The sequence below is a fragment of the Arthrobacter sp. ov407 genome (assembly GCF_900102895.1).
Taxonomy (GTDB): domain Bacteria; phylum Actinomycetota; class Actinomycetes; order Actinomycetales; family Micrococcaceae; genus Arthrobacter.
The window spans coordinates 56,617-112,633 of sequence record NZ_FNGD01000005.1 but is presented as its reverse complement, the minus strand read 5'-3'; the positions used below and the strand labels follow the sequence as shown (position 1 = coordinate 112,633).

The following is a 56,017-nucleotide window of genomic DNA, read 5'->3' as shown; positions in this document are numbered from 1 at the left end:
CCGCGCCTTTCGGCACGGCCAGGTCGACGCCGTCGACAGCCAACTGTTGGCCGAACCGTTTGGTCAGGCCTTTGGTCGCAATGCTCAGCTCAAGGCTCGGCTCGGCCCCCGGCCCGGCGGCGCTCACGCCGCCGTCACCGAATGGCCGCCGGATACCGCGCCTGTCATCACTTCTGCGCGGCCGCGGCCTGGAGCCGCTCCACAGGCACGGAACCGACGACGACCCGACCGTCGTCGAGCACCAAGACGTTCACCAGCGCAGTGGACAAGAGCCGGCCGCCCTGGACCGGAACGGTGGCCTGTTCGAGCAGGGCCGTGGCGTCCGACGCCGGTGCGGTCGTTCCCGCCGGGAACTCAACGACCGAGTCCCAGCCGGAGCCGGTGACGGCCGGCTTGCGGGCGCCGTCCTTGGCTGCCGGCGCCGTGGCCTTCCCGGCGTCGTTTGCGTGCTTGTGCTCCGGTACCGGGAGCTCCTCGACGGTGGCGCCCGGCGGCGGGCTGAAGGCGAACACCGACGCGTCGGGTGCCCCGAGTGTCAGGCTCGTATAGGCGACGCGGAAGGCGGGATCCGACTGCCCGCGCGCCGTGACCTCGACGCCCAGCGGCAGCCCGGTCTGGCCGTCAACGGCTACAGCGATGGACCCGACCAGCGTCGCATCGGATTTCGGCGTGAGCACCAGGTTGTAGGCGGCCCGTCCGGCTACTTGGACGTCGGCGCCCACCTTCACTTCCGTTCCCGGTTCGATCTTGGCCAAAAGCATCGCCGCGAGCTGGTCCGGGGTGGCCGTGACGTCCCTGGCGCTGTCGTGTTGGGGCCGGCCGGCGGCGTCGGTCGGGAGCTGGACATGGGAGGCCGTGTTGTCCTTGGAGTTGTAGAACCAGACCTCGTTGCCGTGGCGGATGGCGTTGCGTTCGGCCAGCCGGTCCATCACTTGGATGCGGGCGTTGTCCGGGCCGTCACGATAAACCCGCGCGGTGTGCGGACCTGTCAGCAGTTCGAGCCAAGCGTTGCTTGACGAGTCCGAGCCGGCAGCGGACTTGGGGAGCCCGGGAAGACCGAGCTCGGAGGACTGTTCCAGGGTTCCGGAGAGGGCAGGCTCGCGGTGCTGGGCGATCAACTGCAGCACTTGCTCCGGTGTCTTGGGCGGAAGGGGATCCCCGGCGCTGGCGGGCAGGGATCCGGCCAGCGCGCCGGCGGCGATGACGGCAGGAACGGCGACGGCGGGCAGCCAGCGCAGCCACTTGCGGTTCATCGTGACCGCGTCCCCGGAAGAGATGATCCAAATTTCCGTGTCTGAGGAATGCGCGCTTCAGTGCAGCTCATAGATCAACAGTACGCCTGGCCCCGGCCGCCCGGTCGCCCTACTTCAGCACATTGATGGTCAGTTCCACGGCGCCCAGCAGGAACGCGAGCACGGAGGTGCCCAGGCCCGCCACGAGCAGCAGCCCGGGGTGGGCGAGGCCCACCACCACCCGCCTCATCCGCGGCCTGTCCCGCAGGAACTTCTTGGGCACGGTGCCCGGTTCAGGCGTTTGCTTCCAGCCCCGGAGCCGGCGCAGGAACCAGGCGCAGCGGATGATGAAGGCCAGCCACAGCACGGAGACCACCAGCGGGATCGCGGCCAGCAGGAGGTTGAAGCCCACCGCCGTGACCTCGCGTTCGGACGCCCCGACGAGTGACTGAAGGGTGGTTGAGATCGACGCGCTCATGACCACGGACACGCCCCACACGAGGAAGGCGGCGATCAGGGCAAGGAAGCGGACGAAGAAGTGGCCCAGGACCGAGTCTCGGCGCGGCTTCAGGAAGCGGCGCGGAGTGGCGTGCAGAAGGGCGACGCTTGCCAGCAGCGTCGGCAGGGCGGCCAGGCCGACCAGCACATACCAGGACCAGCCGGCCAGATCGAAGAATTCATCGGCCACGATCAGCACCGCCCAGAACCCGGCCCACACCCAGCCGGCCGTGAGCGGACGCTCCACGAGCCACGTCGGCAGCCACGCGTCCGGGTCCGCGTCTGGGTTTGCGGGCCCGGGAGCGCCGGCCTCGAGGGTTTCGGAGCGGGGGTTTTCGGGCGGCCGGGTATCAGGTGCCGGGGTGCCCGCGGGCATTCCGGGGGTCCCGGGTTCCTGGCCCTCGGAACCGCGAACTTCGCTCATGGCCCCACTGTAGCGAGCCGGGCGCCCGCGCAGGCGTGTGGCGCCCGACGCCGTTTGCGGCCCGGGCTAATTGGCCGGTGCTATTTGGCCGGCGTAACGGTTCCGGCGGCGCCGTCGACCGTAAGGGTGTCGCCTGTGGCGATCCTCGTCGTCGCGTCGGGGACTCCCACCACCGCGGGGATCCCGTATTCCCGTGCGACGACGGCACCGTGGGAGTTGGGCCCGCCCATTTCCATCACGAGACCGCCGGCCGTCAGGAACAACGGCGTCCAGCCGGGATCCGTGGACGGCGCCACCAGGATCTCGCCCGGTTCCAGGTGCGCGCCCTGGGGGTCCAGGATCACGCGGGCCCGGGCCGTGACCGTGCCCGCCGAGGCCGGCGCGCCGGAGAGCTGCCCCGCCCCGCCGTCAGCGCCCGCCGGGCCCCGCCCGCCAGTGTTGGTCTGCAATGTGTTGGTCTGCACTGCCTCGGGCTCGGTGCCGTCCGAGAGCAGCACGCGGGGAATGTGCCGGCGGCCCAGTTCAGCCGCGTACGCCTCCCGGCGCTGCGCCACGACACCCTGCAGGGCGTCACCGCCCAGCCCCCGGTGCGCCTCGGCCAGGTCGACGAAGAAGATATCGTCCGCCGCATCGATGGCCCCGGCAGCGGCGAGTTCGGCCCCCACGGCCGCAAGCTGCTGGCGGACGGCGCCGAGCGCCTCCACGAGGTGGTACTTGGGCAGTTCACGCAACCCGGCGAACATTCGGGTCCGCCGCAGCGCTGCCCGCACGAGTGTTCCCCGCAGGCGGCTGCGCTGCCCCGCCGCAGCCACAAGCCGCCCTATCTGGGCGTCGGCGTCCCGCGCGGCCTTGCCGAACTGCCGGTCCGGGGCGAGCGCCGGGTCATCCATGCGCAGATAGTTGGCCAGGACCCCGAGGATATGGGTCGGGTCGTCAGACCAGCGGGGCATTCCGACGTCGATCTCCGCCACGGCGCGGTGGCCGTACCTGTTCAGGAAGCCCGACAGCCCGGACTGCACGACGCCCGGTAGCTCCGCTGCCCGGTAACGCCGGGCTATCTCGGGCAATGCGGCTTCCCCGAATACCGCCGCCGACGCCGGGTCGTTCCGGATGGCGGTAGCCAGCGACCAGAGGTCCAGGTCCATTTCGGTGGTCACGTTGTTGGGCAGGCCCCGCAGGACTTCCTGCAGCGCACCGTTCCCCGGGATCCCCGCGAGTTTTCCGGCAACGGCGAGCACGGCGAACCCCAAAGCGGGCAGCGGCAGGATGGCGGGAACCACGCTAAAGACGTCCCTGCCAAGGATCCGCTCAACGTGGTCCAGTCTCTGTGCGGCGGTGGCGCCGGTGGGCACGGCGAGCGCGGCCCTGAGCTGTTCGCCCACGCGGTCGGCCCGGCGCAGCGCCTCCTCTGGACGGAGGAGGCCGCGGATCAGGGTCTCCGGGACCCTGGCCCTTGCCGCGACCGGAGCGACGTGGCGCAGGAGCCGCCACGGCGATTTTATGGTGACGGAGAACCTGGGATCGGCGAAAAGGTTGCGCAGCACGGCGGCCGAGCGCGTCTCCATGACGTCGAACACGCGGGGAACGATGGCGCGCCCGGTCTTGCTGCGGACCACGGGTGTGATATCGAAGAAGATGCGCTGTCCGGCCTCCGTGAACGGTGCGGGTCCGTCACGGGGCACCGGCACCGGGAAATGCGCCGCCCCCGCGACCGAGGAAGCAATCAGCCTGATGCCGGCGAGGCCCATCGGCGTCAGGGGCCGGGTCAGCCCCTGGGCCAGGCTGAAGCACAGATAGACGCGCGGCCCCGGCCCGGATGGCCGTTTGTCCGGCATCGGATAGAGGGTGGTGATGGGTCTGGACTGTGTCAGCCACACGGCACCGTCCTGGCCGATGGCCCATTCGAGGTCCTGCGGCGAGCCGAAGTGCACTTCCGCGCGGCGGCCCAGGAGCTCCAGCGCGGCCAGTTGGGCATCGTCCAGGCTGGGCGTCAAACCTGCGCCCGGTTGCGCCACCCGTTCGGTTCCGCCGCCCGGCAGGGGACGGATGAGCATGCCCTTATCCCCAAGCCGCCGCTCGAGGATCCGTCCCGTGGCACTGTCGAGCACGAAGTGGTCCGGGTTGACGGCCCCGGACACCACGGCCTCGCCCAGTCCCGGGCTGGCGTCGATGACGGCCTCGTGCCGCCGGCCGGTCACGGGGTTGGCCGTGAACAGCACCCCGGCCACGGCGGCGTCCACCATGCGCTGGACGACCACGGCGAGGGACACCGCGGCGGGCTCGATCCCCTGCACCGCACGGTACGTCACCGCGCGGTCTGTCCACAGCGAGGCCCAGCACCGGCTAACGGCGGCCAGCACAGCATCCGCGCCGACCACGTTCAGGAATGTGTCCTGCTGGCCGGCGAAACTGGCGAACGGCAGGTCTTCGGCGGTGGCGGAGGACCGCACCGCGACCGCGGTGTCCGGGCCCAGCGCCGCATACGCGGCGCGCACGGCGGCGTCGATGCCGGCGGGGACGCCGGCGTCGAGCACCAGCGCGCGGGCCTTCGCGGCAAGCGCAGCCAGCTCTGCCAGGTCATCGGGGGCAGTGGCGGCGAGCGCCCGGTGCACGTCCGCCAGCGCCGAGGATGCCGTGGCGTCAAGGTAGGCCCGGGTGGTCAGGCAAAAGCCGGCGGGAACCGGGAGGCCGGCCCTTGCCAGCTCGCCCAGATTGGCCGCCTTGCCGCCGACCTGGGCCAGCAGGCCCTGGCCAAGGCGTTCCAGGGCCAGGACCGCCCCGTCCCCGGCAGGGTCCGGCGTCCCGGCGTGCTCCATCCGCAAACCGTCCATCCGACGCCGGCCCCGTGGCCCGGGGCCCTAGGAGTCGCCGAGCATCGGGCCGAAGCTGGCCCTGTCCGCCAGCCGCAGGTCGTCGCGGTCCGGCACCACCATGATCGGCCCCTTGGCGTGGTGGAGGACGCCGTCGGAGGTGGAGCCCAGCAGCATCCCGGCGAAGCCGCCGCGCCCGCGGGTGCCGACCACCACGAGTTCCACGTGCCGGCTGGCGTCGACCAGGATGTCGACGGGAGAGCCGTCCACGAGCTGTGTCTCCACCTGGAGGGCGGGGAAGTGGCTCCGCAGCCAGGCCACGCCGGCGTCGAGCTGGACCTTGATGTCGGCGAAGAGCGCATCCCGGTCCATTGGTGTGGGCACCCAGGCCAGCGAGCCGGTGTACTGCGGCACGGCGCACACGACGCGCAGCCGGGCGGAGAGCCGTTCGGCCTGGGCCGCGGCTTCCAGCACGGCGACGCGGGCCTGCTCGGAACCGTCCACGCCGACCACCACGACGTTCTCGATCAGCTGGTGGCCCAGTTTGGCCCGTTCGGCCAGGACATGCTTGTCGTCAGTGGTTTCGCCCAGCCGGTCCGCGCAGATCAGCGGCACAGTGACGGTCGGGCACTTCGCGTGGGCGGGCAGCGCGCTACTGACGGAGCCGAGCAGCCGGCCCACAAAGCCGCCGCGGCCGCGGGTTCCGAACACCAGAAGCTCCGCGGTTTCGCTGATTTCCAGCAGCACGCCGGACGCGTCCCCGTTTTCGACGGAGGCGTCGACGTCAATGTTGTAAACCGCGACCTTGTCGAGGGCGTGCTTCAGAATGGCTTCGGCGCCCTCACGGATCACGGAGTCGTCCACCGTGGCGTAGCCGCCGTCGAGCCCGGAAGCGGCGAAGATCGGCACCGAATAGGCGGTCACGATGTGCAGCGGGCGGCGACGGCGCTCAGCCTCGCGGGCTGCCCACACCAGGGCGCAGTGGCTGTGGTCCGAGCCATCCACTCCCACAACGATTCCCCGGGGAGGCGCCGGCTCGCCACCGGTCTCCCATGCCGGGTCCGGATGCACCTGTTCACGGCCCATTGGGTCCGCCTCCTCGCGATTCTTGCCTGATGTTGCGGCTATTCTGCCAGAAGTACCGCCGCCCGGCGTCCACCGGCGAGGCGACCCGGAATCTGCGCGCAAGAACCCCTGTTTTTCCTCACTATTCTCGGTTAATTGCGAACATTCAAGACGGCGGCCCGGCGTCCCTGGCGGGCCGCGCCCGAAGGATTTACGCAGAATTAACACGCCGTTCCGCGGCGCGGATTTCCGGGCTTTCGGGACGGATTCCGCAGGATTCGGGGCACGGAACCGCCCAAAATTCGGGACTAGGGCCAATGTCCTACCTCCTCTATCCACGGGCGGGAATCTTCGGTATCCTTCGAGGCATTGCTGAACCGAGACTGGTATTTCAGAACGCAGCCGCTGGGGTTGCGGAACCAGGCCTGGGTTGGCGTCCGGGGTCTTCCCCGCGACTGGCACCATTTCAAGGAGGTACCCTGCAGTGTCGAGCATGCCTTTGTACGGCGGGATCGAGCGGACCACGGCCGTAGTCATCGGGACGGGGCTCTCCGGCCTGGCTGTGGCCAGCGAGCTCCAACGCCGCGGTGTCGCGTCCATCATTGTGGACGGGCTCGACCTCTTGGGTGCCGGCCATCCGGCCAACACCTCCTCGCTGCAGCGCTGCGACGCGGCGGACGCCGCCAGCCTCAGGGAGCGCAACGAAATCCTGCGGCACCTGCGCAACTACGCCGCAAGCCACAAACTCGACGTGCGGAACAACATCCGGGCCCTGCAGCTGGACCTCCTTGAGACCGGCACGGACGGCTCACCCACCGAAAAGTGGGCCGTCCAGACCCCGGGCGGCGTCCTTCTGGCCGACCATCTTGTCCTGACCCGCTGCGCCCACAGTCAGCTGCGCCGCATGCTCTCGGAGCTTGGCATGGCAGTCGGACAGAACCTTATGGCGGCGATGCATGCCCTCGGGATGTACCTCGTGGGCGTGGGCGAGCTCATTACGCCGACGCCCAAGGAAGTCCTGCGCCAGGCCAAGGTGGTGGGACAGGCGATCTCCGCCAAGGTCTACCCCGATGGCGGCCCCACGCTGCTGCCTGGCGGCTTTGCCCTGGCTGCCCCCGCTTAGCCGGAGCCGGCCTGCCCGCAGATCACGTGGTCTCCGGACGCTGCTTTGGTTTTCGGTGTTGGGTCAGCTTTCGGTGTCGCTGCCTTCGTCCGGTGTGAGGCGGCGTTTTGCCATCAGGCCCAGGGCCACCAGGATGCCGATCCCCACGGCGACGAAGACCATGACGCTCCAGGGAAACTGCTCCGACCCAGCCGGCGCAGGGGCGGGCGCCGGCGTAGTGCCCGGCTGGGCGGTGCCCATCGTGGGGACCGCGGCAGCCGCCGTCGTGCCTGCTGCAGCCGCCGTCGCGGTGAAGGTGAAGCTGCCCTCGATCGGGTGGCCGTCGGAACTGGCCACCCGCCAGTGCACGGTGTACTGCCCTTTAGGGGCGCCGGACTTCAGCTTCTGCGCAGCGACGTTGTCCACGATCTTCACGGGGCCGTCCGCCCAATTGGCGCCCGTGGCGTCGTTGACCAGGATCTGCGACCCCAGGGCGAGCGGATTGTGGTTGAAAGTGACCGAGACCTGCTCCGGCGGCGCCGCGACGGTTGCTCCGGCAGCCGGGCTGGTGGACTCCGCGGTGTCGTGCGCCGACGCCGGGCTCACCGCTCCCAGCAGGACGGCCACAAGGACGACGGCGCCCAGCAGGGCACTGCGAAGCTGGCGGATACGGCGCATGGACAGGCTACTCCTAGTGTTGGCTTCCTTACAGACTAGGCGAAAATGCAGGGTTGGCCGTTGGGCGCCAAATAGGATTTAGGCAACACCCATCACTCCCGGAGGACTAATGCAAGACCTAATGCTCAAGCAGGGCTCCGCACTCGACCGGTATTTCAAGATATCCGAGCGGGGGTCGAACTTCTCGCGCGAGATCCGCGGAGGGTTCGCCACGTTCTTCGCCATGAGCTACATCGTGGTGCTGAATCCCCTCATCCTCTCCGGGCCTGATTCCACGGGCGCGACCCTCGGCTTCCCCGCCGTCGCTGCCGTCACCGCGTTCGTGGCCGGCATCCTCACCATCCTCATGGGCGCGTGGGCCAAGCATCCCTTCGCCCTGGCCACCGGGCTCGGCGTCAACGCGTTCGTCGCCGTCACCGTGGCCACGAACCCCGGACTGTCCTGGCCGGACATGATGGGCCTGGTGATGCTCTCGGGCATCACCATGCTGATCCTGGTCCTCACAGGTTTCCGGACGGCAGTGTTCAAGGCCGTTCCCGAGGGCCTGAAGACCGCGATCGTGGTGGGCATCGGCCTGTTCATCGCCCTGATCGGGCTGGTCAACGCCGGCTTCGTGCGCCGCATCCCGGATGTCGCCGGCACCACGGTTCCGGTCGGCCTGGGTTTCGACGGCAAGCTCCTGGGCTGGCCCACCTTCGTGTTCGTCTTCGGCCTGGTCCTGACCATCGCGCTCGTGGTCCGCAAGGTCAAGGGGGCCATCCTGATCGGCATCGTCGCCTCGACCATCCTGTCCGTGATCCTGGAGTCCATCCTTCACATCGGGCCCAGCTTTGACGGCAAGACCCACAACCCGCAGGGCTGGTCCCTCGTTGCCCCGAAATTCACCGAGTGGGCGGCCCCGGACCTGTCCCTGATCGGCCAGGCCAACCCCTTTGGCGCCTTTGAGCACCTCGGCTTCGTCGCGGCGAGCCTGCTGGCGTTCGTGATCCTGCTCAGCATCTTCTTCGACGCCATGGGCACCATGGTGGGGCTGGCCACGGAAGCCGGCACTATCGACAAGGACGGCAACATCCCCAACGTGGACCGCGTGCTGCAGGTGGATGCCCTCGGCGCGATCATCGGCGGCGGGGCTTCCGTTTCGTCGAACCAGATCTACGTCGAATCCGGCGCCGGCATCGGCGAAGGCGCACGCACCGGCCTGGCCTCCGTCGTCACCGGCCTGCTGTTCCTCGTGGCCATGTTCTTCACCCCGCTGATAAACCTCGTGCCATTCGAGGCCGTGGCCCCAGCGCTCGTGATCGTCGGCTTCATGATGGTCTCGCAGGTGGGCAAGATCGACTGGCAGGACTGGGGCATCGCGATCCCTGCCTTCCTGACGTTCACCCTCATGCCGTTCACCTACTCGATCGCCAACGGCCTGGGCGCGGGCTTCATCACCTTCGTGCTGATCCGCCTGTTCGAGGGCCGGGCCCGCGAGGTGCACCCGCTGATGTGGGCTGTGGCTGCGGCCTTCCTGCTGTTCTTCGCGATCGGTCCGATCGAGGCGGTCCTCGGGATTCACTAGGGTCCGGCCTTCCCGCTGTTTAACCGCTTTTGAGCCCAGTTTCCGGGATTCCGGACAGTCCGACGGCGGCGCTGCTGGTTTTCCGGCCCGGGCTGCGGTGAGCTAGGGGCATGGTTTCTCCCGCGCTCCCCGTTGATGTCCCGCCGCAGCCCTGGACCGGCCGGTTCGATGGCGACGGCGACGAGCACCGGCGCTGGTGGCAGGCTGTGGCCCCTTACACTGCCCGCACGGTTCCGGTGGCTTCCCCTGGTCCGCGCCCCGCCGTCATCCTCGGCTTCGGCAGCGACGCCGGAGTGCGGCGCAACAAAGGCCGGACCGGCGCTGCGGCCGCCCCCGCCGCCATCCGGGCCGCGCTCGGCCCGCTCGCGTTCCACCTGTCGCGGGATGTGCACGACGCCGGTGATGTCACCGTGGCCGGGGACGCGCTGGAGGCAGGGCAGGCACGTGCCGGGCTCGCCATCACCAGGCTGCTCGACGCCGGCCGTCTTCCCGTGGTGTTGGGCGGCGGGCACGAGACCGCCTTTGCCAGCTACCTCGGCGTGGCCGGATCGGCGGCCGTGCGCGAGGGCATGACGGTCGGCGTGCTGAATCTCGACGCGCACTTCGACCTCCGCGATGAGCCCGTGCCGAGCTCCGGCACCCCGTTCCTGCAGATGGCCCGCGCGGAAGCCGCCGCCGGCCGCGAACTGCGCTACGCCGTCGTCGGGATTTCAGAGCCAAACAACACCCGGGCGCTGTTCCGGACGGCAGACGAACTCGGCGTGGACTACCTGCTGGACGAGGACTGCTCGGCGGAGGCCGCGCACACATTTGTGGCGGCGTTCCTGGCGCAGGTGGACGCGTTGTACCTGACGATCGACCTGGACGTGCTGCCGGCCTCGGTGGCCCCGGGGGTGAGCGCTCCGGCCGCCTATGGGGTGCCGCTCGCGGTGATCAGCGCCGTGTGCCGGCAGGTGGCCGCGAGCGGGAAGCTCCTGCATCTGGATATCGCCGAGCTGAACCCGGAGTTCGATATCGACGGCCGCACCGCCAAGGTGGCCGCGCGGCTGCTCAATACGCTGCTGGGGTAGGGCGCGCAGGGGTTCGGAGGCGTCGCTCCGGCCCCGCGGGGATGGACTGCCTGCCCCGCGCCAGCCATCATGAAAGCAGGCGCGAGGTTTCGGCGACCGCAGCAGCACGGCCTCTCCTTGCGCGATGGAGGCGCAGCGCAATGTCCCCAGAATCCGGCCCTGCACACGGCCCGGACACATTCCTGACGGACTACTACGAGCATGTGGCCGACGACGACATACGGAACTACACTGCCGAATCGCTCCGGAACCGTGCCGAATACCATCGTTCTCTGGCCGCAACCCGGGGCCCGGGCCAGTCCGTCATCGGAGTGCTGAGTGAAACCGACGCCAGCGTCGTGGCAATCGTGGCTGAGGACATGCCGTATCTACTTCCCTCCATCACGGCGGCGCTGGCCCGTGACAATACCGCCATACGCCTGCTGGTCCACCCCACCTTCACCGTTGGGAGGGCCCGCGGGACGAACGAGCTCGTGGACATCCAGCCGGTACCGCTCCGCACTGCTTTGCCGGTGGGGAACGAGCCTTTCGCAATGCCGTCGCCGTCTGAATCCAATGGAGATTTGCCCCGCACGGAGGCCTGGATCGCCGTCGAAATCGCCAGACTGCCGGATCAGGCCAGCGCCGATCGGCTCATTCTCAATCTTCAGGCGGTCCTTGCCGATGTCCGGGCGGCCGCCGAGGATTCCGCAGCCATCCATCGGCACGTGGCCGCGGAAGTTGCCGCCCTGGATGCCAATGCCGCTGTAGCCGCGGCCGCGGATGCAGTGGACGTAACAGCGCAGGCGGCCAGGGAGTTGCTGCGCTGGCTGGACGACGGCAACTTCGTGTTCCTCGGGTACCGCGGGTATGACATAGCGGACGACGACGGGATGCCGGTCCTCGCGGCGCGGCCGGGGCCCGGCCTCGGGCTCCTCCGGCATCGGGAGCAGAGCCGGTCGCTGCAAGGTTCCGCCAAGCCGAGGCCCCGGGGTCCGGCCTTGGCCCTCACGAAAGCAGGCATCCGTTCCACAGTCCTGCGGGACGCTTACTTGGACGAAGTCAGCCTCCTGAGGTTTGACAGGGCCGGCAACCTTACCGGGGAAGTGTGCTTTGTTGGCCTTTTCGCCCCCAGCGCTGCAAGCCGGTCCGTGCAACAGATCCCGATCGTCCGGGACAAGGTGGCCTCGGTACTGGACCGCCTCGGATCCCCGCCCGGGTCCCATGCCGGCAAGGAACTGCTGGCCACCATCGAGGCCTATCCGCGCGACGAGCTCTTCCACATCGACGCAAACGGGCTGGCCAGCCATGCGCGCGAAATCCTGCGCCTCCAGGAACGCCACAGCACCCGACTGTTCCTCAGGCCCGATTCCTATGGACGCTTCATGTCCGCCCTGGTATTCCTTCCCCGCCGCCGCTACAGCACGGCGGTCAGGCTCAACATCGAACGGGAACTGCGGGAGACCTTCAACTCGAAAGCCGTCGAGTTCGAACTTCGTCTCAGCGAGTCGGCCATGGCCCGCGTGTTTTTCCGGATACTGCTTCCGGGCGGAGGACGGCCCGCCGTCGACGCCTCAGCGCTGGAGCTGCGCATCATTGCTGCCACGAGGTCTTGGGCCGAGGGCTTGGACGAGGCTCTGCAGCACAGATTCCCCGCTGGCGACGCCGCCCGGCTGTCCGTGCAGTGGGCCCAGGCGTTTCCGGCCAGCTACAAGGCCGACTACGGGGCGGAGGACGCCGTCGAGGACATCATCAAATTCGAAAGCCTGGACGGGCAGGACGGCAGGAACCGCGATGACCCGCTGCTTTCTGTCTACGCACGCCCGGGGACTCCGGTGCTGGCCGAGGACGCCCGGATCCGCCTCTACCTGACACGGCCGCAGAGCCTGACCCAGATTCTGCCGTTCTTCCACAACCTGGGACTCGAGGTGCTCGACCAACGGCCCTTCGACGTCCGGCGTGCCGATGGCCGCACGTTCTTCCTGTACGACCTCGGGCTGAAATACCCTTCCGGCGTGGACCCCCTGGGCACCAGCGGGCTGCTTGCCGACTCGTTTCGCGCCGCCATGAGAGGAGACATCGAGTCCGACACCTTTGACGCACTGGTCATCAGGGAAGGAATCGGATGGCGCCAGACAGCAATCCTGCGCGGCTATGCGAAATACCTGCAACAGCTCGGAACCACCAGCTCCTACGGCTTCATGGCGGACACGCTGCGGGCGAATGTCCGGGCCACGCGCGCACTCCTTGCACTGTTCGAGGCAAAGTTTGATCCGGATCTCGACCAGCCAACCCGCCTCAGTCACATGGACTCCGCCAGAAGTGAGCTGACGGCTGCCATTGACGCCGTGCCGGTCCTGGACGCCGACCGTCTGCTGCGTTCCTTCTCGAGTCTCGTCGAGGCCACCCTGCGCACCAATTACTTCCTGAACAAGCCCTACCTCAGCTTCAAGCTCGATCTCTCCGGTGTCCCGATCGCACCCGCCCCCCGGCCAAAATACGAAATCTGGGTCTATTCGCCCCGGGTTGAAGGGGTGCATCTGCGCTTTGGCGCCCTTGCCCGCGGCGGGCTTCGCTGGTCCGACCGCCGGGAGGACTTCCGGACGGAGGTCCTGGGACTCGTGAAAGCGCAGACCGTCAAGAACGCTGTGATCGTGCCAACGGGTGCCAAGGGTGGTTTCTATCCGAAGCGGCTGCCCGACGCCGCCTCAGACCGGGCGGCGTGGCTGGCGGAAGGCCAGGAGAGCTACCGGATTTTCATCCGCGGCATGCTGGACATCACCGACAACCTGCTCACATCCCTCGACGGCGCCCGCGGGTCCACCGAGCTGGTTGTACCGCCCGAGCGGGTGGTCCGGCACGATGGCGATGACTACTACCTGGTTGTTGCCGCCGACAAGGGGACGGCCGCGTTCTCGGACATCGCCAATGCCTTGGCCCTTGAGTACGGATTCTGGCTCGGCGATGCCTTCGCCTCGGGCGGCTCGGTGGGCTATGACCACAAGCAGATGGGCATCACGGCACGCGGGGCCTGGGAGTCGGTTCGGCACCATTTCCGCGAGCTGCTCATCGACTCCACGGCCGAGGACTTCACGGTAGTGGGCATTGGCGACATGAGCGGTGACGTGTTCGGCAACGGCATGCTGCTGTCCCGCCACATCCTGCTGGTGGCGGCGTTCGACCACCGGCACATCTTCCTCGACCCAACCCCCGATCCGGCCGCCTCCTATGCGGAGCGGCAGCGGCTGTTCGGGCTTCCCCGGTCGTCCTGGGGCGACTACGACGTCTCGAAAATCAGCGCGGGCGGCGGCGTGTTCTCCCGGCTCGAGAAGTCGATCGAGATCACCGAAGCAGTGCGCCGTGCACTGGGGCTGGAGCGGGGAACGACGGCGATGAGCCCACCGGAGCTGCTCAAGGCCGTCCTTCTGGCCCCTGTGGACCTGCTCTACAACGGAGGCATCGGCACGTACGTCAAGGCCTCCACCGAGACCCACGCAGACGTGGGAGACAAGGCCAACGATGCCATCCGTGTCAACGCCGTTCAGCTGAGGACCAGGATCATCGCCGAGGGCGGCAACCTTGGCATCACCCAGCGAGGCAGGATAGAGGCCGCACTGGGTGGGGTCCTGCTGAACACCGATGCGATCGACAACTCCGCCGGCGTGGACTGCTCGGACCACGAAGTGAACATCAAGATCTTCCTCGACAGGATGATCGCCGCGGGACGGATGTCCCCGGATGAAAGGACAGGCTTCCTGCACTCCCTTCAGGAGGAAGTCGGACGCTTGGTCTTAAAAACCAACGTGGACCAGAACGTGCTCCTCCTCAACGACCGCCAGCTGGTGCTTCAATGGAGCCCGAGCTTTGAGCGGACCATGGACTGGCTGGAGGCCGTGACGGACCTGGACAGGAACCTGGAATGCCTGCCCGGCACCGAGCAACTGCACACCCGTCTGCAGACCGGCGTAGGCCTGACATCTCCGGAGCTCTCCGTGCTGGCCGCGTATGCCAAGATCGCGCTGGCCAGGGAACTCACCCTCAGCGGACTGGCCGATGACCCCTGGTTCTCCCGGACGCTGCGCGACTACTTTCCGCGCCAGCTATGGGAGCGGTTCGGGGAGGAGCTGTCCAGGCATCCGCTGCGGCGGCAGATCGTAGCCACTGTTATTGCCAACGACATGATCAATCTGGGGGGCATTGCCTTCGCGTTCAGGGCAATGGAGGAGACCACGGTGTCGGCGGCCGCCGTGGCCCGTGGGTTCGTGGTCATGCGCAAGATCTGGGACTTCGACTCAATCACCGAGGCCCTCGCACAGTTGCCGGCAAGCATCCCCAGCGAGCACGGGTGTGCGGTGGCACTCGACATGCGCCGCCTGCTGGACCGCTCGACACGGTGGTATGTCAACCACGATTTCCGGGACAAGCCAATCGCCGATGCACTGGTCCGGCTCGAGCCCCCCATGTCGGTTCTGCGCCCAAAGTTCAGCAGCTTCCTTCACGGCGTGAATCTGCAGCATGCGGTGATCCGGCTGGCCCACACCGACGCCGTCGGACTGCCCCATGAATTGGGCGTGCGTGCCTCCGAGATCCTGGTCAACTACGGTCTTCTGGACATCTCCGCCATATCGGAAGAACTCCAAGAGCCCGTGGACGCCGTGGCCGAAGTGTACTTTGCCGTCTTCGAGCGGATCTCGGCGGTCCCCATTCTTGAACACATCACGGCGTTGCCGCGGGAAACTCACTGGGAGGCCCTCGCGCGGGCGGCACTTCGGGACGACTTGTATTTGGTCCTTGCAGGCATGACGAAGGCTGTTGTGCGCAATACTCCACGCCCCTCCGCACCCGGAGCCGATCCAGTGGAGCGCATCGTCGCCTGGGAGCGCGAAAACATCGAACAACTCGGCAGGATCCAGGAAACCATCAAAGAGGCCATCAAACCGGGTCCGGTGGACATTGCAGCATTGTCCGTTGCGGTCAAGCTGTTGCGGGCCGTGGTCAGCCGCTAGGCAGCACCGCACCGACAAAAACCGGGGCTAATTCGCAAAACCACACCACCATGGTGCGGAACGGCGAATTAGTCCCGGTTTTCTACTGAACTGTTGAAGCTACGCCCGGCGCACCTGCACGCCGTCGGACTGCAGGAAAAGCTGGGTCTCGGACGGCCCGGCGGGGACCAACCAGAGCACATTTCCGCTCAGTGAGACTTCTTCGACCTCACCGGCCGCAATGACCTGTGCGTGCTTGACGATTTCGACCCGTTCGCCGACCCGGAGGCCGCTCCAGTCGGAAACCGTAGCTGCGGATGCAAGGCGTCTGGACAGTACCGTGCCGCGTGCTTTCATAGAACTCTTACCCCTTTGTATGTGTTCTTTGCCACAACTTCGTTGGTGTGGACTTTCCATTTGTACTACAGTTCCCGGGCCCCCGCCTTCCGTGTCGCCAAAGATTTCGGGGACGCCGGGAATTGTTCAGCCGCCGTGCACTTTGTTTCTTCTCAGGCGAGATTTCCCACGGCGGATTCGGCCGCCGCACGGACCTTGCCCGACGCCACCAGGGCGTCCGCCGCCTCAAGCTCCGGCGACAGGAACCTATCGGTGCCCGGACCGTCGACGACGTCGCGCAGCGCAGCGATCACGGCCGCGCCTGCAGGACCCGGCGTGAGTTCGCCGCCGGAGAGCTGGGTGCGGATGTCCAGTGCCCGGGCCGAGGTCACCAGTTCGATCGCCAGGACGCGGCGCAGGTTCTCGACCGCGCGGCGGAGCTTGCGGGCCGCGTGCCAGCCCATGGAGACGTGGTCCTCCTGCATCGCCGAGCTCGGGATCGAGTCCACCGACGCAGGGACGGCCAGCCGCTTGTTGTCCGAAACCAGGCCGGCCTGTGTGTACTGGGCGATCATGAGGCCCGAGTCGACGCCGGGGTCCGAGGCCAGGAAGGCCGGCAGCCCGTGCGAGCGCGCCGGGTCCAGCATCCGGTCGGTCCGGCGCTCGGCGATGGAGCTCAGGTCCGCGACGGCGATCGCGAGGAAGTCCAGCACGTAGCCCACCGGGGCGCCGTGAAAGTTGCCGTTGGAGCTGACCCGGCCGTCGGGCAGGACCACCGGGTTATCGATCGCGGCGGCCAGTTCGCGGGAGGCGACCATGGCGGCATGGTCCACGGTGTCGCGGACCGCGCCGGCCACCTGCGGTGCGCAGCGCAGCGAGTAGGCGTCCTGGACCTTGGTGTCGTTGATCCGGTGCGAGGCCACGATCGGCGAGTTGGACAGGACCCGGAGCATGTTGTCGGCAGCGGCGGCCTGGCCCGGGTGCGGGCGGAGGACTGCGTGCAGCTCGGGCAGGAACACCTGGTCCGTGCCGAGCAGCGCCTCGACGCTGAGCGCGGCGGTGATGTCCGCCGTCGTAAGCAACTGGCGGATGTCCGCGATGGCCATCAGCAGCATGCCGAGCATGCCCTCCGTGCCGTTGACGAGGGCCAGGCCCTCCTTCTCGGCGAGGGTGACGGGTTCGATCCCGTGTTCGGCGAGGAGTTCGGCGACGGTACGGCCGCCCTTGGTGCCATAAAGCTCACCGTCGGGGCCGGTCGCTTCGCCTTCGCCCATCAGGACCAGGGCGCAGTGGGACAGCGGCGCCAGGTCCCCCGAGCAGCCGAGGGATCCGAATTCGCGGACCACCGGGGTGATGCCGGCGTTGAGCACGTCCACCATGGTCTGCAGCACCACCGGGCGGACGCCGGTCCGGCCGGAGGCCAGGGTCTTGGCGCGCAGGAACATGATGCCGCGGACCACTTCGCGTTCCACGGCCGGGCCCATGCCGGCGGCGTGGCTGCGGATCAGCGACTTCTGCAGCTGGGTGCGAAGCTCGTTGGGGATGTGCCGGTTGGCCAGCGCTCCGAAGCCGGTGGAGATGCCGTAGGCGGGGACCTCGCTGTGGGCGAGGTCGTCGATGTGGGCGCGGACCTTGGCGACGGCGTCGAGGGCGTCCTGGGCGATGGTCACGTGGGCGTCGTGGCGGGCGACGGCGACGACGTCTTCGGGGGTCACGCCGCTGGAGCCGAGGGTGACGGTGAGCGGTTCGTGGGTCAGTACAGACATGGTGTTCCTACTTCTTTGCTTCTGCGGAGTCTGTGGACTCCTGCATGGGGATGCGGACGCCGCGTTCCTTGGCGACCTCGACGGCGCGGTCGTAGCCGGCGTCGGCGTGGCGGATGACGCCCATGCCGGGGTCGTTGGTGAGGAGGCGTTCGAGTTTCTGCGCGGCGAGGTCCGTGCCGTCGGCGACGGAGACCTGGCCGGCGTGGATCGAGCGGCCGATGCCGACGCCGCCGCCGTGGTGGAGGGAGACCCAGGTGGCGCCCGAGGCGGTGTTGAGCAGGGCGTTGAGCAGCGGCCAGTCGGCGATCGCGTCGGAGCCGTCGGCCATGGCCTCGGTTTCGCGGTACGGGGAGGCGACGGAGCCGGAGTCGAGGTGGTCGCGGCCGATCACGATGGGCGCCTTGACCTTGCCTTCCTTGACGAGCTGGTTGAACAGCAGGCCGGCCTTGGCGCGTTCGCCATAGCCCAGCCAGCAGATGCGGGCCGGCAGGCCCTCGAACTCGACGCGTTCCTGCGCGGCGTCGATCCAACGGTGCAGGTGCTTGTTCTCGGGGAAGAGGTTTTTAATGGCGGCATCCGTGACCGCGATGTCCTCGGGGTCACCGGAGAGGGCAACCCAGCGGAACGGGCCGAGGCCCTCGCAGAACAGCGGGCGGATGTAGGCCGGGACGAAGCCGGGGAATTCGAAAGCGCGGTTGTAGCCGCCCTTGCGGGCCTCGTCACGGATGGAGTTGCCGTAGTCGAAGACCTCGGCGCCGGCGTCCTGGAACTCGACCATGGCCTGGACGTGCTTGGCCATCGAGGCCTGGGCCTTCTTGGTGAAGCCTTCGGGATCGGCGGCGGCCTCGCGGTGCCATTCCTCGACCGTGATTCCCTCGGGCAGGTAGCTCAGGGGGTCGTGCGCGGAGGTCTGGTCGGTGACGATATCCACGGTGAGCTCGCCGGCATTGTGTCGGCGCAGGATCTCGGGGAAGACCTCGGCGGCGTTGCCGACGTAGCCCACGGACCAGCCGCGGCGCTCTTCCTTGGCCTTGAGGACCTTGGCGATCGCGGTGTCGAGGTCCGTTTCGACCTCGTCGAGGTATCGCTTGCCGGCCCGGCGGCGGAGGTGGCTTTCGTCGACGTCGACAATCAGGCAGGCGCCGTCGTTCAGGGTGACGGCGAGCGGCTGGGCGCCGCCCATGCCGCCGCAGCCGCCGGTGAGGGTCAGGGTGCCGGCGAGCGTGCCGTTCTCGTCCCCGGTGAGCTTGCGGGCGATTGCCGCGAAGGTCTCAAAGGTGCCCTGCAGGATGCCCTGGGTGCCGATGTAGATCCAGGAGCCGGCGGTCATCTGGCCGTACATCATCAGGCCCTCGGCCTCGAGCCGGCGGAACTCGGGCCAGTTAGCCCAGTCGCCGACGAGGTTGGAGTTAGCCAGCAGCACGCGCGGCGCCCATTCGTTGGTGCGGAAGACGCCCACCGGCTTGCCGGACTGGACCAGAAGGGTCTCGTCCTTTTCCATGGTTTCCAGGGTGCGGGTGATCGCGTCGAACGCGGCCCAGGACCGGACGGCGCGGCCGGTGCCGCCGTAGACCACCAGGTCATCGGGGCGCTCGGCGACCTCGGGGTCGAGGTTGTTCATGAGCATGCGCAGCGGGGCTTCCGTCTGCCAGCTCTTGGCGGTGAGCTCGGTGCCGCGGGCTGCTTTGACCGGGCGGGCACCGGTGGTGAAATCGGCGGGTGCCATGAGGGTCTCCTTTGTTGCTGGATGTGGTGCTGGCTGGTGTCTGTGCTGGGTGAATCGGGAGGAATGAGGTTCTGTATCAACTAAAGCCCCTTCGAGGCCGTGGAAACAGGCCCACCGCGGGGGTGCTGTCCGGGATTCCAGACCCTCCCCCTCCCCCCGTTGCGCTATCACTTCCGGTTGCTAAAACGGGGGCAAAGTCAAGTAGTCGCAGCAACGCCGGGGTTTAAGCCGCCGCTTGTAGCAGCTGGTTCAGCCGGTTGGCTGGGGTTTCGAGGTTGAGGGTTGGCCGGGGCCGGCGGTTGAGTTTCGCGGCGACCCGGCGGAGGTCCTCGGGGGTGTGGACGGAGAGGTCCGAGCCTTTCTCGAACCAGAACCTGAGGAGGCGGTTGGTGTTCTCGTTGGACCCGCGTTGCCAGGGTGAGTGCGGGTCGCAGAAGTAGAGCGTGGTGTCCAGCGCGGTCTGGATCCGGGCATACTCGGCGAGTTCCGAGCCGCGGTCCCAGGTGATCGAGCGCCGCAGGTGATCCGGGAGCTGGCCCATCTCCCGGATCATCGCGGCCGCAACGGTGTCGGCGGTGTGATTCCCGGGGAGGTGGAGGAGGATCGTGAACCGGGTCGAGCGTTCGACGAGGGTGCCGATCGCTGTCCCGTCGGAGCCGATGATGAGGTCCCCCTCCCAGTGCCCGGGGACCGCCCGCTCCTGGGCATCGGCGGGGCGCTCACTGATCTTGAACGCTTCCTTGTAGGGACTGTTCGCGTGCCGGTCCGCGGTGTGGGGAACACGTTGCTTCCGCTTCAGGGACAGCTTCTCCGCCAGGTCCGCCCGCAGACTTCCGCGGGTTTGAACGTATAACGCCTGATAGATCGTCTCGTGGCTCACCTGCATAGTCTGATCACCGGCGAAGTAGAACGCCAACATGGCCGAGATCAGTTTCGGGCTCCACCCGTCATCCATCCACACCCCGATCAGCCGGCAGAGCGCCTCGTCCTGGACCAGTTTCAGCGGCTTGGGCCGGCGCCGGGCCTGGTGGGCCCTCGCATGGGCCACCGAGGCGTAGTACTCCCCGTCCGTGCCGGTGTTGCGGTTCACCTCGCGCCAGACCACGGACTTGTTGCGGCCGATCGCCTCGCCAATCCTGGCGTAACTGAGCCCGCTGCGCCGGCCCATCTGGATCATCCCCCGCTCAGCCAGGTTCAAGGCCCGCCCGCCCGGCCCCTCCGGGGAAGGGGCCGGATCCGAAAGACCCCCGACGGGCCCCATGCTCACAGTCATCATCTGGCCAGACTGGGCCCACCAGTTCCTCCCGGTCCCATGCGTGGCCCCGACACACCGGGCCGCAGCAAGAATCGACATCCCCGAGCACACCAGATCGAAGAACTCAGTGCGCGCATCCAGGGAAAACACATTGACCATCTAACGCTCCATCAATCAGAGCGTTGCTGCGACCATATGAATTTGCCGGGGGAATGGCAGCGCTAGGTGATAGCGCAACCGGGGTGTGGAAGGGGGCGGTGGGGCATGGGGTCAGGCGGGGCGGCCGTGGATCCGGACCGAGAGCTCGTCGGCGACCTTCTGGACCCGGGCGGCCAGGGCCGGCCACTGGTCCGGGGGCAGCTTGTCCTCGAGGAAGGTCACGGCGACGGCGGCGGTGGGCCACCCCACGTGGTCGGTCACGGCGGCGGCGATCGAGCCGAATCCGGGGGTCACCTCGCCGTGTTCGGTGGCGTAGCCGCGCTGCCGGACCTGGTCCAGATGGGAGGACAGTGCGGAGTACTTCATGATGGGCGATTCGGTTTCGTGCCGGGCCGTGAAGGCGGCGGCGTTCGGGTACAGCGCCCGCACCTGGGACTTCGGCAGCGCGGCGAGGATGGCCCGCCCGCTGGCGGTGAGATGGCTGGGCAGCCGGACGCCGACGTCGGTCACCAGGGACGGCCGGTTCTTGGCCCGCTCCTCCACGATATAGAGCACGTCGCGGCCGTGCAGCACGGCGAGATGCGCGCTTTCGCCAATCACGTCCACGAGCGAGGCGAGCATCGGCCGGCCCAGCCGGGACAGCGGCTCCTGCCGGGAATAGGCCGAGCTGAGCTCGAACGCGCTGATGCCCAGGCCGTAGCGCTGCTCCTCATGCAGATGGAGCACGAAGCCGTTCGCTTCCATCACTCCGAGCAGGTGGTAGACGCTGGAGCGCGGCAGTCCCAACGCGGTGGCAATGTTCGACGCCGCCATCGGTCCGCGCCGGGAGGCCAGCAGCTTGAGGATGCGCAGGGTGTTTTCGGCGGCCGGCACCTTCGACGCCACCTTGGCGCCGGCGGTCCTGCGGGCGGCTTTGGGCGCAGGCGTGCCGGCGGCGTGCGTGGCGGACTGACCCACGGGCGCGTCAGGCGCTGCGGGGACTGCTGGCGGAGTCGCGGCGGCGGGGCTCACGACGGTGCTGGTGGGTGGCATGGATCCTCTTCAGGGTCGGGCGGTGTCCGGTATCCCGTACTTAAGCATGCGCCCGACGCCGCACAACTGACAGCCTCCCACAGTAACCAATGTCTGGGATTCCGGACACCTTGCGCGTGCCTGTGGCTGGTGCCGGGGACTTTCAGTCAAATGACAGCGGTGCAAAAAATCCAAGCAAGCCCCGTTCGGGTGTTCCTTTTGGCCCTTCCCCAGAGCCAAAACACCGGATTACCGTTGAGGCAGCACCAGTCCGCCGGCTGCGGCAGCAGCGGCCGGTCCGGTACCCCTACTGCTCCGAATCAGTTTCAGAGACGATTTAGAGGCTAGGACCAGGAGTGACCATGAGCGTTCAACACGAACCCGACCGCAATGGAGCGGCGACGCTGCGGCGGCACGTCCTCCCGACGGAACTGGGCTCCTGCACGGTGCGGGTCCAGCACGGCACCGGAAGCCGGTGTCCCGCGCCCGGCACAGCGGATGTCTACCTTCACGGCGCCGCGGGATCCTGGACTTCCTTTCCGCCGATACTTTCCGGGCCTCCGGCCCATGACCGCGTGCTGATTGATCTGCCGGGCTGGGGCGAATCCACGAAGGGCGCCCGGCTGGAACATTTCAGTATCGAGGCGATGGCACAGGTTGTCACCGACGTTTTGAACTCGCTCGGCTACCGGCGATGGAACCTGGTGGGCCACTCCATGGGAGGATTCCTGGCATTGCACATTGCCGCGGCCTGGCCGGACCGGACGGCCAGCGTCGCCACCATTTCGGCCACCACATTCGGCGTGTCCGAGGCGGCCAGGCGGCCTCTACACAGCCTGGCCAGCTTCCCGGCGTTTGTCGGCATGCTGCTGCTCATGCGCTCCGTGGCGGCCCTGGGTCCGGCAGCGCCGGCGCTGGTCCGAGCAGTCGGCAGCACACCCGTGACGGGACTGGTGTTGTCCCCGTTCTTCGCAGATCCCGCAACCATATCGGCCGGGGTGATCCGCGGGCTGGGCGACGACGCCCGGCCAGCCAGCTTCTCCGCGGCGGCCCGCGCCGCGGCGCACTACGACTTTGGCCAGTGGCGCGGCATCCGCTGCCCGGTACTCGCGACGCGCGGGGACAGCGATGTGTTCACGCCTCCGTCTGACCTGAACCGGCTGGCCGAAATAGTCCCGCACGCCCAGCTCGTCACGATCCCGGGTTGCGGCCACTTCGCCAATATCGAGCGGCCCGAGTACCTGCAACGGCTCCTCGATGACCTGCGGTCGCCATGAAGTGTCCGCTGGCGATGGGCGGCCTGATCCCGGGATGGTTCCCCGGCGGAAAGTAGTGAAAGCATGGTTCGAGCGTTGTCGGGCAGGGTCGCTCTCGTCGCCGGGGCCACGCGCGGCGGGGGCCGCGGCACCGCCGTCGCCCTCGGCGAGGCAGGAGCAGTGGTGTACTGCACCGGCCGCACCACCTCCCGCCACCGCTCCGACTACAACCGGCCCGAAACGATCGAAGAGACGGCCGCTCTCGTCAGCGCCGCGGGCGGCACCGGGATCGCCGTCGCCGTCGACCACCGCCAGGCCGCCGAGGTGGAAGCCCTGGTCCAACGGATCGACGCGGAACAAGGCCGGCTGGACATTCTCGTGAACGACATCTGGGGCGGAGAGGACCTCATTGAATGGAACACTCCACTCTGGGCCCACGATCTCAATGCCGGGCTGCAGATGCTCCATCTTGGCCTCGACACCCACCTCATAACCAGCCACTTCGCTCTCCCGCTGCTCACGCGCCGCCCCGGCGGCCTGGTGGTGGAAATGACCGACGGCACCCGCGAATACAACGCACAGCACTACCGGGTGTCCGTGTTTTACGACCTCGTCAAGACCGCGGTGATCCGCCTGGCGTTCAGCCAGGCCGAGGAGCTGAAACCGTCCGGGTGCACCGCCCTGGCACTGACGCCCGGCTGGATGCGCTCCGAGATGATGCTCGAACACTTTGGCGTCACGGAGGCGAACTGGCGGGAGGCCGCCAGCACGCAACCGCACTTTGCCGCGATCTCGGAAAGCCCGCTGTTCGTCGGGCGTGCGGTCGCGGCCCTGGCGGCGGACCCCAACGTGCTCAGCCGCACGGGCGGCTCCTATTCCTCCGGCGCGCTGGCGCGCGAGTACGGTTTCACCGACGCCGACGGCTCGCAGCCGGACTGCTGGAGATACCTCGTGGAAGTCCAGGAGGCGGGGCTCGACGCCGATGCCGCCGGCTACCGCTGACCGCGCGCCCCGGCGGAAGGACTACGATCTGGAGCATGAAGCAGACGTGGGAGCCATCCCAGGACGGCGTCCTGGTCCTTCCGTCCGGCCGGAGCGTCCGCGGCCGTGGGCTGCACTACGCGCTGCCCGAGGGTCCGCTTCCTGACTTCGGCCTCTACCTGCTGGGCAAACAGCCGCCCCGGGTGGAATGGGAGTCCAGGTGGCTGCTCTGGCCCGACCTGCGGCTGCCCGCCAACCACCAAGACGCCGTCGACGCATTCCGGGAGGCCTGGCGCCGGGCCGAGTCCGAGCGGGTTGAAGTGGCCTGCTGGCGCGGCATCGGCAGGACCGGAACCGCACTGGCCTGCATCGCCGTCCTGGATGGAGTCCCGCCCGCCCAGGCGGTGTCCTATGTCCGCCGCAAATACCGGCGCCGGACAGTGGAGACTCCGGGGCAGCGGCGCTACGTCGCCCGCTTTCACGCGGAAACGCCCTAGACCAAGCTCAGTAGGCAAGGCTCAAACGGTGACAACGGCCTTCCCGCGGAGGTGGCCGTCGCGCAGGTCCCGGATTGCCGCAGGCGCGTCCGCCAGGGCATAGCACTTGCCGATGACCGGAGTCACCGCGCCCGCCTCGATGAGCCCGGTCAGGAACCGGAGGTCCTCGGCGCGCTCTGCGGACATGACGCCTGTGAGCCGCTGGCCGACAAACACGGAGAGCAGTGCCGCGCCGAGCGAGCGTCCAATCCCGCCGGCCAGCCGCCCTCCACCTTCCCCGCCGACAATCGCGAGCGTTCCCTTTGGCTTGAGCGCCCGCCGGAGGACGGCGACCGGGCGGTTGCCGGCGGTGTCGACAATGAGGTCGAACTGCCTGGCCCCATCCGCGAAGTCGTCATGCTTGTAGTCGATGACATGGTCCGCGCCGATTGACCGGACCAGATCGGTTTTCGCGGTACTACACACCCCCGTCACCTGTGCCCCAAACGCCTTGGCGAGCTGCACCGCGTACGTGCCCACACCGCCGGCCGCGCCGATCACGAGGACCTCCTGCCCGACTTGGACCCTGCCGGCGTCCCGGAGCGCCTGGAGGGCCGTGACGGCGGAGATCGGGACGGCTGCGGCCTGTTCAAAGCTGAGGTTCTTCGGCTTCAGCGCGAGCCGGCCTTCCTTTGCGCACGCGTATTCGGCGAAGGATCCCTCGCAGGTGCCGTACACCTCGTCCTCCGACCGGAAGCCGACAACGTTCCGGCCGACAGCCTCCACCCGGCCCGCCACGGCCCGGCCCCGAATGCGGGTCTTCGGTTTCCTAAGCCCGTAGCCGACTGCGCGGGTCAGGTACGGAAGACCCGTCATGAGGTGCCACACGCCCTGGTCGACGCCGGCGGCCCGGACCCGGATCAGCACGTCGTCATCGCCGGGCACGGGGGCTTCGACGTCCCGCAGCTCCAACACTTCAACGGAACCGTAAACATCCTGAACGATCGCTTTCATGGTGTTTCTCCTTCAAAGTCGGGGTACTGGAAGACGTCATCGAGCGGAACTTTGAGAACGTGGGCAATCTGGAACGCCAGCTCAAGCGACGGCGAGTAGCGGCCTTGTTCGATGGCGATGACCGTCTGGCGGGTCACGCCGATACGCTCGGCGAGCTCTGCCTGGGTCAGCTCGCCGCTTTCGAAGCGCAGGCGCCGGATGGAGTTCGTGACCCGGGTCGGCTTCACCACGGCTGGAAGCCTTTGCGGTAGGCGACCACCTTGGCCACGGATCCCAGGATCGCCGACAGGACGAAGGCCAGGTAGATGACGTTGGCGATCCAGAAGTGATCGAGCTCGGCCATGGCCAGAAGGAGCGCCGTCACGGCCCCGACGACGAGGAAGGACTGGCCGATGTGCTCGCCGAAGCGGTAGATCTCCTTGTCCCGCTGGTCCTTCATGCCGGCGTCCTTGGCGGACAGCGCCCGGATCACCAGGTGGAGCACGATCGAAAGGCCGATCGAGGCGCCGACCGTCCACAGCAGCGGCGCCACGTACGGCACTTCCGTGAGCGGCATGGTGCCGGCCAGGCCAAAAACGACGGCGAGGTACACGGCATAGGTTGCGGCCGCTAGCACCCCCATGATCCAGGCGCTCTTCTCTTCAAATGACATCTGCCGCTCCCGGGCCACCAGCGCTATGTAAAACAAACCTGACATCCCCAAAGTAAAGAAAACCTGACATGGTGTCAAGAGTTTTCGACTCGCTTGAGGCTTGGGTTCGACGGCGGCGGCGGCCGGGGCCGCCCCCGCCCCGGCTGCCGCACGTGGTCCCCGCGCGGAGTTTCCCCACCTTTGCCACCACGACGCCGGGACGCGCCGCCGTCGCGGGACCACACGCCGCCGGGCCCCGCCAAAGGTGGGGAATCCCAGCGGCGCGGCTGCCGCACAGTCTGAAATCAAAGACACGAAGTTCCCGTGAGACTCCTCACAGCAAGGCCGGACATGGTCTGCTGGATGGCGATCCCCCTCCCAATGACGAGAAGGTATTCGCATGCAACAAGCCCAAACCGCCACGAAGCCGGCACCTGACGAAGCCGGCACCGGCAGCGCCGTCACCGCCGTCGGCGCAGCCGTCGACTCCGTGCTCAGCCGGGGACTCAATGTCCGGCACATCCGCTTCATGGCGCTGGGATCGGCGATCGGCACGGGGCTGTTCTACGGCTCCGCCTCCGCCATCCAGAAGGCCGGGCCCGCCGTCTTGCTCGCCTACATGATCGGCGGCGCCGCAGTCTTCATGGTGATGCGCGCCCTGGGTGAAATGGCGGTGCGGCATCCGGTGTCCGGGTCCTTCGGCCAGTACGCGAGCCGCTACCTGGGTCCGCTGGCCGGGTTCGTCACCGGCTGGACTTATGTCTTCGAGATGGCGATCGTGGCCATCGCGGATGTCACGGCGTTCAGCATCTACATGGGATTCTGGTTCCCCGGCGTGGAGCGCTGGGTCTGGATCCTGGCCATCATCTTCTTCCTGGCGGCCCTGAACCTGCTTAGCGTCAAGGTGTTCGGCGAGCTGGAATTCTGGTTCTCCCTGATCAAGGTTGCCGCCATCATCGCCATGATCGCGGGCGGGGCGGCGATCATCGTCTTCGGCTTCCAGGCCGGCGGCGCCACCGTGGCGCCCGGGCTCGGCAACCTCGTGGACCACGGGGGCCTGTTCCCCAACGGGTTCGAAGGGCTCCTGGCATCCTTCGCCGTCGTGATGTTTGCGTTTGGCGGCGTGGAGACCCTCGGCATCACCGCCGGTGAAGCCGCCGACCCGAAAAAGGTCATCCCCAAGGCCGTCAACACCGTTCCCGTCCGGGTCCTGCTGTTCTATGTGCTGACGCTCGGCGTGCTGATGAGCCTGTTCCCGTGGGACGAAATTGGCAGCAACGGCAGCCCCTTCGTGCAGATCTTCAGCGGCCTGGGCATCCCGGCCGCGCCCCACATCCTCAACGCGGTGGTCATCACGGCGGCGCTCTCGGCCGTCAACAGCGACATCTTCGGCGCCGGCCGGATCCTCTTCGGCCTTGCCCGGCAGGGCCACGCCCCGGCGAGCTTCGGCAAGGTTTCCCGTCACGGGGTGCCGTGGATGACCGTGGTGATGATGACCGGCATCCTGCTGGTGGGGGTGGTTCTGAACGCCGTGATCCCGGAGGACGTCTTCCTGCTGATCGCCTCGATCGCCACCTTCGCCACCGTATGGGTCTGGGCCATGATCCTTGCCTCCCACGTCGCCATGAAACGCGAGATCGCCCGCAAATCCCTGCCGGCGTCGGAGTTCCCCTCACCGTGGTGGCCCGCCGCTTCCGTGCTGACCATCGCGTTCATGGCCCTCGTGATCGTGATTCTGGGCGTCTTCGAGGACACCCGCGTGGCGCTGTATGTGGGCGCCGTCTGGCTCGGCGTCCTGGTAATCGCCTACCGGCTCTGGGTCCGCGGCCATGGCCGGGCGCGGGCGGAACTCGTGGACGAAACGGCCCAGCTCCCGCAGGTTCCCGCCGGGCGGTAACGGCGCCGGGACGAGGCCTCCCGGGAGCGCCCCCTGCGGGGTTAAGATCAGGCATGGTCCCCGATACCAACGTCCTGGCCTTTGCCCTGGCCTCCCTCGTACTCATCGCCGTCCCGGGGCCCAGCGTGCTGTTCGTGATCGGACGGACCCTGGCCCTGGGACGCAGGGGCGGGCTGTTGAGCGTCCTCGGGAACGCGGCCGGGGAGGTGGTGCAGATCGCCGCCGTGGCCCTTGGCGTCGGCGTGGTGCTGGCCCAGTCCCTGCTGCTGTTCAGCGTGGTGAAATTCGCCGGCGCCGCCTACCTTGTCTACCTCGGGATCCAGGCGATCCGGCACCGTGGCGGCGGCCCGGCGACGGCGTCCTCCCCGAACCCATCCTCGACCGCCCGGGTGCTGCGGGAGGGCTTCATTGTGGGTGCGACCAACCCCAAGTCGATTGTGTTCTTCGTAGCCGTGCTTCCGCAGTTTGTGGACTACTCCGCCGGCGCGATTCCGGTGCAGCTCGGTACGCTGGGTGCCATCTTCCTGCTGATTGCCCTGGTTTCAGACAGTACGTGGTCCCTCGCGGCGGGAACGGCCCGGCACTGGTTTGCCCGCTCCCCCCGGCGGATCGCCGCGCTCAGCACCACCGGCGGCGTGATGATGATCGGGCTGGGCGGCACCCTGGCCCTCGTGGGCAACTCCGCGGAGTTCCAGCGGGGCGACTGACCGGGCAACCCAAGCGGGCAACCGGGCCGGGCCACCCAGCCGGGCAACCCAGCCAGTGGTCGGCTACCGGGCGGACCAGCCGCCGTCCATCGTGTAGCTGGCACCGGTGACCATGCCGGCGTCGTCGGATGCCAGCCACGTCACCAGGGACGCCACTTCCTCGGGCTCCACGAGCCGCTTGACCGCCGATTCGGTCAGCATGATCTTGGCGAGCACCTCGGACTCCGGGATGCCATGCACCTTGGCCTGGTCGGCGATCTGCGCCTCGACCAGGGGTGTCCGGACGTAGCCGGGGTTGATGCAGTTGGACGTGACTCCGTGCGCCCCGCCTTCGAGTGCCGTCACCTTGCTCAGGCCTTCCAGTCCGTGCTTGGCCGAGACGTAGGCGCTCTTGAACGGCGAGGCCCGCAGCCCGTGTACGGAGGACAGGTTGATGATCCGGCCGAAGTTGTTGGCGTACATGTGCGGCAACGCGGCCCGGATCAGCAGGAACGGCGCCTCAAGCATGAGGGTGATGATGCGGCGGAAGTCGGCCGGATCGAACTCCTCGATGGGGCTGATGCGCTGGATCCCGGCGTTGTTGACCAGGATGTCGCAGTCCAGGCTGAGCGTCTGGAGGGATTCGACGTCGAGCAGGTTGACGGCCCAGGCGGTGCCGCCGACCTCGTCGGCGAGGTCAGCGGCGGCCGACTCGTCCATGTCCGCGATCACAACTTTGGCCCCGCGCGCCGCCAGGGCGCGGACGCTGGCTGCGCCGATCCCGCCGGCGCCGCCGGTGACCAGGGCCTTGCGTCCGTTCAGCGTGTTTTCCATAACTCAGCCTTCCATATCAAGAAATTCGATGAGGCGGCCGGCTCCAGCGTGGCTGGAGCCGGCCCAAACTCAAGCAGCCCAGTTACTCAAGCGGCCCAGTTACTCAGGCAGCCCAGTGACAAAAGCAGCTCAGCGCATGGCTGCTACGGGCAGGCCTTCGCGTTCGGCGTCGGCCCGGTCCACGTCCTCCAGTGCGATGCCCTTGGTTTCCTTCAGGCTCAGCACTGCCACGGTGGTGATGGCGCAGGCGACAACCAGGTAAATCGCGGTGGGCAGCCAGGAGCCGGTGTCCTTGAGCCACTGGGTGGCCAGGAGCGGCGCCAGAGAACCGGCGAAGATCGAGGTGACCTGCGAGCCCAGGGAGACTCCGGCGTACCGCATCCGGGTCGGGAACAGCTCCGACATGAGGGCCGGCTGGCCGGCATACATGAAGGCGTGCAGGCACAGGCCGATCGTAACGGCCAGGACGATGATCACCGGATTGCGGGTATCGAACATCGGGAAGGCGAAGAACGGCCAGGTCGCACCGGTGATGGCACCGACCAGGTAGACCGGCTTCCGGCCCCAGCTGTCCACGAGGCGCCCCACCTGCGGGATGACCAGGAAGTGGATGACGTGGGCGATCAGCAGGGCCAGCAGCAGCGAGGAGGTGTCGTACTTGTGCACGGACTTCAGATAGACGATCGCGAAGCTGACCACGAGGTAGTACATGATGTTTTCCGCGAACCGGAGGCCCATGGCCTGCAGGATGCCCTTGGGGTATTTGCGGATGACTTCGCGGACGCCGTAGCTGGCAGACTGCTCCTCTTCCAGCTGGGCCTTGGCCTCGAGGAAGATGGGCGATTCGGAGACGTGGGTGCGGATGTAGTAACCGACAAACACGATCACGGCGGAGAGCCAGAACGCCACACGCCAGCCCCAGCTGAGGAAGTCGGCGGCGCTGAGCACGTTGGACATGATGAACAGGACCAGGGTGGCCAACAGGTTGCCCACAGGAACGGCGGCCTGGGGCCAGCTGGACCAGAAGCCGCGGGACTTGTTGGGGCTGTGCTCGGCGACCAGCAGGACAGCGCCGCCCCATTCGCCGCCGAGGGCGAAGCCCTGGATGAAGCGCAGGAAGACCAGCAGCGCCGGCGCCAGGTAGCCGACGGTGGCGAAGCCCGGGAGGCAGCCCATCAGGAAGGTGGAGACACCGATGATGATGATGGTGAGCTGCAGGGTGGGCTTGCGGCCGAGCTTGTCGCCGATCTGGCCAAAGACAATGCCGCCCAGCGGGCGGGCCACGAAACCGACGGCGTACGTCAGGAACGCCTGGATGATGCCGTCCAGCTCGTTGCCGGTGGCGGGGAAGAAGTACTTGCCGAACACCAGGGTGGCGGCGGTGGCATAGAGGAAGAATTCGTACCACTCGACGACGGTTCCCACCATCGAGGCTGCGACGATTTTCTTGAGCCCGGAACCCTTGGATGCGGGTGCTTCGGGGGGTGTTGCAGAGCGTTCGTTTACGCTCATTTGGTTCTCCTTAGTGTCCACGGTGACACGCGCCGTGACGCACGGCACTGAAATGGCTCCATTGAGTATTGCCGCACATTCACGGCGATTCAATGGCCAAACCGGCACCCGGTATGTGCAGAATTGCAGATATGAACGCCAATCCCGATGATCTGCTGGTCCTGCTCGCGGTGTCCCGTTCGGCAAAATTTACGACGGCGGCCCAGACTCTCGGGCTGAACCACACCACCGTCTCCCGGCGGATCGCTGCGCTGGAGAAGGCGCTGGGCGGCCGCGTGCTCTCGCGTGCGTCCGGCGGCTGGGAGCTCACCGAGCTCGGTGCCGAGGCCGTGCGGGTGGCCGAGCAGGTCGAGAGCGCCGTGCGCACGCTGGAGCAGCCCGGGCATACCCCGGACCCTGTCACCGGCGTCGTCCGGATGACCGCGACGGACGGCTTCAGCGCCTACATCGCCGCCCCGGCTGTGGCCCGGCTCCGCCGCGACCATCCCGGCCTCAGCGTAGAGATCATCACCGTGACGCGCCGGGCGCTCCAGCAGCGTTCCGGCCTGGACATCGAGGTGGTGGTCGGCGAGCCGCAGGTGCACCGGGCAGAGGCCGCGCAGCTCGGCGAGTACATGCTGGGAATGTATGCCTCCCGCGGCTACCTGGCCGAGTACGGCACCCCGGCCACCGTGGAGGAACTCACGGCCCACCCGCTGGTCTATTTCGTCGATTCGATGCTGCAGGTGGACGATCTGGACGCCCCGCGGCGGCTGGTGCCCACCATGCGGGACGGGCTGAGCTCCACCAACGTCTTTGTCCACGTGGAGGCCACCCGCGCCGGCGCCGGGATCGGGTTCCTGCCCTGCTTCGCGGCCGACCTGCATCCGGACCTCGTCCGGCTCCTGCCAGAGGAATTCGCGGAACTGCTCCCGTATTGGATGGTGCTCCGGCCCGATTCGATGCGCCGGCCGGCAGTGGCGGCCCTCGTGCAGGCACTGCGGGAGCAGACCGCGGCACACCGCGATGCCCTGCTGGGGCGGGGAGCAACCAAATCGATTGCTCCGTAGGCGCCCTTATGGCGCCCCAAAAGGGCCGTTACGGAGCAGTCGGCCGTTCAGTCGGGGTCTCAGCCGGCGTCTCGGCCGGGATGGAACCTGCCGGGTCATGGCGGACGGCGGCGCCGGCGGCGAACGCCCGCACCTTCCCGTCGTTCCAGATGTGCGCCGGCACCGCACCGCCGAGCAGACGGCGCGCCAGGGCAGGATCGTCGTCGAACGGGAGGTCGCTGCCGGCCATGATCATGTTGCCGTAGCGCCGGCCCTTGAGCATGGCCGGATCCGCGATGATCACGGTGTAGGCAAAGGCGTCGGCGATGGTGGCGGCGTCTTCGCGGGCATTCTTGAGGTCCGGGGCGTCGCCTGAGTTCACCACGTAGATCCCGCCTGGTGCCAGGACGCGCTTGGCGTGCTCGGTGAATTCCCGGGTGGTCAGCGGCCGCGGGGTCAGCGAGCCGGCGAAGACGTCGCGAATGATCAGGTCCCGGGTCTGCGGGGTCAGGCTCTCGGTGACTTCCCGGGCCTCTCCCACGCGCAGGCGCAGCAGCGGGGCCTTGGGCAGGTCAAACCATCCCCGGACGTAGTCGGCGAGCTTGCCATCCAGCTCCACCACGACCTGGCGGACGTCTGGATAGGCGGCGTGGAAATAGCGGGCCAGTGAGCATGCTCCTCCGCCGAGGTGCAGGGCGCGCAGCCTGGGCTCTGAATCGCGCGGCCAGCGCGACTCCACAAGGGCGGCGATCCAGCGCATGTACTCGAAGTCCAGGAACAACGGGTCCGCGAGGTCAATGTGCGAGCTCATGACTCCGTTGATGCGCAGGAGCCAGCCGGTGGAATTGTCCTGGTCCGGGATCAACTCGCAGTCCCCCGTGTCGATGTAATACACCCCGGCCACAGGACCGGCCGGCCGGGAACCCTTGGGCACTTCCACCACTCCTGGCTCGGCGGTTCCCGCGCCCCGCCCCCTGCCCCGCTTGGCCATCAGTTATCCCCCGCGTTGTGCATGTTTCAACCCTAGTTCACCGGCAGTACTTCACTAGCAGGGGTGCCCCGGACCCCGTTCGCCGGCTGGAATGGCCCCGCACGGCCGGGCACAGGCAGTCCGCGGGACCAAAGCCCCTACCCATTCCCGGACCGCAGCGTTCTACTGGGGCTGCACATACTGCCGGGCGAGGGGGTGCGTCCGCCGAGCCGGGAGGAAAAATGTCGGCACCCGCAGGGCAGCAGGGCGGCATCGTCGCGGTCGGTTACGGCGGGTCCAAGGCCGCCCAACTCGCCGTTCACTGGGCCGCCGGCTACGCGGCCGCCGCAGGGCTGAACCTCCGGGTGGTCCACGCCTGGGTGTGGCCGGTCTTCACCAAGAATCTGGGCCCCGTCAAAGGCGTGGCCGGCAGCGGGCTGCGGCACTCCGCGGATGCCATCCTCGCCGAGGGCGTCGAACTGGCCCGCGCCGCCGCTCTCGAAGCGGCGGGGGCCGCGGCGTCCGGCGTCCAGCGTGCCGTTCCCGATGCTGCCGTTCCCGAAAATGCGCCGGAACACGCGGGCCCCACCGTCGACGGCCTCATGGAGGCCGGGCTCCCGGCAGCGGTGCTGCGCGATGCCGCCCGGGACGCTCGGCTGTTGGTGGTCGGCAGCCGGGGCCTTGGCGCCGTACTGGACCAGATGGCCGGCTCGGTCTGCATTGACCTGGCCGGCTCGGCACCCTGCCCTGTGATGGTGATCCGGCGCCCGCGCCGCCCGCGTCACCCCGTCGTGGTGGGAGTTGATGCCTCGCCCCGCAGCCCAGCCACCGTGGCCGAGGCCATCGGACTGGCCGAAGTCCTCGGCGCCCCGCTGCAGCTCGTCCACGTGAATCCGCTCCGGGCCGGGGCACGTGAGGAGCACGGCCGCCATACCAGGCTCCACGGACAGGAGCTGCTGGATCACGCCGTCGCCGAGACCCGCGGGCTGGCATCCGGGCTGGAGGTTTCCGGGGCCCTGCGCGAGGGCCATGCCGGCCGGGAGCTGCTCGACGCCGCGGACGACGCCGACGTCCTGGTGCTCGGGACCCACAACCCCTCGGCTGGGCCCGGCAACACGGTCTCGGCCGTGCTGCACAAGGCGCGCTGCAACGTGCTGGTCACCCGCTAGCCGCGAACGTAACTGATTCGGACCTGCGGATGCTGTAGAGAAGGAGGCCGCGGTGCGAGCCTGGCAGGTTGGACTTCCGGGGCCCATGTCCAGCGGGCCCCTCGTGGCCGCCGACTGCCCGAATCCTATGCCGGGACGCGGGGAGGTCCTGCTGAAAGTGCGGGTCTGCGGTGTGTGCCGCACGGACTTGCACCTGGCCGAGGGCGACCTCACGCCGCAGCATCCCGGGATCATCCCGGGCCACGAGGTGGTGGGTGAGGTGATCGGGCAAGGCCCGGGGGCGGCCAGGTTCGGCCTCGGCGAACGGGTGGGGGTGCCCTGGCTGGGCGGCACCTGCGGCACCTGCCGGTTCTGCGTGCGCGGGCAGGAAAACCTTTGCCTGTCCCCCACTTTCACCGGCTGGGACCGCGACGGCGGGTACGCCGAGCTCATCACGGTGGCGGAGAACTTCGCCTACCGGATCCCAGACACGTTCAGCGATGAGGAGGCCGCGCCGTTCCTGTGTGCAGGCATCATCGGCTACCGTGCCCTGAGCCGGGCGGAGCTGCCGATCGGCGGCCGGCTGGGCATCTATGGCTTCGGCGGCTCCGCGCATCTGGCCGCCCAGATCGCCCTCTATCGGGGTGCCCGCGTGTACGTCATGACCCGGTCCGCGGAGGCGCGCAGGCTGGCCCTGAGCCTGGGCGCGACGTTCGCAGGCGGGGCCGAGGAGCAGCCGCCGGATCCCCTGGATGCCGCGATCCTCTTTGCCCCCGCAGGCGGGCTGGTGCCGTTGGCACTCCGCGCCCTGGACCGCGGCGGGACGCTCGCCGTCGCGGGCATCCACCTGAGCGACATCCCGCCCCTGCACTACACCGACGAGCTCTTCCAGGAGCGCCAGCTGCGCAGCGTCACGGCCAACACCAGGGCCGACGGCGAGGAGTTCTTCCGGATCGCCGCCGAGATCCCGCTCCATCCCACCACCGTGGCCTATCCATTCTCGGCCGCAGACCAGGCCCTGCGGGACCTGGCAGCGGGCCGGATCACGGGAGCGGCCGTGCTGCACATGGAGCCGGCCTAAGGCCCGGGAGTCCGCAGCCTCGCAGCCGGGCGGCCGCCGCCGTCGAAATCGCCGGAAAGGTGCGGGTTCGCCGGGACGTTACGGCGATGTGGCCGGTATCCGGCGAGTTCGCGGCTGCTTGAGCTAGTCGCCGGCGGCGCTGATCCCGAACTCGCTCTTCAGCCGCACGCGGGCGCCGCGCTCAACCAGCGTGGGTATGTATGTCCTGATCCGGCCCTCGTTCAGGGCGTCGAATTCTTCGCCGACAATCCCAGCGATGTGCATCCGCGGAATATGCGGAAACCGGGCGGCCAGGCGGTCGACAACCTGATCAATGCTGGGTTCCTTCGCATCGTCCGTCACTCCTTCAGTGTGGAGCGGCCCGGTCCCGGCGTCAATGAATCCTCAGCCTCTGGCGGCGGCAGCAAATGGCCCAGGCTCTGCAAGTACGTGCCAAAGCCGCGCGGTACCCGGGCGTGCGTCCGGCCGGAAGTCATGACCCGGGTGCTGTCCGTCGCCGTGACCGTAAAGGCGCGGCTGCGGAGGCTGTGCACCAGGGTCCGGTCCTCCTCGGAGGTGATCCGCGCGAACCCGCCGGCTGTCAGATAGGCCGAAGCCCGGACCCCGAAATTCGCGCCGTAGATGTGGGGATGGTCCTCGTGGAAGGGGTGACGTTCGCGCCAGCGCCGGAGCAATTCAGGGTCCATCCCGGCGGGGTCCGGTTCCACGGATCCAAGCACAGCGTCGGCCCCGGCTTCGGCGAACTCAAGCTGGCGCACCAGCCAGTTCTCCGGCACCCGGGAATCGGCGTCGGTGTTGGCCAACCAGGTCAGGCGGGCCCCGGGTGGCGGCGTCCAACGCTGGCCAGGCGGCCGCCACGGGGGCACGTCGATGCCCGAGGCCCGGACGCCCGCGGCCCGGCTGGCGCCGGCGCTGCGGTAGCTGACCTCCAGTGTGCTGATACGCGGATCCGTGGCAGCATAGCCGGCCGTGATGGCGGCGGAGCCGTCCGTGCAGCTATCCAACACCACCGTCACGCGGGTGTCGACGTCGGGCCGGATCCTGTGCAGGGCGTCCGCGGACCGCTGAACGGCCTGCAGCGCCTGCTCAAGGTGGTCTTCTTCGTCGTGCGCGGGTATGACGACGGCGACCCGTTCGATGCGGTGCCCGCACGGCAACGGCAACGCCAACATCCGGGTCACCCCATCCGTTCGGGGGCGCCGCGATCCGGTGCGGCGCCCGGTGTGGCGTCCGGTGCGGCGCCAGGTGCGGCGTCCACTGCGGCGTCCGGTGCAAGGAACACCTCGAGGACAAAGTCGGGCTCCTGGTAGATCCCGCCGCCGGTCCAGCCCAGGTGCCGCCGGGCCGCGGCGTGGACCGAGTCGCCGTCGAGTTCCCAGCCGGAAACGGGGTGCCGCCAGTGGCACAGCGCGAGGGTGCCGCCAGGCATGAGCGAGCCCTCAATCCGGTCGAACAGTCCGGCGAGCTCTGCCGGCGAGAGGTAGTAACCCACCTCTGAGACCACAATCAGATCGAACGATCCGTCCGGCCACTCGTTCGGGACTGTCAGGTGGCGCGTAGTTGCCGTTGGCAGGTGGGCGAGCCGTCTGGCGGCCCGGTCCAGGGCGGTGCCGCTGGCGTCAACGGCGAGGAAGCTCTCGCACCGCGGGGCGAGCTCGGCGCTCAGGGTCCCGATCGAGCAGCCGATCTCCAGCCCGGCCGTGTAGCTGCTGCCGGGCAGCGCGGCGAGCGTGAGGGAACGCTTGCGCTGCTCGTACCAGCTCGAGGTGTATCGCCAGGGATCCTCGTCCCGGGCGTGGACCGCATCGAAGAGGCGCTCCGCGTCGCCCGCGGCAAAGGCGCGCGGCCCGCCGTCGGCCGGGGCTGCGGCTGGGGCTTCGGCCGGGTGCCAGGCAAACGTCTCCCAGGTCCGCTCAAAGTGCGCCAGGAAGGCCGGAGGCAGGAGCACCTCGTCGCCCGGCAGCCCGGAGAGCGGCTGGACCTGTGACGTATGAGCCGCCATGGCGGCCGCCTTGGCCTGCAGCTCTGCCGGGCTCAGCGGCAGCCGGAACCAGCCGCGCCATGCCCCGCCGGCCGGGTCATGGCGTCCGGCCGGGTCATCCTGGCCATCCGGTCCATCCGGTGCCGCCCAGAACCAGTACCAGATGGGGTACTCGAGCAGAGCGTGGCCCGCCTCGCCGCTGAGCTCGGCGGCAACGGATCCGAGGACGTCGTGGTCGGTGTGTCCGTCGGAGCGGTAGGGCGCCACGAGAACTACCTTGTCGGCGGCGTGCCCGCACCCGGCCGACGCCTCGCGGACCGCGGCCCGGATCTGCTCCTTGTGCCCGGCAAGTTGCCCGTCGGGCAGGCCCAGACACTGCCACGTCCCGTCCCCGGTCCTTTCCCCGGTTCCTTCCCCAAACAAGTGTTCCAGGGCGTCGCCGAACTCCTGCAACCGGACCGCGGCGAGCTGTTCCGGCGTCGTCGTTGGCGAGCCGGGGTGCGATCCTTCCCCCGCCGTGCACAGCAGCACGCGGACCGTGGCGCCGACGGCGTGCAGCCGGGCCAGCAGCCCGCCGGCCCCGAGCGTTTCGTCGTCCGGGTGCGCGGCCAGGACAATGAAGGCCCGGCCGGCGAGCGCCGCGTCATCCAGCGGCAGTTCCGGCAGCCCGGCGGCACGGCTGCCGGCCCACGCGGCCTCGCTAGTCCCGGCGTCGTTGTGGGTGAAATTCACCATGGGTGGCTTCCTGCCAGCGTCAGGGTGCCCAGCTGCGCGTCGTCACGCATGGCGTGGTGTTGGCGGATGTACAGGGCCAGATCGGCCATCCGTTTGCCGTAGCGCTCATCGAAGGCGAGCGGGGCCGGCCCCAGATTTTGGCTCACGAGCGTCTGGATGCGTTCGACGGCGGCGGCCACGCTACCCCGCACGCGCAGGGCTTCTGTCCACGCACCGCGGTCCGAGAGCTCCCCGGCGTCGATCCTTGCGGCCGTTCCGGCCAGGTAGGCGGTCAGGGCGGCAAGCGTTCGGTCAATCTCGCCGAGATGGGCCAGGGCAATCTGGTCCGGCTCCCGTCCACCGTCGGCGGCTTGCCGCAGGGAGGCGGTGAAGCTGCGCGCCACCGCCACGGCACCGCCCAGCCAGCAGGCGGCCACACCCATGCCGCCCCAGGCGAAGCCCGGGCGCTGGTAGTACCAGCCAGCGCCGCCGAGGGGCACGGCGGGGACGGCCTCGAAGTGGACGGTGCCGCTTGGAATCTCGCGCAGACCCCGGCTGGTCCACTCCGGATTCGCGAAGCTCACGCCGTGCGCGTGGAGGTCGACGGCGAAGGCCGCCCGGCCGCCGTTCCCCAGGTGGGCCGTCAGCACGGCATGGTCCAGTTGCGCGGCGAGCGAGCACCAGGGCTTGGACCCCTCGAGGATCCATCCGCCGGCAGATTCCCTGGCCTCAAGCCGCAGGCCGGGCGCCTCGGCGGCGAACACCCCCCACGTCCCCTCGAAGTCGGCGCCGTCGGGATCGGGGAAGTCCCCGCCGTCCTGTGCCGCCTTGTCTCCGGCCTGGGCGAGGATCGCCACGGCGTCCAGTTGCGGTTCCAGCACCCGTCCGGCAGCGACGTCGACGGCGGTAACGGAGGCCAGAATCTCCCACAGGAACGCGGTCCGGCCGTCCCCGGGCTTTGGCGCCGTCGCCGCTGCCGTCTTGGCCAGGTCCAGCAGCGCCGGGACATCACCGACTGCGGCGTGCGCCTCGCATAGCAGGGGGCGGATCGAGTCCAGGGCGGCGGCCCCGGAGCTGATTCGGACAGGTAGGGGGTAGTGGGAGGTGGGGATCCCGTTCATTTCGACTGCCTGTGTTCCTTCGGGCTGGGCGGATTCGGGCTGTGCGGAAGGCGTGTGGGCTGGCTCGGTGGCTGGAGTCCTGCGCGTCCGCGGCCGCGCCGCCATCGCTGGCGCCGTCGACAAGCAATCTAAGCATACTTAGCACTTGATGCTGGCCGGCCGCACCCATCCACGGGATGCCACTGGCGCTCGTACGTCTAGCGGACGATCGCCAGGGCGAAGCCGTCCCAGCCTTTCGAACCCACGGTCTGCATGACGGTGCCGTCCAACCGCGGGTCATCGCCCAGCATCTGGAGCATGCTGATGATTCCGGGGGCGTTCACCGGGTCCATCGACGCGTCCAGCACCGCGCCTTCCCATACGACGTTGTCCACCACGATGGTGGTGCCGGGCCGGCCAAGCCGGATGGCCCAGTCCAGATAATGGGGGTTGTTTTCCTTGTCGGCATCGATGAACACGAAATCGAAGGGCGGCCCAGCCTCGCTTTCCAGCTCCGGCAGGGTGTCCAGCGCTGCGCCGACCCGGATGTCCACCTTGTGGCCCACGCCGGCGCCATCAACGTTCACGCGCGCAATGCGGGCGTGCAGGGGGAGGTACTCGCAAGTGACCAGCCGGCCGTCGTCGGGCAGTCCCTGGGCCATCCAGATGGTGCTGAAACCTGCCAGCGTGCCGATCTCCAGGACGCGGCGGGCACCGGAGAGCTGGACCAGCAATTTCAGGAGCTTGCCGGCGTTGGGGGCCACTTCGATAGGGGGCATGCCTGCCTCAAGGGCGCTGGCCACGGCGCGCTTGAGCGAACTGTCCGGGCGGACCACTGCGTCAGAGAGGAAGTTCTCGACGGCGACCCAGCCGGGGGTGGACTGATGCTCGATCATGTCCCCAGTGTTCCAGCCGCCCGCGCCTGGCGGTACCCTCCGGGCGCTGTTTCCGTCCGGTTTCGGCGTGCGGTCCGGCCTTAGATTCCCGGCCGGGTTGGAGTTTGCGGTCCCGCACCGCCGGCGCCGTGCCCGCCGATGGCGTTTTCGAGCCGCTCCACTTTGCCGGTCAACTCGCCGCTGTAGCCCGGCCGGATGTCCGCCTTGAGGACCAGCGAGACCCGGGAACCGTAGGCGCCCACCGCATCCGTGGCCCGTTTGACCACGTCCATGACCTCGTCCCACTCCCCCTCGATTTCGGTGAACATGGAACTGGTCCGGTTGGGCAGGCCCGACTCCCGGACGATCCGCACTGCGGCCGCAACGGCGTCGTGGACCGACGCGTCGCCGGGCGCCTGTCCGTTGGCGGGGTCACCGGCGGGTGCTACGGAGAATGCGACCAGCATGTGGTGGTTCCCTTCACTCAGTCCGGACAGCGGGGCAAAATTCGGGCCGTCCGGCACTAGTCTTTCACGGGATGCCGCCACGGCAGCGTCCGGGCGCACCTGGCGAAATCGTCACATAGATCACTACTCGCCGGTAACAGGGTTCGTGCACCCCTCGCGTTGCTAACCTAAGCAAATGAACCGGGCAGTAGACCGCAGGCCGCTCCGCGCAGATGCCGCGCGCAATGTGGACAAAATCATCGCCGCGGCCCGGCAGTGCTTCCGTGAGCACGGCCCCGAGGTGCCGCTGCAGACCATTGCCGTCACCGCCGGGGTGGGCCCCGCCACCCTCTTCCGGAACTTCGCCGACAAGGAAGAATTGGTGCTCGCGGCCCTGAACCGGCAACTCCGGCTGCAGGTGGATCCGGCCATAGATGAGGCCTTGGCCGATCCGGACGCCGCCGCCGGACTCTTCCGGGTCATCGATGCCACGATGCGTGTTGCCAGCGAAGAGGCCAACCTTCTCGGGGCTGTCGCCCACCGGCGTGGGCTGCTGGCCGGCATCACGGGCGGCCTGATAGAGTCCATCGCCGTGCTGCTGGGGCGGGGCCAGGGCCAGGGCACCCTGCGCAGCGATATTTCCATGACGGACATGTTCCGCCTGCTGGCCATGCTGATCGGCGTCGTGGACACCATGGAGGCGGGCTCCGACGCGTGGCGGCGGCCGGCGGCGCTGATTGAGGACGCCATCCGGACGGAGCGGCCGGACCGGGCGTTGCCACCGCAAGCCCCGCTGCAGGGCACCGCGTTCGACGCCATTCTCGGCTAGACGCCGTTCCGGCCGGCGCTAGTCCTCGGTCGACTTTTCTTTGGCTTCGAGAAGGTGGTGCTGCAGCTTCTCTTCGGCTTCCCGGCGACGGCGGGACATTTCGCGCATTTCCCGGGTGGACTCAGCCCCTCCAGAGACAAGCGGCTCGTGCTGCCTGGAGCGCTGCTCCTTGCGTGGCTCAGCGGCCTCCGGCTCAGCCGCCTCCTGCTCCGCGGCCTCCTGCTCGGCGGCGTCCTGCTCAGCGGCCGGCTGTTCCGCAGCCGGCCGCTCGCCGTCCTGTTCGCTCATGTTCGAATGCTCCCATGCGATCCGCGCGTCAAATAGGGACTAAAGACCGTTCCCGCCACGGCCACAGTCAGTTCGCGGAGCAGCGCCGGCCCGCGTACCACGGGCGGTTCAATCCCAGCCCAGCAGCCGCAGCCCGGCGGCCGTGGCCGCGCCGGTGATCACCACAACCAGGAACGGCGCCCGGAACCACAAGGCGATGCCCGCCGCCGCCAATGCGCCCAGCCGCGCGTCCAGGATGAGCGACTGGCCGGAGGCGACGGCATTGACCACCGTCAGGGAGGCCAGCAGCCCGATCGTCATGGTCCCGGCAATCCTGGACATCCGCGGGTTACGGAGCAGGCTGGCTGGCACCAGGTAGCCGAGCAGCTTCCAGGCATAGGCGAGGAGGCAGGAGAGCAGCAGCCACATCCAAAGGTTCATGCGTCGTCTCCAGTGCGGTCGCCGCGGTGGTCGCCGGCAGGGTCGTGGTGATGGTGCACGTGGTTCTCTGCGTAAGGATCGACGTCCGGTTCCAGGCCCTCGTCGCTGCGGCCGTGGCTGAACCAGCCGATTCCGGCGGCGACCACGGCGGCGACCAGGATCGGCACTCCTGGGGGCACGAACGGCACGGCCAGCACAGTGGCAAGCGCACAGACAACCGCGATCGCCACAGGTTCCCTGCCTTTCAGGCGCGGCCAGAGCAGGCCCAGGAAGGCCGCCACGGCGGCGCCGTCGAGACCCCACTGTTTGGGATCCCCGAGCGCCCCGCCGGCCATCGCGCCGAGGGCCGTGAACAGGTTCCAGAGGACGAAGACACCGATTCCCGCGGTCCAGAAGCCGCGCTTCTGTTCGTCCGGGTCCGTCTGGCCCGTGCTGGTGGCGGTTGACTCGTCGATGGTCAGCTGGGCAGCGGCAAATTTGCGCCATCCGCGCGGCTGCAACAGAGCGTTGATCTGCATGCCGTAGATGCCGTTGCGCATCCCCAGCAGCGTCGCGGCGCCCATCGCGGCGACGCCGGACCCGCCGCCGGCCACCACGCCGATGAAGGCGAACTGCGAGCCGCCGCTGAACAGCAGCAGGCTCAGGGCCATGGTCTGCCAAAAATCCAGGCCCGAGGTGACGGACAGCGCGCCGAAGGAGACGCCGTATAGACCGGTGGCGATGCTGATCGACAAACCGATCCGCACTGCCGGTGACTGCAGGATTTTCACGGGCGCCGGTTCCGCCGCGTCAGAGTCCAGGCCCAAGCGATGAGGGGCGCCTGCAGTGGGAGCCGCAAGGTATGCACGCGACGCCCGCGCGGCGTGCCCTTCGGCCCGTAGGCCTTGCGCAGGGCGTCTACGTGGCCGTAAAGAAACGCGGTGAACAGTGCCGTGACGCAACCGGCGGCGACCCTCCGGGTGGCCGGGATCAGGAGCCCGACGGCGGCGGCGCCTTCCAGCAGCCCGCTGGCTGCCACCCATTCCTCACGGGACAGGACGGCCAGGGGGCCGTTCCGCTGCTCGCCGGAGTCGTCCCGGCAGAGGATGTCGGGAACCACCGGGTGGAAAAATTCGGGCTCGCGGAAGTGCTTGGCGGCGCTGGTGAGCAGCAGCGCGCTCATCGCTGCCGCGGACAGTGTCTGGAGGTCCCGGCCGGACCAGCGGAATGGCATGCAACCACTCAACCACAGCGGCCACGCCGTCCGTAATCCGCCGGGGAGACCCGGGAAGCGCAAAGGGATTCCGACTGGATCCGCCCGCGATTAGCGGAGCGGCGGGGCCGTTAGCGGAGGGGCCGGCTGTCCGCCATCACCTGGGACAGGACCTGGGCCGGCCAGTTTGTGGTGATCTCGTGGATCCCGAGTTCCCGGCACCGTTCGACGTCGTCCTCGGCGTCGACCGTCCACACCCGGAACCGGAGCCCGGAAGCTAGCCAGCGCTGAACGGTCGGGGCGTGCGCCCGGACGTAGCCGATACCGGGGCCGGCGATGCCCGCCTCAGCCCCATCCAGGATCCGTTCGCCCTCAGCCTGGGCTGCCCTCATTACATTGGCCAGGGCCCCGCCGGTCAGGGCACCGAGGCCCAGTTCCTCCCGGATGTCCGCCACCTTTACGTCGTCCACGAGTTGGCAGACGGCCCCTGCCGGCGCGGACTCGAGGAGGTGCTTTACGGAGTCGGGGCTAAAGCTCATGAAGGAAACGATGATGTTGTCCAGCATCGACGTGCGCGGATTCCAGCCCTCGCGCCTCAGGACTTCGAGGGTCCTGTCTTCGAGTCCGAGCTGGTACGGGCTCGGGTGTTTGAACTCAATCGCCAGTCCGATCCCGCGGCCCGCCCCGCGCAGGATGTCGAGCAGTTCCGGCAGGGTCAGGAGCTGCTCGGACTTGGCGCCGTAGGCATCCGGAATCCGGGCTCCCTTCCAGGAGGAGAAGTCCAGCGGCCGGAGCTCTTCCAGGGTCCGGTCGGCCACCTGGCCGGTGCCGTCCGAGGTGCGGTCCAAGGTGGCATCGTGCAGGAGCACCACGTGCTGGTCCCGGGTCAGATGGACATCGCATTCCACGCCGTCGGCGCCGTCGGCGATTGCCTGCAGGTACGCTGCCCGGGTGTGCTCGGCGAAGGCTCCGCTGGAGCCACGGTGGGCATAGACCAGAGGACGGGCGGCGGCGGACTCGTCAGTCGTCATGGTGCCACGTTAGCGGACGGCCTGTTTCCTTGGCGGGACTAGGCTGGGCTCATGCAGGTGAATACTGAGCCAACTACCCTGACCAGTGCCGCGGGACGTTCAGGCGGCGTCCGGCCGGACGGTCCCCCCGGACAGCGTTCCGCTGCGTCCAGCGACGCCGAGAAGGCCGCCGCGCTGCGCCGGATGAAGCTCCTGGCCCTCGCGCTCCTGATCGTGATGGCCGTGATCTTCGTCGTCGCGTTCGCCCTGCAGAAGCAGTATCCGGGGCTCGAATACGTCCGGGCCGCGGCCGAGGGCGGCATGGTGGGTGCCCTCGCGGACTGGTTCGCCGTCACGGCTCTGTTCAAATACCCCATGGGAATCAAGATCCCGCACACCGCGATCATCCCGCGCCGCAAGGACCAGATCGGCGCCTCGCTGGGCGAATTCGTGGAAACCAATTTCCTCTCCGAACAGGTGGTCCAGGAAAAGCTGGCATCCGCCGACATTGCGCGCAAGGCCGGCGCCTGGCTTTCCAGCCCCGGCGGGCCGGACCGAGTCGCCAAGGAGGGTGCCGCCGTCATCCGCGGCGCGTTTAAGGTCCTCAACGACGACGATGTCAAGGCCGTGATCGAGTCCATGGTCCGCAAGCACCTGCTCACCCCGCCGTGGGGGCCGCCCGTGGGCCGGCTCGCCGAGCGGATCTTCGACGACGGGCACCACCACGCCCTGGTGGACTTGCTCGTGGACCGCACCGTGGACTGGGTGCGGGACAACCAGGAGACGGTCAACAGATTGGTCACCGACCGTTCCCCGACGTGGGTGCCGACGTTCGTGGACGGGCTCGTGGGCGACAAGGTGTACGTGGAGATCCTCAAGTTCACCCGCGCCGTACAGTCCGATCCGCAACACCAGGTCCGCCTGTCCATCGACAAGTACCTCAAGGAACTGGCGCAGGATCTGCAGCACGATCCGGTAATGATCGCCCGTGCCGAGGGCATCAAGGCGCAAGTGCTCGGCGACCCCGAGGTCCGCGAGCTCGCCTCCCGCAGCTGGGACACCATCAAGTCCGCCCTGCTCACCGCCGTCGATGACCCGCACAGCGAATTGACCGTCAAATTCAAGGCGGCCGTGCATGACTTCGGCACCCGGTTGGTGGTCGATCCCGAGCTCGCCGGCAAGGTGAACGCTTGGATCGGCGACGCGGCGGGCTACCTCGTGAAGACCTACCGCTCGGACATCGCGGGGGTCATCACGGACACCGTGGCCCGCTGGGATGCCGAGGAAACGTCCCAGAAGATCGAGCTGCAGGTGGGCAGGGACCTGCAGTTCATCCGGATCAACGGCACGGTGGTGGGCGCCTTGGCCGGGCTGGCCATCTTCACGGTGGCGACCCTGCTTTTCGGCTAGCCAGCCCCGGTCCGCGGCTCCAGTCGGGGCCGCCCGTCATCAGGACCGCCGGGTCAGCGTCGCCAGGCCGCCCCGCCGCGGGGTCAGGGCACAGCGTTCAGGCGAAACTCTCCAGCTCCACGCCGGCGGCCTCAAGGCCGGCCCGCACGGCGGCGGCAACGCTGACGGAGCCGGGTGTGTCCCCGCGCAGGCAGAGCGAGTCTGCCCTCACCACGATCATCGAGCCGTCCACCGCCTCGACCTCGCCCTTCGTGGCGAGCCTGACAGCCCGCTCGGCGACCTGTCCGGCGTCGAGCAGCACGGCGCCTTCCTCCGTACGCGGCACGAGGGTGCCGTCCGGGAAGTAGGCGCGGTCGGCGAAGGCTTCGGCGAAGACGGGGTGCCCGGCGTCCCGGGCGATTTCCAGCAAGGCTGAGCCGGGGAAGCCGAGGACGGGCAGCCCGGGGTCGTAGGCCTGGATGGCGGCAATCACTGCGGAGGCCTGCTCGGTGTCGCGCACGGTACGGTCATAGAGCGCCCCGTGCAGCTTGACGTAGTCCACCGAGGCGCCGACGGCATGGGCAACGCCGTCGAGCGCTCCGAGCTGGTACAGCACCGCGCCGAACAGGTCATCAAAGGTCATGTCCAGCGAGCGCAGGCCGAAGCCGGCCAGATCCGGGTAGCCAAGGTGGGCGCCGACGTTGACGTCGAGCTCGTAGGCCGCCCGGCAGGTGTCCAGCATGGTCACAGGGTCGCCGGCGTGCATCCCGCAGGCCACGCTGGCGCTCGTGAGGAGCGGAAACATCGCGGCATCCTCACCCATGGTCCAGGTCCCGAAGGACTCCCCTAGGTCAGCGTTCAGATCCAAAACGTGCCGCCGTCCTTCGTTGTCTTCGGGGCGCCTGTTGTCTTCGGGGCGCCGCCATCCGGTGGGGTGTCCAGGGCGGACTCCGGCGCAGCATCGTAGAGCGCGGCAACCCCGGTGGTTTTTGCCAGGGCCTGCAGTTCTCCCGGGATCGTGTCCGGGATGGGACCGAACGCTTCCCTGGCATTGGCGATGACGGCGCGGGCCATCAGCCGGTTGCCGACGCCACCAACGACGGCGCCGATGCCGAAGGGCAGGGCACGGCCCAACCAGGCAGTGCCCTGCTGTTTCATCAGGGTCTTGAGGAACATCGTCTGGATCTTGGCCCGCACTGTGCCGAAGCCGGCGAGGGGGACGCGGCGGGTGAAGGCCGCGGTCCAGGCCCGGGCGGGCCCCCTGCCCCGGCCGACCGCCTGTCCGCTCAACGAGCTCAGCAGCTCGGTGCCTTCCTCGCCCAGCATGATCGCCATCACCAGGGTGCTGGCCCGGTCCGGGTCCACCAGCCGCACGCCGTGCAGTTCAGCCAGCGCCGTGGAAAACAGGGCGGTGGCTTCGAGGAACCCGACCGCCGCGGCGGCCGAAAGTCCGAGTGCGGCCGCAGTTCCGACGCCCGGAATCACGGCCGCCCCGCCGACCAGCGCGCCGCCGCCGGTGACCGCCAGCAGGTAGTCGCGCTCCATGATGGCGGCGAGCTGCGCCGCCGTGGCCTGCGGGTGCCTGCGCTGGAGCCTGCGGATATTGGCCAGCACCAGCGGGCGCTGGATTTCGACCGCCCGCAGGAGCACCTTGTGGAGACCGGGCCGGGGGTTGCCGGCGGCGTCGAACATCGCACTGTGGGCTGATTGCTGGGCAATCTTCATTGCCGGGTTGCTGCGCTTGGCCATGATCGCCTCTCGTCGGAACCAGAAAACTAAGTTCACTTAACATTAGGGCACGGCCCGGCAGGCCGGGTTCAGGCTGGACCTAGGGTGGTTCCAGCCCGGCCGGGTGGCCGGCTAATAGACTGGGCCCATGCCCGCCCTGCGAGCCCTCCGCCCCTTCGCGCACCGGGAGTACCGCGTGCTGATCACGGCGCTGGCCATCTCCATCTTCGGTTCCGGGATGTGGGCCGTCGCGATGGTCTACGAGGTGATCTACCTGGGCGGCGGTCCGCTGGAGCTCTCGCTCGTGGCTGCGGCGGGCAGCGTCGGGCTCGTGGCGTTTCTGCTGGCCGGCGGCATCGCCGCGGACCGCGTTCCCCAGCGGCTGCTGATCATCGCGGTTGAGGGCGCCAACCTCGCCGTCATCGCCAGCATCAGCGGGCTGGCCATGGCGGGCTGGCTGCAGCTCTGGCATCTGGCGCTGGGGGCCTTCGTGCTCGGCGTCGGGGCTGCATTCTTCTTCCCCGCCTATTCCGCCATCCTGCCGCGGATCCTGCCACCCGAGGACCTGCTGGCGGCCAACGGCCTGGAGGGGACCCTGCGGCCGATTCTGCAGCAGGCCGCCGGGCCGGCCGTTGCGGGCGTCCTGGTGGCGGCCATGTCCCCCTCGTACGCCGTCGCCGGTGTGGCGGTCTGCCACCTGCTGGCTTTCTGCATCCTGAATTTCCTCCACCGCCAGCCCGCGGCCAGGGCACCGGGCGCGGCCAGCGGCGAGGGCGCGGTATCCGGCCAGCCGCGGGCCAAGACGTCCCTGCGCCACGACCTCCGCGAGGGCGTCGGCTACACCGTCCGCACGCCCTGGCTGCTGTGGACCCTGCTCTGGGCCTGCATTTCAGTGCTGTTCCTGATCGGCCCCATCGAGGTCCTCATGCCGTTCGTGGTCCGGGACCAGCTCGGTGGGGACGCGCGCATGTTCGGCTTCCTGCTCGCCATCATGGGCGTCGGCGGCGCCGCAGCCTCGCTGGCCACCGCCTCTTTCCCCCTCCCGCCCCGCTACCTCACCGTGATGATGGTGTCCTGGGGGGCGGGCAGCCTGCCAATCGCCGCCGTCGGATTCATGGACAGTTTCTGGGCGGTGGCAGCAGCCCTGTTCGTCTTCGGCGCGACCGGCGGCGTGGGCATGGTGATCTGGGGAACCTTGCTCCAGCGCCGGGTTCCGCCGCATCTGCTGGGCCGTGTCTCGAGCCTGGATTTCTTCGTGTCGCTGGCCCTCATGCCGGTCTCCATGGCACTGGCCGGACCGGCCGCCGAGGTGTTGCCGCTGTGGCTGATCTTCCTCGTCGCGGGGACCGTGTGTCCGGTGATGGCCGTCGTCGCGATGGCGGTGGCGCGGATGCCGGCCGATGAGCTGGCCCATCCGCTCGCCGGCGGAGCCGAGGAGTCCGATGAACAATCCGGCGGCGCAGGACAACCCGGCGGCGCGGAAGAGCCGGCCGAGGACGGCCTGGCGGGCAGAGGGCGGATCGACGCCGCCGATCCGCCCTGAACTGCCCCCGCGGCGACCGCCGCAAACAGCACGCCCGCACCGTCCGGGTAATAGGCGCCTCAGACCGCGGCGCGCACCACCGGGATCGACGCCGTCGGCAGGCCGCTGGCGAAGATGGTCGGCTCCGGGGCCGTGACGGACGCCAGCGGGACCCGGACCGGGTCGCCGTCGACGGTGTGCAGTTCCCCGCGCACGTCAATCTCCAGCGGCCCGCCTTCACGCACGGTCAGGCTGATCGAATCCTGTTCCAGCCCGATGTGCAGGAGCCTGCCCTGGATCTTCAGGTGGAACTCGAGGCCGTCCCAGTCGGCAGGCAGCCGCGGATCGAAGTACGGCACCGCGCCCTGGTCCCGGAGCCCGGCGAAGCCGCTGACCAGTGAGCTCCACACCCCGCCGGTGGAGGCGATGTGGACGCCGTCGATCGTGTTGCCGTGGGTGTCATCAAGGTCGATGAACAGGGCGTGGGTGAAGTGCTCCAGCGCAGCCCTGCCGTAGCCGACCTCGGCCGCCATGATGCCCTGGACGCAGGCGGACAGCGTGGAGTCGCCCGTGGTGATGGGGTCGTAGAAGTCGAACGCCCGGCGCTTTTCCTCGGCGGTGAAGTCCTGCCACTGCAGGAACATGGCCAGCACGGTGTCGGCCTGCTTCAGGACCTGGTGCCGGTAGATCACCAGCGGGTGGAAGTGCAGCAGGAGCGGGTACTTGGACCGGGGCGTGGTCCAGTCCCACGGTTCCAGGGTCATGAAGTCGTTGTCCTGGGAGTGGACCTGGAGGTCTTCGTCGTACGGCACCTGCATGCGGTTGGCGGCCTGCTCCCAGAACTGGCGTTCGGCGTCGTCGATCTCCGGGTGGTCCAGCGCCGCCGCGGCGCGCAGGTTGAAGCGAGCCATGACGTTTGTGTACAGGTTGTCGTTTACGACGGCGGTGTACTCGTCGGGGCCGGTGACGCCGTGGATGTGGAAGAGCCCGTCCTTGCCGAAGAAGCCGAGCGAGGCCCACATCCGGGCGGTCTCGATCAGCAGCTCGGAGCCCAGGGTGTCCTGGAAGTCGGTGTCACCGCTGGCCCAGATGTACCGGTTGGTCGCGAAGGCGATCGCGGCGGCGATGTGGAACTGCGCGGTGCCGGCCGCGTAGTAGGCGCTGGCCTCGAGTCCGTTGATGGTGCGCCAGGGGAAGAGGGCACCGTCCACGCTGAGCTCCTTGGCGCGGATCTTCGCCTCAGGCAACAGGTCGTGGCGGAATTCCAGGACCTGTCGGGCGTTGCCCGGGTTCGTGTAGGTCAGGTAGGGCAGCAGGTACACTTCCTGGTCCCAGAAGTAGTGGCCGTCATAGCCGGAGCCGGACACGCCCTTGGCCGGGATGCCGGCCACATCGGCGCACGCAGTGGCCTGCGCGAGCTGGAAGAGGTTCCAGCGGATGCCCTGCTGAAGCTCGGTCTGGCCCGCCACCACGATGTCGCTCGTGCTCCAGTAGGCGCGGTAGTGGTCCTCGCTCTGGGTGAAGATCTCGCTGACCGGCTTGAGGCTGCCTTCGGCGCTGTCCGCAAGGTCCTCGGCGGCCTGGCCCACGGCGTAGCTGACGCTCTTCTCCAGCACGAACGGTACGTCCGCGCTGACGGCCAGCACGTAGCGGACGCTGCTGTCATCCTGGTCCACCAGGGTGTCGAACGGCTGCACCCCAGCCGAGGTCCAGTGGTCCACGGCCATCCCGAGCCGCTGCTTGGATTCCGAGGCTTCCCAGGACAGGCGCAGGGAGCCGTCCCCGCCGTCGAGCCGCAGGGGCAGCAGCACGCGTCCGGCGTGGCGGCCGGCGCGGCGCGGGTCGTGGGCGGAGTGGTCCTCCACCGGCTGGTCCTGGCGGTTGATAACAGAGGACGTGACGTCCGCGGAGATATCCCGGTCCGCCGCCACTTCGAGGCTGATGCCGAGCGCCCCGCGCGATTCGTAGCCGACAGCGCGGCGTTCGGTGGTGGTCACGGTCGCGCCGGAGCGGCACTGCCAGGTGATCCGGCACTCGTAGATACCCGTGGCGAAATCCACCGAGCGGCGGTAGTCCAGCACCGTGGACTCGTCCAGGCTCAACGGCTCGCCGTCGATGATGACGGTGAAGTTGTTGGCGTCCGGGACGTAGAGGATCCGCTGCCCGGTGCGGGCGAAGCCGTAGGCGTTTTCCGCGTGCTTGATGTCCCAGGTCTCGTGGAAGCCGTTGATGAAGCTGCCGGGAAGTTCGGCGTCAGCGGCGCCCCAGTGCGCACCGCGGATGCCCAGGTGCCCGTTGCCGAGGCTGAACAGGGTCTCCAAGGTGCCGGCATTGCCGGGGAGGTGGACAGTCTCGACCAGCTGCCAGGGATCGTTAGGGAACCGGGCGCGGTCCGAGGTGATGAGAGCCATGGTTTAGGGGGTTCCTTCGGCGGGAGTGGGCGGTGAGCAGGGCGGTGGGAGCCGGGTGGGCCCCGGGCTAGAGCAGTTCGGCGAGGTCGTTGACCACTACCGTGGCCCCAGCGTCGAGCAGCGTCTGCCGGCCGGCTCCGCGGTCGACGCCGATCACCGAGCGGAAGTCTCCCGCGCTGCCGGCCTGGACGCCGGAGACGGCGTCTTCCACCACGACGCACTCCTGACTCGGCAGATCCAGAAGCCGGGCGGCGTATTCGTAGGTGGCCGGGCTGGGCTTGCCGGGCAGCCCCTGGGTGACGGCGACGACGCCGTCGACCACCACCGGGAAGTAATCGGAGAGCCCGGCAGCCTTGAGCACGGCAGGGGCATTGCGCGAGGAGGAGACGACGGCGAGCTTGAGTCCGCGGGCCAGCGCGGCGTCGACAAGCCGGACGGACCCCTCGTAGGGCTGGACTCCGCCGGCCTCGACGATGTCGTTGAAGACCTTGTTCTTGCGGTTGCCCAGCCCATGGACGGTGTCGTGCGCGGGCTCGTCGTCCGCCGGACCCTCGGGCAGCACAATTCCGCGGGAAGCCAGGAAGTCGCGGACGCCGTCGAAGCGCGGCTTGCCGTCGATGTGGTCGAAGTAGTCGCTCTCACGGTACGGCGCAGCCTCCGGGACCGAGGCCAGGAAGCCGTCGAAGAGCTGCTTCCAGGCCTGCTCGTGCACCACCGCGGTGGGCGTCAGGACGCCGTCGAGGTCAAAAAGGATGGCGGATGCGCCGGAGAGCGCACCGGCGAGGCCGGAGGTGTCGGGAACTACGGTCATGAGTCAAAGTCCTTTCAGACAACGGGCAGGCAAGACGGTTTGATCAAAGCCTTGGTCTAAGGCAGTCAGTTCAGGGCAAGCAGTTCGGGGCAGTCAGCTCGGGCAGTCGGTCCAAGCGCTGTCCGGTGCGGCGGCGCCGTTCCGTTGCGAGGGCGGCGCCGGCCTTTGCTGCTCTGTTTGGGGCCGTTCCGGTGACGGGCACCGTCCGAATCAGCGGCGGCGCGTGCTCGTGCGCCCTACCAGTTTCGTGTCCAGCAGATGGTGCGACGGCGGACTGGCAAGCGGCGGATTGGGAAGTCCCGAGCGATGAAGTCATTCAATCACCAGGTTGGCGGCGAAAGCGCCCTGGTCGGCCACTGGCTGGGCAATAATGGTCAGGCCCAGGAACCAACTCATCTGATGATCGTCTATTCCTATAGTGGACGCGTTTTCCGGCGCTGACAAACCGAACCCCCTGCCGACGAGGCCTTGTAGCCCAACTGGGCCGCGCGTCACCGACCCTAGCCTTGGCTTGCGCGGAGACGCTGGGGAGCCGCCGGAGTGCACGGGAGACGGTGCCGATGGAGAGCCCGCAGAGCGCGGCGACGTCCTGGATTCTCACGCGCGAGGTCTTGGCCTGCGGCACGGGCTCAGCCCTTTCTCCCCCCGAAGTAGTGGGCCCGGTGTTGATGGCCGAGGTCGATTGTAAGCGCTTACAAATTTGGCATGCAAGTGGATGGTCCCATGTCGGGCCAGTGTTTAAGGGCGCGGCTGGACGGCGGTTGGGCGCCCGCTCAATGGCTGGTCAGCGCCTGGTCAGCGCAGGACATAGTGCCGCAGGAAGGCGCTGACGTCCACGAGTTCGGCCTTCGAAATCGAATGTCCCATGCCGGGGTAGGTCCGGGCCGTGAGCTGGGTGTTCCGGTGCAGCCATTCCTCGGTGTGTTCGGCGGCGGCGTCGTTAATCACGATGTCGGCCCTGTCCCTGCCCCAGAAGAACGGCGGCCGGGACGTGAGGGATTCGCTCATGGCCAGGAGCTCGTTGTCCAGGACAAAACCCGAGAGCCCGACCACCGCGCGGAACTGGTCCGGCCGGAGCCGCAAAAGCGTGCTGGCCATGGCCATCCCCTGCGAAAATCCGAACAGGCTGACGCTGCTGTGCCGGGATTTGACGGACTCGATCCAGGCGAAGACCGCGTTCGTGGAGGCGATGACGTCGGCAAAGTCGTGGGTGAGGAAGTAGTCCAGCATGAACCAGCCGTGGTGGTCTCCGATGTCCTTGGGCCCGCGCAGGGCGGCACAACTGAACTCCGACGGCAGGGAACCAAACAGCTTGGACATCCGGGACTCGTCCGTGCCGTAGCCGTGCAGCATCACCAGCAGCGGTGTGCCGGCGCGCTCGTGTTCGGGTTTTGACCAGACGACCGTCTCCATGGGCCCAGCCTATCCAGCGCCGCCTTGTGCTCCGCGCAGCATATTTGGCGCTGCATCCCTGCCCGGCCCCGGATTCCGCAGCGGAAGCGGACTTCCTGCCCTCAGATCCGCGGCGCGGCCGTCTTAAAGCGGGGCCGATGTCCCGAATCGATGCGGAAATATCCCGGCGCCGAGGTCGTTTCATTGAAACAGCAGGGGCAGGGTTGTAGCGTGACGCTGGACAGCATGCTTAGCATCACCAATCCGTCCCCCGGGACACCAAGGAGCACGTCATGAGAATCGGTTCCGCAATCTTCCTCATTGCCATCGGCGCCATCCTTGCCTGGGCCGTTGCCCCGGGCCTGATCCCCAACGTGAACCAGGCCATGATCGGCTACATCCTGATGGCGGTCGGCGTTGTTGGACTCATCGCTTCCCTGATCCTCGCCTCCCCCGGCCGCGGCCGCACCCGCCGGGTCAGCGAAAGCCGCACGGTCGTGGACCCGAACACGGGCGAGACGATCACCCGCAATGAGAGCCGCGACGCGAACCTCTAAGTTCCACCCGCGCCCCCTGCGCGGCGTGGAATCCAACGACCCGGGAGCCGGGCCGGGCCTCGAGGTCGGGCCCGGCTTCCGCCATTTAAGCCGCACACCCGCAGGCGCAGCCACCCCACGCGCGGCACATGCCCAGCCCCCGGAGCGAGCCATGAACATAACCCCAAACCGCCCACTCCCCGGCCCGATCACTGGACATGTCCCCCGGCACCAGGCCCGCAGCCACCCCACGCGCGGCACATGCCCAGCCCCCGGGGCGAGCCATGGACATAACCCCAATCTGCCCATTCCCCGGCCCGATCACTGGACATGTCGCCCGGCACCAGGCCCGCAGCCACCCCACGCTCCCGCGCGGCACATGCCCAGCCCCCGGGGCGAGCCATGGACATAATCCCAATCTGCCCATTCCCCGGCCCCACCACTGGACATGTCCCGCGGCCGCTCGCCAACTTTCTGCGTTCATGTGGTTTTTCATTGACAAACCAACAGGAACGAAGATAAAGTCAAATAATTCCACTTCATGTGACGGGAGTCACCGGGGCGGTAGGGGCGGGCTCCGCAGAAGAGCCCGGGCAGGAACAAAAACCAAGTCAGATGCAGTACGCAATGGAGGGTAAGTGTTCGCCGAGGAACGCCAGCAGCTGATCGTGGGGCTCATCTACGCCAGCGGGCGGGCCAGTGTCACGGACCTGGCCGAGCGCTTCAGCATCACCACCGAAACTGTCCGCCGGGACCTCGCCGCGCTCGAAGCCGCCGGCAGCGTCCGCCGGGTGCACGGCGGCGCGGTTTCCCCGGACCGCTTCAGCACCACGGAGGAGAGCATCCTCGAGCGGACCGTCCAGCGGCAGCCCGAGAAGATCCGGATCGCCGAGGCCGCCCTGGCCCTCATGCCCCCCGGCCTCACCGGCAGCATCCTGATCGACGCCGGCTCCACCACGGAGGCCCTCGCCGAACTCCTGTCCGCCCGGGCCGCCGGAGCCGCCGCAGCCGGCAGCTTGCCCGGCCCCGGGTCCGACGCCGAACTCGTCGTCATCACGCACTCCCTGCCCATCGCGTCCAGGCTGTCCGGCGAACCCGGGATCGCCCTGCACCTGCTCGGCGGCAAAGTCCGCGGCCTGACCCAGGCCGCCGTCGGCCAGTCCACGGTCGAGGCCGCCCGCCGGATCCGCCCGGACATCGCCTTCATCGGCACCAACGGCATCCATGCAGCCTTCGGGCTGAGCACGCCCGATCCTGAAGAAGCCGCCGTCAAGGCTGCCTTCGTCCAATCAGCGCGCCGCATCGTGGTGCTGGCTGACTCCTCCAAGCTGGACGCGGAAACGCTGGTCCAGTTCGCCTCGTTGAAAGATCTGGACACCGTGATCACAGACTCGCAACCCAGCCGGGAACTGACCGACGCCCTGGCGGAAGCCGGAGTGGAGGTGGTGGTCGCTTGATTGTCACCCTCACCGCCAACCCCAGCCTGGACCGCACCGTGGCGCTGCCCGGCCCCCTTCTCCGCGGGGAAGTTCAGCGGGCGATCTCCGTCCGGCAGGAATCCGGAGGCAAGGGCGTCAACGTCTCCCGCGCCCTCGTCGCCTCGGGGCTCAAGACAATCGCCGTTCTCCCCGGCGCCGAGGCCGACCCTGTCCTCACCGGCCTGCGGGAGACCGACGTGCCGTTCGCGGCCCTCCCGATTGGCGAGCCGCTGCGCAGCAACGTGGCCCTGACCGAGCCCGGCGGCGTCACCACCAAGATCAATGAACCCGGACCGGTCCTCAGCGCGGACCAGCAGGAGGCCCTGATCAGCCTGCTGCTGGACCACGCCCGCGGTGCCGCCTGGGTGGTCCTGGCCGGCTCGCTCCCACCCGGGGTTCCAGCCGACTTCTACGCGACCGTCACCCGGCGGCTGCGTTCCCTGTTCGACGGCGAGGCCGCACCTCGGGTCGCCGTCGACTCGTCCGGCGAACCCCTCGCCGCAGCGGTCTCCGGCGACACCTCGGGAAAACCGGACCTCTTGAAACCCAACGCCGAGGAACTGGTGGAACTGGCTGCCGCAGCCGGTTTCGCCACGAACAAATCCGCCGAGGAGCTCGAAGCGGACCCGGAGGCTGCAGCAGCGGCCGCCTCCGCCGTCGTGCGCTCCGGAGTGGGTGCTGTACTGGCCACCCTCGGCTCCAAGGGTGCCGTTCTTGTGAC

Annotated in this window: 52 protein-coding genes (2 of these 52 running past the window's edge); 18 read left to right on the top strand and 34 right to left on the bottom strand. The window is 68.4% G+C overall.

The features are described from left to right. The 5 genes from BLS42_RS07955 to BLS42_RS07935 form a co-directional block, all read right to left on the bottom strand. Positions 1-127, bottom strand: the 5' end (the start) of a protein-coding gene (locus tag BLS42_RS07955; protein WP_090579108.1) for an ABC transporter ATP-binding protein. It extends 947 nt beyond the left edge of the window; 127 of the gene's 1,074 nt are visible here — the first part of the coding sequence; its start codon is at positions 125-127; its stop codon lies beyond the left edge, outside the window. A 40-nt stretch (positions 128-167) separates the two neighbouring features. After that, the gene (locus BLS42_RS07950; RefSeq protein WP_090579105.1) at positions 168-1,253 is read right to left on the bottom strand and encodes a LolA family protein; all 1,086 of its coding nucleotides are present in this window, start codon (positions 1,251-1,253) and stop codon (positions 168-170) included. A 109-nt stretch (positions 1,254-1,362) separates the two neighbouring features. Next, positions 1,363-2,154, bottom strand: coding sequence for a hypothetical protein (locus tag BLS42_RS07945; RefSeq protein WP_090579102.1), 792 nt, complete (start codon positions 2,152-2,154; stop codon positions 1,363-1,365). An 80-nt stretch (positions 2,155-2,234) separates the two neighbouring features. Continuing rightward, positions 2,235-4,970, bottom strand: coding sequence for a PEP/pyruvate-binding domain-containing protein (locus BLS42_RS07940; protein WP_090579098.1), 2,736 nt, complete (start codon positions 4,968-4,970; stop codon positions 2,235-2,237). A 42-nt stretch (positions 4,971-5,012) separates the two neighbouring features. Further along, positions 5,013-6,050 (bottom strand): universal stress protein, encoded by a 1,038-nt coding sequence (locus BLS42_RS07935; protein ID WP_090579095.1) that lies wholly within the window; start codon positions 6,048-6,050, stop codon positions 5,013-5,015. A 472-nt stretch (positions 6,051-6,522) separates the two neighbouring features. Between BLS42_RS07935 and BLS42_RS07930 the strand changes: the two genes are divergently transcribed. Beyond that, a complete protein-coding gene (locus BLS42_RS07930) occupies positions 6,523-7,152 on the top strand; it encodes an NAD(P)/FAD-dependent oxidoreductase (RefSeq protein ID WP_090579092.1) in 630 nt (209 codons plus the stop codon). A 63-nt stretch (positions 7,153-7,215) separates the two neighbouring features. Here the strand turns inward: BLS42_RS07930 and BLS42_RS07925 are convergent, their stop codons facing one another. After that, positions 7,216-7,809 carry a copper resistance CopC family protein gene (locus BLS42_RS07925; RefSeq protein WP_090579088.1) on the bottom strand — a complete coding sequence of 198 codons (594 nt, stop codon included), beginning with the start codon at positions 7,807-7,809 and terminating at the stop codon, positions 7,216-7,218. A gap of 121 nt (positions 7,810-7,930) precedes the next feature. On the opposite strand from BLS42_RS07925, the gene BLS42_RS07920 reads away from it, so the two are divergent. The 3 genes from BLS42_RS07920 to BLS42_RS07910 all read left to right on the top strand — a co-directional run bounded on the left by BLS42_RS07920 (position 7,931) and on the right by BLS42_RS07910 (position 15,428). Then, positions 7,931-9,373, top strand: coding sequence for an NCS2 family permease (locus BLS42_RS07920; protein ID WP_090579085.1), 1,443 nt, complete (start codon positions 7,931-7,933; stop codon positions 9,371-9,373). A gap of 110 nt (positions 9,374-9,483) precedes the next feature. Then, positions 9,484-10,443: a formimidoylglutamase gene (gene hutG / locus BLS42_RS07915; protein WP_090579081.1), complete on the top strand. Its 960-nt coding sequence runs from the start codon at positions 9,484-9,486 to the stop codon at positions 10,441-10,443. A gap of 140 nt (positions 10,444-10,583) precedes the next feature. Then, positions 10,584-15,428: an NAD-glutamate dehydrogenase gene (locus BLS42_RS07910; protein ID WP_090579078.1), complete on the top strand. Its 4,845-nt coding sequence runs from the start codon at positions 10,584-10,586 to the stop codon at positions 15,426-15,428. A gap of 99 nt (positions 15,429-15,527) precedes the next feature. On the opposite strand, the gene BLS42_RS07905 is transcribed toward BLS42_RS07910, so the two are convergent. The 5 genes from BLS42_RS07905 to BLS42_RS07885 form a co-directional block, all read right to left on the bottom strand. Continuing rightward, positions 15,528-15,764 carry a hypothetical protein gene (locus BLS42_RS07905; protein ID WP_090579075.1) on the bottom strand — a complete coding sequence of 79 codons (237 nt, stop codon included), beginning with the start codon at positions 15,762-15,764 and terminating at the stop codon, positions 15,528-15,530. A 152-nt stretch (positions 15,765-15,916) separates the two neighbouring features. Then, positions 15,917-17,509, bottom strand: a complete 1,593-nt coding sequence (gene hutH / locus BLS42_RS07900; RefSeq protein ID WP_090579072.1) for a histidine ammonia-lyase — start codon at positions 17,507-17,509, stop codon at positions 15,917-15,919. A 7-nt stretch (positions 17,510-17,516) separates the two neighbouring features. After that, a complete protein-coding gene (locus BLS42_RS07895) occupies positions 17,517-19,235 on the bottom strand; it encodes a urocanate hydratase (protein WP_090579069.1) in 1,719 nt (572 codons plus the stop codon). 223 nt (positions 19,236-19,458) lie between these two features. Then, a complete protein-coding gene (locus BLS42_RS07890) occupies positions 19,459-20,649 on the bottom strand; it encodes an IS30 family transposase (RefSeq protein ID WP_090579066.1) in 1,191 nt (396 codons plus the stop codon). Positions 20,650-20,760: 111 nt separating this feature from the next. Then, the gene (locus BLS42_RS07885) at positions 20,761-21,681 is read right to left on the bottom strand and encodes an IclR family transcriptional regulator (RefSeq protein ID WP_256336330.1); all 921 of its coding nucleotides are present in this window, start codon (positions 21,679-21,681) and stop codon (positions 20,761-20,763) included. Positions 21,682-22,022: 341 nt separating this feature from the next. Between BLS42_RS07885 and BLS42_RS07880 the strand changes: the two genes are divergently transcribed. The 3 genes from BLS42_RS07880 (at position 22,023) to BLS42_RS07870 (ending at position 24,394) form a co-directional block, all read left to right on the top strand. Further along, the gene (locus BLS42_RS07880; RefSeq protein WP_090579063.1) at positions 22,023-22,937 is read left to right on the top strand and encodes an alpha/beta fold hydrolase; all 915 of its coding nucleotides are present in this window, start codon (positions 22,023-22,025) and stop codon (positions 22,935-22,937) included. Between the two features lie 63 nt (positions 22,938-23,000). After that, the gene (locus BLS42_RS07875; protein WP_090579060.1) at positions 23,001-23,918 is read left to right on the top strand and encodes an SDR family oxidoreductase; all 918 of its coding nucleotides are present in this window, start codon (positions 23,001-23,003) and stop codon (positions 23,916-23,918) included. Between the two features lie 35 nt (positions 23,919-23,953). After that, entirely contained in the window at positions 23,954-24,394 is a 441-nt protein-coding gene (locus BLS42_RS07870; RefSeq protein WP_090579057.1) for a protein-tyrosine phosphatase family protein, read from the top strand. A 21-nt stretch (positions 24,395-24,415) separates the two neighbouring features. Here BLS42_RS07870 and BLS42_RS07865 read toward each other — a convergent pair whose 3' ends face one another. From BLS42_RS07865 to BLS42_RS07855, 3 genes are read right to left on the bottom strand one after another with little or no spacing between them, the layout of a single operon-like run. Beyond that, positions 24,416-25,387 carry an NAD(P)-dependent alcohol dehydrogenase gene (locus BLS42_RS07865; RefSeq protein ID WP_090579054.1) on the bottom strand — a complete coding sequence of 324 codons (972 nt, stop codon included), beginning with the start codon at positions 25,385-25,387 and terminating at the stop codon, positions 24,416-24,418. Then, on the bottom strand, positions 25,384-25,617 hold the full coding sequence (locus BLS42_RS07860) for a helix-turn-helix transcriptional regulator (RefSeq protein WP_090579051.1): 234 nt from the start codon (positions 25,615-25,617) through the stop codon (positions 25,384-25,386). The genes BLS42_RS07865 and BLS42_RS07860 overlap by 4 nt, the downstream gene beginning before the upstream one ends. Continuing rightward, entirely contained in the window at positions 25,611-26,039 is a 429-nt protein-coding gene (locus BLS42_RS07855) for a hypothetical protein (RefSeq protein ID WP_090579048.1), read from the bottom strand. The genes BLS42_RS07860 and BLS42_RS07855 overlap by 7 nt, the downstream gene beginning before the upstream one ends. A gap of 379 nt (positions 26,040-26,418) precedes the next feature. Between BLS42_RS07855 and BLS42_RS07850 the strand changes: the two genes are divergently transcribed. Both BLS42_RS07850 and BLS42_RS07845 read left to right on the top strand, forming a co-directional pair. Beyond that, complete coding sequence (locus BLS42_RS07850) at positions 26,419-27,915, top strand: amino acid permease (protein ID WP_176803271.1); 1,497 nt, start codon at positions 26,419-26,421, stop codon at positions 27,913-27,915. Positions 27,916-27,968: 53 nt separating this feature from the next. Further along, positions 27,969-28,622, top strand: coding sequence for a LysE family translocator (locus BLS42_RS07845; RefSeq protein ID WP_090579045.1), 654 nt, complete (start codon positions 27,969-27,971; stop codon positions 28,620-28,622). 63 nt (positions 28,623-28,685) lie between these two features. Here BLS42_RS07845 and BLS42_RS07840 read toward each other — a convergent pair whose 3' ends face one another. Continuing rightward, a complete protein-coding gene (locus BLS42_RS07840; protein WP_090579042.1) occupies positions 28,686-29,435 on the bottom strand; it encodes a 3-hydroxybutyrate dehydrogenase in 750 nt (249 codons plus the stop codon). Positions 29,436-29,564: 129 nt separating this feature from the next. Further along, entirely contained in the window at positions 29,565-30,947 is a 1,383-nt protein-coding gene (locus BLS42_RS07835; protein ID WP_090579038.1) for an MFS transporter, read from the bottom strand. Positions 30,948-31,078: 131 nt separating this feature from the next. Here BLS42_RS07835 and BLS42_RS07830 point away from each other — a divergent pair, with 131 nt between their 5' ends. After that, a complete protein-coding gene (locus tag BLS42_RS07830; RefSeq protein WP_090579035.1) occupies positions 31,079-31,996 on the top strand; it encodes a LysR family transcriptional regulator in 918 nt (305 codons plus the stop codon). A 28-nt stretch (positions 31,997-32,024) separates the two neighbouring features. On the opposite strand, the gene BLS42_RS07825 is transcribed toward BLS42_RS07830, so the two are convergent. Further along, complete coding sequence (locus BLS42_RS07825) at positions 32,025-32,966, bottom strand: spermidine synthase (RefSeq protein ID WP_090579031.1); 942 nt, start codon at positions 32,964-32,966, stop codon at positions 32,025-32,027. Positions 32,967-33,187: 221 nt separating this feature from the next. Between BLS42_RS07825 and BLS42_RS07820 the strand changes: the two genes are divergently transcribed. Both BLS42_RS07820 and BLS42_RS07815 read left to right on the top strand, forming a co-directional pair. Next, positions 33,188-34,114, top strand: coding sequence for a universal stress protein (locus BLS42_RS07820; protein WP_090579028.1), 927 nt, complete (start codon positions 33,188-33,190; stop codon positions 34,112-34,114). A gap of 52 nt (positions 34,115-34,166) precedes the next feature. Next, positions 34,167-35,174: a zinc-dependent alcohol dehydrogenase family protein gene (locus BLS42_RS07815; RefSeq protein ID WP_090579026.1), complete on the top strand. Its 1,008-nt coding sequence runs from the start codon at positions 34,167-34,169 to the stop codon at positions 35,172-35,174. Between the two features lie 123 nt (positions 35,175-35,297). Here the strand turns inward: BLS42_RS07815 and BLS42_RS07810 are convergent, their stop codons facing one another. The 6 genes from BLS42_RS07810 to BLS42_RS07785 form a co-directional block, all read right to left on the bottom strand. Beyond that, a complete protein-coding gene (locus tag BLS42_RS07810; RefSeq protein ID WP_090579023.1) occupies positions 35,298-35,516 on the bottom strand; it encodes a three-helix bundle dimerization domain-containing protein in 219 nt (72 codons plus the stop codon). Next, complete coding sequence (locus tag BLS42_RS07805) at positions 35,513-36,346, bottom strand: glycosyltransferase family 2 protein (RefSeq protein ID WP_090579627.1); 834 nt, start codon at positions 36,344-36,346, stop codon at positions 35,513-35,515. Before BLS42_RS07805 ends, BLS42_RS07810 begins: the two co-directional genes overlap by 4 nt. Positions 36,347-36,351: 5 nt before the next feature. Further along, on the bottom strand, positions 36,352-37,890 hold the full coding sequence (locus BLS42_RS07800; RefSeq protein ID WP_090579020.1) for a bifunctional PIG-L family deacetylase/class I SAM-dependent methyltransferase: 1,539 nt from the start codon (positions 37,888-37,890) through the stop codon (positions 36,352-36,354). After that, positions 37,884-38,990 (bottom strand): acyl-CoA dehydrogenase family protein, encoded by a 1,107-nt coding sequence (locus BLS42_RS07795; RefSeq protein ID WP_090579018.1) that lies wholly within the window; start codon positions 38,988-38,990, stop codon positions 37,884-37,886. The genes BLS42_RS07800 and BLS42_RS07795 overlap by 7 nt, the downstream gene beginning before the upstream one ends. Before the next feature lie 197 nt (positions 38,991-39,187). Continuing rightward, positions 39,188-39,865, bottom strand: coding sequence for an O-methyltransferase (locus tag BLS42_RS07790; RefSeq protein WP_090579015.1), 678 nt, complete (start codon positions 39,863-39,865; stop codon positions 39,188-39,190). Between the two features lie 80 nt (positions 39,866-39,945). Continuing rightward, on the bottom strand, positions 39,946-40,311 hold the full coding sequence (locus BLS42_RS07785) for a thiamine-binding protein (protein WP_090579624.1): 366 nt from the start codon (positions 40,309-40,311) through the stop codon (positions 39,946-39,948). A 175-nt stretch (positions 40,312-40,486) separates the two neighbouring features. Here BLS42_RS07785 and BLS42_RS07780 point away from each other — a divergent pair, with 175 nt between their 5' ends. After that, positions 40,487-41,119, top strand: a complete 633-nt coding sequence (locus BLS42_RS07780; protein WP_090579012.1) for a TetR/AcrR family transcriptional regulator — start codon at positions 40,487-40,489, stop codon at positions 41,117-41,119. Positions 41,120-41,137: 18 nt separating this feature from the next. Here the strand turns inward: BLS42_RS07780 and BLS42_RS07775 are convergent, their stop codons facing one another. The 5 genes from BLS42_RS07775 to BLS42_RS07755 form a co-directional block, all read right to left on the bottom strand. Then, complete coding sequence (locus tag BLS42_RS07775) at positions 41,138-41,407, bottom strand: hypothetical protein (RefSeq protein WP_090579009.1); 270 nt, start codon at positions 41,405-41,407, stop codon at positions 41,138-41,140. Positions 41,408-41,515: 108 nt separating this feature from the next. Then, positions 41,516-41,827 carry an AzlD domain-containing protein gene (locus BLS42_RS07770; RefSeq protein WP_090579006.1) on the bottom strand — a complete coding sequence of 104 codons (312 nt, stop codon included), beginning with the start codon at positions 41,825-41,827 and terminating at the stop codon, positions 41,516-41,518. Continuing rightward, positions 41,824-42,597: an AzlC family ABC transporter permease gene (locus tag BLS42_RS07765; protein ID WP_176803269.1), complete on the bottom strand. Its 774-nt coding sequence runs from the start codon at positions 42,595-42,597 to the stop codon at positions 41,824-41,826. The genes BLS42_RS07770 and BLS42_RS07765 overlap by 4 nt, the downstream gene beginning before the upstream one ends. After that, positions 42,594-43,040, bottom strand: coding sequence for a DoxX family protein (locus BLS42_RS07760; protein WP_090579000.1), 447 nt, complete (start codon positions 43,038-43,040; stop codon positions 42,594-42,596). Before BLS42_RS07760 ends, BLS42_RS07765 begins: the two co-directional genes overlap by 4 nt. A 110-nt stretch (positions 43,041-43,150) precedes the next feature. Beyond that, positions 43,151-44,050, bottom strand: a complete 900-nt coding sequence (locus tag BLS42_RS07755) for a glycerophosphodiester phosphodiesterase (RefSeq protein ID WP_090578995.1) — start codon at positions 44,048-44,050, stop codon at positions 43,151-43,153. 51 nt (positions 44,051-44,101) lie between these two features. Here BLS42_RS07755 and BLS42_RS07750 point away from each other — a divergent pair, with 51 nt between their 5' ends. Next, on the top strand, positions 44,102-45,439 hold the full coding sequence (locus BLS42_RS07750) for a DUF445 domain-containing protein (RefSeq protein ID WP_090578992.1): 1,338 nt from the start codon (positions 44,102-44,104) through the stop codon (positions 45,437-45,439). Between the two features lie 97 nt (positions 45,440-45,536). On the opposite strand, the gene BLS42_RS07745 is transcribed toward BLS42_RS07750, so the two are convergent. Beyond that, positions 45,537-46,286, bottom strand: coding sequence for a LamB/YcsF family protein (locus tag BLS42_RS07745; RefSeq protein WP_090578989.1), 750 nt, complete (start codon positions 46,284-46,286; stop codon positions 45,537-45,539). Next, entirely contained in the window at positions 46,277-47,167 is an 891-nt protein-coding gene (locus BLS42_RS07740) for a hypothetical protein (protein WP_090578986.1), read from the bottom strand. The genes BLS42_RS07745 and BLS42_RS07740 overlap by 10 nt, the downstream gene beginning before the upstream one ends. A gap of 127 nt (positions 47,168-47,294) precedes the next feature. On the opposite strand from BLS42_RS07740, the gene BLS42_RS07735 reads away from it, so the two are divergent. Beyond that, entirely contained in the window at positions 47,295-48,689 is a 1,395-nt protein-coding gene (locus BLS42_RS07735) for an MFS transporter (protein ID WP_256336329.1), read from the top strand. 59 nt (positions 48,690-48,748) lie between these two features. On the opposite strand, the gene BLS42_RS07730 is transcribed toward BLS42_RS07735, so the two are convergent. From BLS42_RS07730 to BLS42_RS07710, 4 genes are all read right to left on the bottom strand, one after another. Further along, positions 48,749-51,079 carry a glycoside hydrolase family 65 protein gene (locus BLS42_RS07730; protein ID WP_090578983.1) on the bottom strand — a complete coding sequence of 777 codons (2,331 nt, stop codon included), beginning with the start codon at positions 51,077-51,079 and terminating at the stop codon, positions 48,749-48,751. 67 nt (positions 51,080-51,146) lie between these two features. After that, positions 51,147-51,890, bottom strand: coding sequence for an HAD family hydrolase (locus tag BLS42_RS07725; protein WP_090578980.1), 744 nt, complete (start codon positions 51,888-51,890; stop codon positions 51,147-51,149). A 316-nt stretch (positions 51,891-52,206) separates the two neighbouring features. Next, entirely contained in the window at positions 52,207-52,491 is a 285-nt protein-coding gene (locus BLS42_RS20790; protein WP_218122081.1) for a LacI family DNA-binding transcriptional regulator, read from the bottom strand. Between the two features lie 194 nt (positions 52,492-52,685). Further along, positions 52,686-53,303 (bottom strand): alpha/beta hydrolase, encoded by a 618-nt coding sequence (locus tag BLS42_RS07710; RefSeq protein WP_090578976.1) that lies wholly within the window; start codon positions 53,301-53,303, stop codon positions 52,686-52,688. Between the two features lie 272 nt (positions 53,304-53,575). On the opposite strand from BLS42_RS07710, the gene BLS42_RS07705 reads away from it, so the two are divergent. From BLS42_RS07705 to BLS42_RS07695, 3 genes are all read left to right on the top strand, one after another. Then, the gene (locus BLS42_RS07705; protein ID WP_090578973.1) at positions 53,576-53,839 is read left to right on the top strand and encodes a DUF6458 family protein; all 264 of its coding nucleotides are present in this window, start codon (positions 53,576-53,578) and stop codon (positions 53,837-53,839) included. A 617-nt stretch (positions 53,840-54,456) separates the two neighbouring features. Next, positions 54,457-55,275, top strand: coding sequence for a DeoR/GlpR family DNA-binding transcription regulator (locus BLS42_RS07700; protein WP_090578970.1), 819 nt, complete (start codon positions 54,457-54,459; stop codon positions 55,273-55,275). Then, positions 55,272-56,017, top strand: partial view of a 1-phosphofructokinase family hexose kinase gene (locus BLS42_RS07695; RefSeq protein WP_090578966.1) — the 5' portion only. Its footprint extends 241 nt past the window's final position; the window shows 746 of its 987 coding nt (coding positions 1-746); the start codon lies at positions 55,272-55,274; the stop codon falls past the right edge of the window. Before BLS42_RS07700 ends, BLS42_RS07695 begins: the two co-directional genes overlap by 4 nt.

Coding starts and splice junctions, on each gene's coding strand:
- BLS42_RS07950 (WP_090579105.1), bottom strand. CDS start 1,253: ATGAACCGCAAGTGGCTGCGCTGGCTGCCCGCCGTCGCCGTTCCTGCC.
- BLS42_RS07945 (WP_090579102.1), bottom strand. CDS start 2,154: ATGAGCGAAGTTCGCGGTTCCGAGGGCCAGGAACCCGGGACCCCCGGA.
- BLS42_RS07940 (WP_090579098.1), bottom strand. CDS start 4,970: ATGGAGCACGCCGGGACGCCGGACCCTGCCGGGGACGGGGCGGTCCTG.
- BLS42_RS07935 (WP_090579095.1), bottom strand. CDS start 6,050: ATGGGCCGTGAACAGGTGCATCCGGACCCGGCATGGGAGACCGGTGGC.
- BLS42_RS07930 (WP_090579092.1), top strand. CDS start 6,523: ATGCCTTTGTACGGCGGGATCGAGCGGACCACGGCCGTAGTCATCGGG.
- BLS42_RS07925 (WP_090579088.1), bottom strand. CDS start 7,809: ATGCGCCGTATCCGCCAGCTTCGCAGTGCCCTGCTGGGCGCCGTCGTC.
- BLS42_RS07920 (WP_090579085.1), top strand. CDS start 7,931: ATGCTCAAGCAGGGCTCCGCACTCGACCGGTATTTCAAGATATCCGAG.
- hutG (WP_090579081.1), top strand. CDS start 9,484: ATGGTTTCTCCCGCGCTCCCCGTTGATGTCCCGCCGCAGCCCTGGACC.
- BLS42_RS07910 (WP_090579078.1), top strand. CDS start 10,584: ATGTCCCCAGAATCCGGCCCTGCACACGGCCCGGACACATTCCTGACG.
- BLS42_RS07905 (WP_090579075.1), bottom strand. CDS start 15,764: ATGAAAGCACGCGGCACGGTACTGTCCAGACGCCTTGCATCCGCAGCT.
- hutH (WP_090579072.1), bottom strand. CDS start 17,509: ATGTCTGTACTGACCCACGAACCGCTCACCGTCACCCTCGGCTCCAGC.
- BLS42_RS07895 (WP_090579069.1), bottom strand. CDS start 19,235: ATGGCACCCGCCGATTTCACCACCGGTGCCCGCCCGGTCAAAGCAGCC.
- BLS42_RS07890 (WP_090579066.1), bottom strand. CDS start 20,649: ATGGTCAATGTGTTTTCCCTGGATGCGCGCACTGAGTTCTTCGATCTG.
- BLS42_RS07885 (WP_256336330.1), bottom strand. CDS start 21,681: ATGCCACCCACCAGCACCGTCGTGAGCCCCGCCGCCGCGACTCCGCCA.
- BLS42_RS07880 (WP_090579063.1), top strand. CDS start 22,023: ATGAGCGTTCAACACGAACCCGACCGCAATGGAGCGGCGACGCTGCGG.
- BLS42_RS07875 (WP_090579060.1), top strand. CDS start 23,001: ATGGTTCGAGCGTTGTCGGGCAGGGTCGCTCTCGTCGCCGGGGCCACG.
- BLS42_RS07870 (WP_090579057.1), top strand. CDS start 23,954: ATGAAGCAGACGTGGGAGCCATCCCAGGACGGCGTCCTGGTCCTTCCG.
- BLS42_RS07865 (WP_090579054.1), bottom strand. CDS start 25,387: ATGAAAGCGATCGTTCAGGATGTTTACGGTTCCGTTGAAGTGTTGGAG.
- BLS42_RS07855 (WP_090579048.1), bottom strand. CDS start 26,039: ATGTCATTTGAAGAGAAGAGCGCCTGGATCATGGGGGTGCTAGCGGCC.
- BLS42_RS07850 (WP_176803271.1), top strand. CDS start 26,419: ATGCAACAAGCCCAAACCGCCACGAAGCCGGCACCTGACGAAGCCGGC.
- BLS42_RS07845 (WP_090579045.1), top strand. CDS start 27,969: ATGGTCCCCGATACCAACGTCCTGGCCTTTGCCCTGGCCTCCCTCGTA.
- BLS42_RS07840 (WP_090579042.1), bottom strand. CDS start 29,435: ATGGAAAACACGCTGAACGGACGCAAGGCCCTGGTCACCGGCGGCGCC.
- BLS42_RS07835 (WP_090579038.1), bottom strand. CDS start 30,947: ATGAGCGTAAACGAACGCTCTGCAACACCCCCCGAAGCACCCGCATCC.
- BLS42_RS07830 (WP_090579035.1), top strand. CDS start 31,079: ATGAACGCCAATCCCGATGATCTGCTGGTCCTGCTCGCGGTGTCCCGT.
- BLS42_RS07825 (WP_090579031.1), bottom strand. CDS start 32,966: ATGGCCAAGCGGGGCAGGGGGCGGGGCGCGGGAACCGCCGAGCCAGGA.
- BLS42_RS07820 (WP_090579028.1), top strand. CDS start 33,188: ATGTCGGCACCCGCAGGGCAGCAGGGCGGCATCGTCGCGGTCGGTTAC.
- BLS42_RS07805 (WP_090579627.1), bottom strand. CDS start 36,346: ATGTTGGCGTTGCCGTTGCCGTGCGGGCACCGCATCGAACGGGTCGCC.
- BLS42_RS07800 (WP_090579020.1), bottom strand. CDS start 37,890: ATGGTGAATTTCACCCACAACGACGCCGGGACTAGCGAGGCCGCGTGG.
- BLS42_RS07795 (WP_090579018.1), bottom strand. CDS start 38,990: ATGAACGGGATCCCCACCTCCCACTACCCCCTACCTGTCCGAATCAGC.
- BLS42_RS07790 (WP_090579015.1), bottom strand. CDS start 39,865: ATGATCGAGCATCAGTCCACCCCCGGCTGGGTCGCCGTCGAGAACTTC.
- BLS42_RS07785 (WP_090579624.1), bottom strand. CDS start 40,311: ATGCTGGTCGCATTCTCCGTAGCACCCGCCGGTGACCCCGCCAACGGA.
- BLS42_RS07780 (WP_090579012.1), top strand. CDS start 40,487: ATGAACCGGGCAGTAGACCGCAGGCCGCTCCGCGCAGATGCCGCGCGC.
- BLS42_RS07775 (WP_090579009.1), bottom strand. CDS start 41,407: ATGAGCGAACAGGACGGCGAGCGGCCGGCTGCGGAACAGCCGGCCGCT.
- BLS42_RS07770 (WP_090579006.1), bottom strand. CDS start 41,827: ATGAACCTTTGGATGTGGCTGCTGCTCTCCTGCCTCCTCGCCTATGCC.
- BLS42_RS07760 (WP_090579000.1), bottom strand. CDS start 43,040: ATGCCATTCCGCTGGTCCGGCCGGGACCTCCAGACACTGTCCGCGGCA.
- BLS42_RS07755 (WP_090578995.1), bottom strand. CDS start 44,050: ATGACGACTGACGAGTCCGCCGCCGCCCGTCCTCTGGTCTATGCCCAC.
- BLS42_RS07750 (WP_090578992.1), top strand. CDS start 44,102: ATGCAGGTGAATACTGAGCCAACTACCCTGACCAGTGCCGCGGGACGT.
- BLS42_RS07740 (WP_090578986.1), bottom strand. CDS start 47,167: ATGGCCAAGCGCAGCAACCCGGCAATGAAGATTGCCCAGCAATCAGCC.
- BLS42_RS07735 (WP_256336329.1), top strand. CDS start 47,295: ATGCCCGCCCTGCGAGCCCTCCGCCCCTTCGCGCACCGGGAGTACCGC.
- BLS42_RS07730 (WP_090578983.1), bottom strand. CDS start 51,079: ATGGCTCTCATCACCTCGGACCGCGCCCGGTTCCCTAACGATCCCTGG.
- BLS42_RS07725 (WP_090578980.1), bottom strand. CDS start 51,890: ATGACCGTAGTTCCCGACACCTCCGGCCTCGCCGGTGCGCTCTCCGGC.
- BLS42_RS07710 (WP_090578976.1), bottom strand. CDS start 53,303: ATGGAGACGGTCGTCTGGTCAAAACCCGAACACGAGCGCGCCGGCACA.
- BLS42_RS07705 (WP_090578973.1), top strand. CDS start 53,576: ATGAGAATCGGTTCCGCAATCTTCCTCATTGCCATCGGCGCCATCCTT.